This is a genomic window from Aedoeadaptatus ivorii (assembly GCF_030815095.1).
GTDB classification, from domain to species: domain Bacteria; phylum Bacillota; class Clostridia; order Tissierellales; family Peptoniphilaceae; genus Aedoeadaptatus; species Aedoeadaptatus ivorii.
Genome location: NZ_JAUSWF010000008.1, coordinates 1 through 57,671, shown reverse-complemented (window position 1 = coordinate 57,671; position 57,671 = coordinate 1). Strand labels below are relative to the sequence as shown.

The 57,671-nt window shown below is 52.1% G+C and carries 52 protein-coding genes, 1 tRNA gene, 2 pseudogenes, 1 riboswitch and 1 other annotated feature (1 of these 57 running past the window's edge); of the genes and pseudogenes, 15 read left to right on the top strand and 40 right to left on the bottom strand.

Annotated features, from left to right (window positions below; all coding sequences use genetic code 11):
* The 9 genes from clpB to QO008_RS06365 form a co-directional block, all read right to left on the bottom strand.
* Positions 1 to 1,102, bottom strand: the beginning of a protein-coding gene (clpB, locus tag QO008_RS06405; RefSeq protein ID WP_307385228.1) for an ATP-dependent chaperone ClpB. It extends 1,478 nt beyond the left edge of the window; only the first 1,102 of its 2,580 coding nucleotides appear in the window; the start codon lies at positions 1,100 to 1,102; its stop codon lies beyond the left edge, outside the window.
* An 87-nt stretch (positions 1,103 to 1,189) separates the two neighbouring features.
* Positions 1,190 to 2,131 (bottom strand): DnaJ domain-containing protein, encoded by a 942-nt coding sequence (locus QO008_RS06400; protein WP_307385226.1) that lies wholly within the window; start codon positions 2,129 to 2,131, stop codon positions 1,190 to 1,192.
* Between the two features lie 371 nt (positions 2,132 to 2,502).
* Positions 2,503 to 3,153, bottom strand: coding sequence for a hypothetical protein (locus QO008_RS06395; protein ID WP_307385224.1), 651 nt, complete (start codon positions 3,151 to 3,153; stop codon positions 2,503 to 2,505).
* 366 nt (positions 3,154 to 3,519) lie between these two features.
* Complete coding sequence (locus QO008_RS06390; RefSeq protein WP_307385222.1) at positions 3,520 to 4,065, bottom strand: NADPH-dependent FMN reductase; 546 nt, start codon at positions 4,063 to 4,065, stop codon at positions 3,520 to 3,522.
* A gap of 86 nt (positions 4,066 to 4,151) precedes the next feature.
* Positions 4,152 to 4,619, bottom strand: coding sequence for an SsrA-binding protein SmpB (gene smpB / locus QO008_RS06385; protein WP_307385220.1), 468 nt, complete (start codon positions 4,617 to 4,619; stop codon positions 4,152 to 4,154).
* A complete protein-coding gene (gene rnr / locus QO008_RS06380; protein WP_307385218.1) occupies positions 4,573 to 6,714 on the bottom strand; it encodes a ribonuclease R in 2,142 nt (713 codons plus the stop codon). Before rnr ends, smpB begins: the two co-directional genes overlap by 47 nt.
* A 9-nt stretch (positions 6,715 to 6,723) precedes the next feature.
* Positions 6,724 to 7,899 carry a D-alanine--D-alanine ligase family protein gene (locus QO008_RS06375; RefSeq protein WP_126465865.1) on the bottom strand — a complete coding sequence of 392 codons (1,176 nt, stop codon included), beginning with the start codon at positions 7,897 to 7,899 and terminating at the stop codon, positions 6,724 to 6,726.
* A gap of 111 nt (positions 7,900 to 8,010) precedes the next feature.
* Positions 8,011 to 9,555 carry a UDP-N-acetylmuramoyl-tripeptide--D-alanyl-D-alanine ligase gene (locus tag QO008_RS06370; RefSeq protein ID WP_307385216.1) on the bottom strand — a complete coding sequence of 515 codons (1,545 nt, stop codon included), beginning with the start codon at positions 9,553 to 9,555 and terminating at the stop codon, positions 8,011 to 8,013.
* A gap of 2 nt (positions 9,556 to 9,557) precedes the next feature.
* A complete protein-coding gene (locus QO008_RS06365) occupies positions 9,558 to 10,328 on the bottom strand; it encodes an alpha/beta fold hydrolase (protein ID WP_307385214.1) in 771 nt (256 codons plus the stop codon).
* A 173-nt stretch (positions 10,329 to 10,501) separates the two neighbouring features.
* Between QO008_RS06365 and QO008_RS06360 the strand changes: the two genes are divergently transcribed.
* Genes QO008_RS06360 through QO008_RS06350 form a run of 3 tightly spaced genes read left to right on the top strand, consistent with a single transcriptional unit; the run spans position 10,502 to position 12,872 of the window.
* Complete coding sequence (locus QO008_RS06360) at positions 10,502 to 11,158, top strand: GntR family transcriptional regulator (protein WP_164715245.1); 657 nt, start codon at positions 10,502 to 10,504, stop codon at positions 11,156 to 11,158.
* Positions 11,159 to 11,196: 38 nt separating this feature from the next.
* Positions 11,197 to 12,408, top strand: a complete 1,212-nt coding sequence (locus tag QO008_RS06355) for a GNAT family N-acetyltransferase (protein ID WP_307385211.1) — start codon at positions 11,197 to 11,199, stop codon at positions 12,406 to 12,408.
* Entirely contained in the window at positions 12,405 to 12,872 is a 468-nt protein-coding gene (locus QO008_RS06350; protein ID WP_307385209.1) for a dihydrofolate reductase, read from the top strand. Before QO008_RS06355 ends, QO008_RS06350 begins: the two co-directional genes overlap by 4 nt.
* Before the next feature lie 51 nt (positions 12,873 to 12,923).
* Here the strand turns inward: QO008_RS06350 and QO008_RS06345 are convergent, their stop codons facing one another.
* Entirely contained in the window at positions 12,924 to 13,457 is a 534-nt protein-coding gene (locus QO008_RS06345; protein ID WP_126465877.1) for a rhodanese-like domain-containing protein, read from the bottom strand.
* Between the two features lie 213 nt (positions 13,458 to 13,670).
* Here QO008_RS06345 and QO008_RS06340 point away from each other — a divergent pair, with 213 nt between their 5' ends.
* Entirely contained in the window at positions 13,671 to 14,180 is a 510-nt protein-coding gene (locus QO008_RS06340; RefSeq protein ID WP_307385207.1) for an ECF transporter S component, read from the top strand.
* 49 nt (positions 14,181 to 14,229) lie between these two features.
* Here QO008_RS06340 and QO008_RS06335 read toward each other — a convergent pair whose 3' ends face one another.
* A complete protein-coding gene (locus QO008_RS06335; RefSeq protein ID WP_126465881.1) occupies positions 14,230 to 14,847 on the bottom strand; it encodes an ECF transporter S component in 618 nt (205 codons plus the stop codon).
* A 66-nt stretch (positions 14,848 to 14,913) separates the two neighbouring features.
* Positions 14,914 to 15,027, bottom strand: a riboswitch (FMN riboswitch).
* A 77-nt stretch (positions 15,028 to 15,104) separates the two neighbouring features.
* Entirely contained in the window at positions 15,105 to 16,487 is a 1,383-nt protein-coding gene (locus QO008_RS06330; protein WP_307385205.1) for a L,D-transpeptidase family protein, read from the bottom strand.
* 141 nt (positions 16,488 to 16,628) lie between these two features.
* On the opposite strand from QO008_RS06330, the gene QO008_RS06325 reads away from it, so the two are divergent.
* Positions 16,629 to 17,399 (top strand): IclR family transcriptional regulator, encoded by a 771-nt coding sequence (locus QO008_RS06325; RefSeq protein ID WP_164715246.1) that lies wholly within the window; start codon positions 16,629 to 16,631, stop codon positions 17,397 to 17,399.
* Between the two features lie 64 nt (positions 17,400 to 17,463).
* Here the strand turns inward: QO008_RS06325 and QO008_RS06320 are convergent, their stop codons facing one another.
* The 6 genes from QO008_RS06320 to QO008_RS06295 all read right to left on the bottom strand — a co-directional run bounded on the left by QO008_RS06320 (position 17,464) and on the right by QO008_RS06295 (position 22,338).
* The gene (locus QO008_RS06320; RefSeq protein ID WP_126465887.1) at positions 17,464 to 18,885 is read right to left on the bottom strand and encodes an NCS2 family permease; all 1,422 of its coding nucleotides are present in this window, start codon (positions 18,883 to 18,885) and stop codon (positions 17,464 to 17,466) included.
* A 52-nt stretch (positions 18,886 to 18,937) separates the two neighbouring features.
* Complete coding sequence (locus QO008_RS06315; RefSeq protein WP_126465889.1) at positions 18,938 to 19,267, bottom strand: branched-chain amino acid transporter permease; 330 nt, start codon at positions 19,265 to 19,267, stop codon at positions 18,938 to 18,940.
* Positions 19,260 to 19,934: an AzlC family ABC transporter permease gene (locus QO008_RS06310; protein WP_126465891.1), complete on the bottom strand. Its 675-nt coding sequence runs from the start codon at positions 19,932 to 19,934 to the stop codon at positions 19,260 to 19,262. Before QO008_RS06310 ends, QO008_RS06315 begins: the two co-directional genes overlap by 8 nt.
* 57 nt (positions 19,935 to 19,991) lie before the next feature.
* Positions 19,992 to 20,381 (bottom strand): 50S ribosomal protein L7/L12, encoded by a 390-nt coding sequence (rplL, locus tag QO008_RS06305; RefSeq protein WP_126465893.1) that lies wholly within the window; start codon positions 20,379 to 20,381, stop codon positions 19,992 to 19,994.
* A 36-nt stretch (positions 20,382 to 20,417) separates the two neighbouring features.
* The gene (rplJ, locus tag QO008_RS06300; RefSeq protein WP_126465895.1) at positions 20,418 to 20,954 is read right to left on the bottom strand and encodes a 50S ribosomal protein L10; all 537 of its coding nucleotides are present in this window, start codon (positions 20,952 to 20,954) and stop codon (positions 20,418 to 20,420) included.
* Positions 20,955 to 20,972: 18 nt separating this feature from the next.
* Positions 20,973 to 21,088, bottom strand: a sequence feature (ribosomal protein L10 leader region).
* A 41-nt stretch (positions 21,089 to 21,129) separates the two neighbouring features.
* Positions 21,130 to 22,338 carry a BaiN/RdsA family NAD(P)/FAD-dependent oxidoreductase gene (locus QO008_RS06295; protein WP_164715247.1) on the bottom strand — a complete coding sequence of 403 codons (1,209 nt, stop codon included), beginning with the start codon at positions 22,336 to 22,338 and terminating at the stop codon, positions 21,130 to 21,132.
* A gap of 81 nt (positions 22,339 to 22,419) precedes the next feature.
* On the opposite strand from QO008_RS06295, the gene pepT reads away from it, so the two are divergent.
* Both pepT and crcB read left to right on the top strand, forming a co-directional pair.
* Positions 22,420 to 23,637, top strand: coding sequence for a peptidase T (gene pepT / locus QO008_RS06290; protein ID WP_126465899.1), 1,218 nt, complete (start codon positions 22,420 to 22,422; stop codon positions 23,635 to 23,637).
* Between the two features lies 1 nt (position 23,638).
* Positions 23,639 to 23,995: a fluoride efflux transporter CrcB gene (gene crcB, locus QO008_RS06285; protein WP_164715248.1), complete on the top strand. Its 357-nt coding sequence runs from the start codon at positions 23,639 to 23,641 to the stop codon at positions 23,993 to 23,995.
* 36 nt (positions 23,996 to 24,031) lie between these two features.
* Here crcB and QO008_RS06280 read toward each other — a convergent pair whose 3' ends face one another.
* The 14 genes from QO008_RS06280 to QO008_RS06215 form a co-directional block, all read right to left on the bottom strand.
* On the bottom strand, positions 24,032 to 24,769 hold the full coding sequence (locus tag QO008_RS06280) for a hypothetical protein (protein WP_126465903.1): 738 nt from the start codon (positions 24,767 to 24,769) through the stop codon (positions 24,032 to 24,034).
* 141 nt (positions 24,770 to 24,910) lie between these two features.
* Positions 24,911 to 25,609: a 50S ribosomal protein L1 gene (gene rplA, locus QO008_RS06275; RefSeq protein ID WP_126465905.1), complete on the bottom strand. Its 699-nt coding sequence runs from the start codon at positions 25,607 to 25,609 to the stop codon at positions 24,911 to 24,913.
* Between the two features lie 42 nt (positions 25,610 to 25,651).
* Positions 25,652 to 26,077, bottom strand: coding sequence for a 50S ribosomal protein L11 (gene rplK, locus QO008_RS06270; RefSeq protein WP_126465908.1), 426 nt, complete (start codon positions 26,075 to 26,077; stop codon positions 25,652 to 25,654).
* 58 nt (positions 26,078 to 26,135) lie between these two features.
* Positions 26,136 to 26,699: a transcription termination/antitermination protein NusG gene (gene nusG, locus QO008_RS06265; protein ID WP_307385199.1), complete on the bottom strand. Its 564-nt coding sequence runs from the start codon at positions 26,697 to 26,699 to the stop codon at positions 26,136 to 26,138.
* A gap of 19 nt (positions 26,700 to 26,718) precedes the next feature.
* Complete coding sequence (gene secE / locus QO008_RS06260) at positions 26,719 to 26,940, bottom strand: preprotein translocase subunit SecE (RefSeq protein ID WP_307385197.1); 222 nt, start codon at positions 26,938 to 26,940, stop codon at positions 26,719 to 26,721.
* Between the two features lie 11 nt (positions 26,941 to 26,951).
* Positions 26,952 to 27,101: a 50S ribosomal protein L33 gene (gene rpmG, locus QO008_RS06255; protein WP_126465912.1), complete on the bottom strand. Its 150-nt coding sequence runs from the start codon at positions 27,099 to 27,101 to the stop codon at positions 26,952 to 26,954.
* Positions 27,102 to 27,218: 117 nt separating this feature from the next.
* Positions 27,219 to 27,788, bottom strand: coding sequence for a hemerythrin domain-containing protein (locus QO008_RS06250; RefSeq protein WP_126465914.1), 570 nt, complete (start codon positions 27,786 to 27,788; stop codon positions 27,219 to 27,221).
* Positions 27,775 to 29,325 carry an NAD(P)/FAD-dependent oxidoreductase gene (locus QO008_RS06245; RefSeq protein WP_307385193.1) on the bottom strand — a complete coding sequence of 517 codons (1,551 nt, stop codon included), beginning with the start codon at positions 29,323 to 29,325 and terminating at the stop codon, positions 27,775 to 27,777. Before QO008_RS06245 ends, QO008_RS06250 begins: the two co-directional genes overlap by 14 nt.
* Positions 29,326 to 29,508: 183 nt before the next feature.
* On the bottom strand, positions 29,509 to 34,449 hold the full coding sequence (locus QO008_RS06240; protein ID WP_307385191.1) for a phosphoribosylformylglycinamidine synthase: 4,941 nt from the start codon (positions 34,447 to 34,449) through the stop codon (positions 29,509 to 29,511).
* A gap of 9 nt (positions 34,450 to 34,458) precedes the next feature.
* The gene (purH, locus tag QO008_RS06235; protein ID WP_307385190.1) at positions 34,459 to 35,982 is read right to left on the bottom strand and encodes a bifunctional phosphoribosylaminoimidazolecarboxamide formyltransferase/IMP cyclohydrolase; all 1,524 of its coding nucleotides are present in this window, start codon (positions 35,980 to 35,982) and stop codon (positions 34,459 to 34,461) included.
* Entirely contained in the window at positions 35,979 to 36,533 is a 555-nt protein-coding gene (purN, locus tag QO008_RS06230) for a phosphoribosylglycinamide formyltransferase (RefSeq protein WP_126465922.1), read from the bottom strand. The genes purH and purN overlap by 4 nt, the downstream gene beginning before the upstream one ends.
* A gap of 2 nt (positions 36,534 to 36,535) precedes the next feature.
* Positions 36,536 to 37,567, bottom strand: a complete 1,032-nt coding sequence (gene purM / locus QO008_RS06225) for a phosphoribosylformylglycinamidine cyclo-ligase (protein ID WP_307385188.1) — start codon at positions 37,565 to 37,567, stop codon at positions 36,536 to 36,538.
* 10 nt (positions 37,568 to 37,577) lie between these two features.
* Complete coding sequence (gene purF, locus QO008_RS06220; RefSeq protein WP_307385186.1) at positions 37,578 to 38,924, bottom strand: amidophosphoribosyltransferase; 1,347 nt, start codon at positions 38,922 to 38,924, stop codon at positions 37,578 to 37,580.
* Entirely contained in the window at positions 38,921 to 39,064 is a 144-nt protein-coding gene (locus QO008_RS06215) for a hypothetical protein (RefSeq protein WP_307385184.1), read from the bottom strand. Before QO008_RS06215 ends, purF begins: the two co-directional genes overlap by 4 nt.
* A gap of 388 nt (positions 39,065 to 39,452) precedes the next feature.
* On the opposite strand from QO008_RS06215, the gene QO008_RS06210 reads away from it, so the two are divergent.
* Positions 39,453 to 40,283 carry a patatin-like phospholipase family protein gene (locus QO008_RS06210; protein ID WP_307385182.1) on the top strand — a complete coding sequence of 277 codons (831 nt, stop codon included), beginning with the start codon at positions 39,453 to 39,455 and terminating at the stop codon, positions 40,281 to 40,283.
* Positions 40,284 to 40,329: 46 nt separating this feature from the next.
* Here the strand turns inward: QO008_RS06210 and QO008_RS06205 are convergent, their stop codons facing one another.
* Positions 40,330 to 41,142, bottom strand: a complete 813-nt coding sequence (locus tag QO008_RS06205; RefSeq protein ID WP_307385180.1) for a hypothetical protein — start codon at positions 41,140 to 41,142, stop codon at positions 40,330 to 40,332.
* A gap of 57 nt (positions 41,143 to 41,199) precedes the next feature.
* Here QO008_RS06205 and QO008_RS06200 point away from each other — a divergent pair, with 57 nt between their 5' ends.
* Positions 41,200 to 43,074 (top strand): S-layer homology domain-containing protein, encoded by a 1,875-nt coding sequence (locus QO008_RS06200; RefSeq protein ID WP_307385178.1) that lies wholly within the window; start codon positions 41,200 to 41,202, stop codon positions 43,072 to 43,074.
* Between the two features lie 65 nt (positions 43,075 to 43,139).
* Here QO008_RS06200 and QO008_RS06195 read toward each other — a convergent pair whose 3' ends face one another.
* Together QO008_RS06195 and QO008_RS06190 are read right to left on the bottom strand one after the other, a co-directional pair.
* Complete coding sequence (locus QO008_RS06195) at positions 43,140 to 43,574, bottom strand: DUF4145 domain-containing protein (RefSeq protein WP_307385176.1); 435 nt, start codon at positions 43,572 to 43,574, stop codon at positions 43,140 to 43,142.
* A 388-nt stretch (positions 43,575 to 43,962) separates the two neighbouring features.
* Entirely contained in the window at positions 43,963 to 49,209 is a 5,247-nt protein-coding gene (locus QO008_RS06190; RefSeq protein WP_307385175.1) for a Cna B-type domain-containing protein, read from the bottom strand.
* A gap of 146 nt (positions 49,210 to 49,355) precedes the next feature.
* On the opposite strand from QO008_RS06190, the gene QO008_RS06185 reads away from it, so the two are divergent.
* Together QO008_RS06185 and QO008_RS06180 are read left to right on the top strand one after the other, a co-directional pair.
* Positions 49,356 to 49,706: an arsenate reductase family protein gene (locus QO008_RS06185; RefSeq protein ID WP_307385174.1), complete on the top strand. Its 351-nt coding sequence runs from the start codon at positions 49,356 to 49,358 to the stop codon at positions 49,704 to 49,706.
* 10 nt (positions 49,707 to 49,716) lie between these two features.
* Positions 49,717 to 50,373 (top strand): hypothetical protein, encoded by a 657-nt coding sequence (locus QO008_RS06180; RefSeq protein ID WP_307385172.1) that lies wholly within the window; start codon positions 49,717 to 49,719, stop codon positions 50,371 to 50,373.
* On the opposite strand, the pseudogene tnpA reads toward QO008_RS06180, so the two are convergent.
* A pseudogene (tnpA, locus tag QO008_RS06175) lies at positions 50,344 to 50,574 on the bottom strand (IS200/IS605 family transposase); the annotation flags it as partial. The gene QO008_RS06180 and the pseudogene tnpA overlap by 30 nt on opposite strands.
* Before the next feature lie 148 nt (positions 50,575 to 50,722).
* On the opposite strand from tnpA, the pseudogene QO008_RS06170 reads away from it, so the two are divergent.
* The 3 genes and pseudogenes from QO008_RS06170 to QO008_RS06160 all read left to right on the top strand — a co-directional run.
* Positions 50,723 to 51,100 (top strand): annotated as a pseudogene (locus tag QO008_RS06170) (phage major capsid protein); the annotation flags it as partial.
* A 254-nt stretch (positions 51,101 to 51,354) separates the two neighbouring features.
* Complete coding sequence (locus tag QO008_RS06165; RefSeq protein WP_307385171.1) at positions 51,355 to 52,827, top strand: recombinase family protein; 1,473 nt, start codon at positions 51,355 to 51,357, stop codon at positions 52,825 to 52,827.
* Positions 52,716 to 52,991 carry a DUF4368 domain-containing protein gene (locus tag QO008_RS06160; protein WP_307385169.1) on the top strand — a complete coding sequence of 92 codons (276 nt, stop codon included), beginning with the start codon at positions 52,716 to 52,718 and terminating at the stop codon, positions 52,989 to 52,991. Before QO008_RS06165 ends, QO008_RS06160 begins: the two co-directional genes overlap by 112 nt.
* A gap of 99 nt (positions 52,992 to 53,090) precedes the next feature.
* Here QO008_RS06160 and QO008_RS06155 read toward each other — a convergent pair whose 3' ends face one another.
* Together QO008_RS06155 and QO008_RS06150 are read right to left on the bottom strand one after the other, a co-directional pair.
* A complete protein-coding gene (locus QO008_RS06155) occupies positions 53,091 to 55,163 on the bottom strand; it encodes a catalase (protein ID WP_307385167.1) in 2,073 nt (690 codons plus the stop codon).
* A gap of 177 nt (positions 55,164 to 55,340) precedes the next feature.
* Positions 55,341 to 55,417: transfer RNA gene (locus QO008_RS06150), tRNA-Pro, on the bottom strand.
* A 153-nt stretch (positions 55,418 to 55,570) separates the two neighbouring features.
* Here QO008_RS06150 and QO008_RS06145 point away from each other — a divergent pair.
* Positions 55,571 to 56,059: a ferritin family protein gene (locus tag QO008_RS06145; protein WP_307385165.1), complete on the top strand. Its 489-nt coding sequence runs from the start codon at positions 55,571 to 55,573 to the stop codon at positions 56,057 to 56,059.
* A gap of 83 nt (positions 56,060 to 56,142) precedes the next feature.
* Here QO008_RS06145 and QO008_RS06140 read toward each other — a convergent pair whose 3' ends face one another.
* The gene (locus QO008_RS06140) at positions 56,143 to 56,868 is read right to left on the bottom strand and encodes an amidohydrolase family protein (RefSeq protein ID WP_126465946.1); all 726 of its coding nucleotides are present in this window, start codon (positions 56,866 to 56,868) and stop codon (positions 56,143 to 56,145) included.
* On the bottom strand, positions 56,865 to 57,389 hold the full coding sequence (locus QO008_RS06135; protein WP_126465948.1) for an ECF transporter S component: 525 nt from the start codon (positions 57,387 to 57,389) through the stop codon (positions 56,865 to 56,867). The genes QO008_RS06140 and QO008_RS06135 overlap by 4 nt, the downstream gene beginning before the upstream one ends.
* Between the last annotated feature and the right edge of the window lie 282 nt (positions 57,390 to 57,671).

The following is a 57,671-nucleotide window of genomic DNA, read 5'->3' as shown; positions in this document are numbered from 1 at the left end:
CCGAGTCCGAAATGCGGATGCCGTGATAGATCTCGTACTTTTCTTTGAGCCCCCGCAAAATCGAAATCGTATCCTCTACGGTCGGCTCCTGCACGGTCACCTTTTGGAACCTACGCTCCAGCGCCGGGTCCTTTTCGATGTATTTTCGGTATTCGTCGAGGGTGGTCGCCCCGATGGCATGCAGTTCCCCCCGGGCGAGCATGGGCTTTAAGAGATTGCCCGCATCCATCGCCCCTTCGGATTTTCCGGCGCCGACGATATTGTGGATCTCGTCGATAAACAAGAGGATCTCGCCGTCGGATTCCTTGACTTCGTTGAGGACCGTCTTCAGTCGTTCTTCAAACTCGCCGCGGTATTTGGCGCCGGCGATCAGCGCCCCCATATCCAGCGAAAACACCGTCTTGTTCTTTAGGCCTTCGGGCACATCGCCCGCGATAATCCGCTGGGCGAGCCCTTCGACGATGGCGGTCTTTCCGACCCCCGGTTCTCCGATCAGCACGGGGTTGTTTTTCGTGCGGCGCGAGAGAATGCGGATCACATGGCGCACCTCTTCGTCGCGGCCGATGACGGGGTCCATCTTGCCCTTTTTCGCCTCGACGGTAAGATCTCTGCCGTATTTTACCAGCGCTTCGTAGGTGTCTTCCGGATTGTCCGAGGTGACGCGCTGATTGCCGCGGATTTCTTTTAAGGCGGCCATAAAGGTGTCTTCGTCGATGCCGTGGTTTTCTAGCACGCGCCGGTTGTTCACCCCTTCGCCCTTTAGCATGGCGAGGTACAGGTGCTCCACACTGACATAGCTGTCGCCCAGGCGCTTCGCTTCTTTGAGCGCGTCGGTGAGTACCCCGTTGAGCGCATTCGAAGGCCGCGGTGTGGCGCCGGTCTGCCTGGAGAGGCGATTGATCTCCCGATCCACCGCATTTTCCACTTCGCGCCCGTCTACGTCCATATATTCCAGCACGCGGGGAATCAGCCCCTCGTCGTCCGCCAAGAGCGCTTTGTTCAGGTGGAGGACGTCGACTTCGGGGTTGCCGTATTCCTGCGCCAAATTTTGGGCGGCTTCGATGGCCGCTAAACTTTTTTGCGTAAATTTATCGATTTGCATGGCATTCCCTTTCTTATCTTAGTATTACTTATTGGGTGTATACCCTTTCATTAGTGCGTATTATTGATAGAGAACCGCCGTAAAAAATTATTGCCGATGCAGTTCTTGTAATTTTTGATAGAGTTCTTCTTCTTCCTTTGTAAGCGTGGCGGGGTTTACGATGACAAACTCGATATAGGCATCGCCGCTCTTCTGTTTGAGATCGCGAAATCCCTTATTTCTGAGCCGCAGTTTGGAGCCCCCCCGGGTTTTTTCGGGGACGCGGATGCGCATCTTGCCCGCCGGCAGATCCACCACGATCTTGTCGCCGAAGTACGCCTGCCAGGGATAGATCTCGGCTTTTTTATAGAGATCCAGCCCTTCCATGGCGGTGTCTTTCGGCATATCGATGCGGATCTCAAACAGAATATCGCCCTCGATGCCGAACTTTTCGCCCCGCACTTTGACTTTTTTGCCCTCGGTGATTCCGGCGGGCACCTTGACCAAAACGTCGACCTGCCGTCCGCCGATATTAAGCGTCACATTGCGGTTTACCCCACCATAGGCGTCGACGAGGGAGATATAGAGTTCCGTATTGTACTGCTGCCGCGGCGGCTTGCGCGCCCCCCGGGATCCGCGAAAATCGCCGAAGAGATCCGACATATTGAAGCTGCGGCTGCGGCCTCTTCCACCGCCCGCTGCACCTGTGGCGCCCGCGGCATCGGCGCCGAAGAACATTTCAAAGAAATCGCTGAAATCGCCCCCGCCGCCGGTGGTGGTATAGGTATAGCCGTATTGCGACGGGTCGAAGTTCATGCCCCCGGTAAAGTTGCCCGTCGAACCGAAGGTATCGTAGGTCTTTCTCTTTTCGGCATCGGAGAGCACTTCGTAGGCCTCGCCGATCTCTTTGAATTTTTCCTGTGCCACCTGATCATCCGGGTGTAGGTCGGGGTGATACTGTTTGGCCAGTTTTCGATATGCTTTTTTGATCGTCTTGTCGTCGGCGTCTTTATCTACGCCCAATATCTTATAGTAGTCTTTGTATTCCATAGATCACCTCAAACGCATTGACTTTCTTTGACCTTATTTAATTATATCTGATTTACAGAAAATCGCAAGCCTGATTTGATCTTAATTGACTTTTAATTTTCTCTGCACTTCAAAATAAACTATTTGTCGATTTCTACCCTTAGAATTCTTTGAAAAACAAATCGGGCAAGTAAATTTACTTGCCCGATTCAAGCTAACTTCTTTCAGTTTTTCTGAAATTTTGCTTATTGCTATTACAAATATTTACTTTTTCCCAAATAAATATTTTATACAGCAAGCTCCGAATAATATGAGAACAACGAGAGTAACAATACTCAATACACCACTTAAAAGAAAAGGAACATTAGCCATACTCCACTACTCCTTAGGGATTAAAAATTTGATTCTTCCCATTTTCCATTGCCATTTACAAATATTTTTACCCAATAGCGTCCTGCTGATACATTCTGGTATCCAGTATAGTTTACCGCGTACCAAGCATGGGTAGGATTAAGCCAGCCTTTCTTGAATCCGCTTGTATCTTCTTTTGCGGTGCCGCCTACTACATAATAAGCTTTTCCATATTGAGATGTTATTTTTGCCCTTCCAGTAGATGTATCCCTACTATAATTTACCTTAAATTCTAGGGTTAATAACACGATGCTTCTCTTCACACGAATTCCCTTTTTATTAACGATCGAAAGAGAAGTCATTCCATCGTCAGTCGCTTTAGGAGAGATCGGTTCATAAGTCTGAACAGCCACCGAACCATCAGGATAGATTGTCTTTTCGTAGTTTTCAGCAACGATTTGCGGTTTGAGATCCTGGTATTCCGGTTTCATCGAATCCCACACTTCGCCACGTCTTAATTTATCGATCAATTTAACAACGTCATTTTCACTAACGCCATAATCACGAAGCTGCTGCTCAATCTCAGGAATATCTTTCTCCAATTCAGCTGAAGCTGCTAAAGCTGTTTTTTCTGTCCCTAATAATAAGGAAACACATAACACAAACAACAACATAAACATGGTTCTTCTCATAATCTCCTCCTTCTACAACTAATTAAGATTAAGGTAACTACACAAAGCTTAGTATTTTAACAATTTATCAAGCTAAATGCTAAGCATTGTCATTGTTCTACCGTTTGTTAATGGTAAATGTCAATAAATAAAAACATTCGTTATTTTCTGTTTATTCTGAAATATTTTTCTTGTATATTTTATAAATATAAAATGTCTCTATTTGTTTGAGTTTCGAACATATTTCCTAAATGGGAATTTATAGCTATATCTTTAGAACTTCGATTTTTGTCCTTTTCTGACCTTTTTGTTCTCTCTCTTCTATTTTACACGAAACGGGCGCAAAAAAAGCCCGCCGAAGCGAGCCAATTCTCAACTTGCCGATTCTTAGAATCTGTTTAGATGTTCGATATAAGCTTCTACGAATTGTTCCAAGAGCGCCTTGGTGCGGTCGGACAGTTCGCCGCCGGCAAAAGAATTGTGGATTTGTGCCAAATACACTTCCGGCTTTTGCAGAAGGATCAGGTTGAGGCACACCAGGCCTTGGCGCAGGCCGAGATTCGCCGCCATGCCGCCGCCGGTACCGGGCGATGCGCTTACGACCGCAGCGGGCTTTCCGTCCCATACGTTTTTGCCGTAGGGGCGGCTGCCGACGTCGACGGCGTTTTTGATGGCGGGGGTAAAGGTGCGGTTGTATTCCGGCGTAAAGAAGATGATGCCGTCTTTTTCCTTTACCTCCTCGCGGAACGGTGCGTAGCTTTCGGGCTCTTCCAAATCCTTTTCAAAGTCCTCGTTAAAGAGGGGAAGGTCTTTGATCTCGATAAATTCCGCCTCGTATCCGTCGGGGAAGAGTTTTTGAACCACTTCCGCCACCTTGCGATTCCAGGAATTTTTTTGCAACGAACCTACGATCAAACCGATTTTTTTAGACATAACTTACTCCTTTTATTCTGATATATACCATATCCTTTTGGAAGAGTATATATATCCGCATTTTTCGATTCTAAACAATGTGGCCTCTAGCGATCGACATAGCGCGCCAAATTGCGCTCCACATCGCGCTTTTTTATCGATTCGCGCTTGTCGTAGAGCTTCTTGCCGCGGGCGGTGGCGATCTCGACCTTGACCCGCCCCCGGTTCAAGTAGACCTTGAGCGGCACGAGGGTGAATCCCTTTTGGTCGGCCTCCTTCGCCAGGCGGTAGATCTCTTTTTTGTGCATCAAGAGCTTGCGCTTTCTGAGGGGATCTTGGTTGTAGATATTGCCCTGCTCATAGGGCGCGATGTGCATGCCCTCGATAAACAGTTCGCCGTCTTCTACAAAGCAATAGGCTTCTTTGATATTCACCTGCCCCTTCCTTATGCTCTTCACTTCGGTGCCCTTTAGGGCGATGCCCGCCTCGTAGCGTTCTTCGATATGAAATTCATGAAAGGCCTTGCGATTATTGGCCAGTACGTTCGGGTTTGTCTTTTTTGCTATTTTCCTCACCTGCCATGCCGAAGTCGATCTTTCCCTTAATGGGATCGGTGCCGACCACGACGACTCGTATGGGATCTCCCATTTTGATCTCTCTATGCGTTCTCTCGCCCACGGCCATATAATTGTCCTCGTCGAATCGGTAGAATTCGTCCAACGAAGCGTAGCTGATCAGGCCCTCCACGGTGTTCTCCAGCTGGGCAAAGATGCCGAAAGAAGTAATGCCCGATACCTTTGCGGGGAACTCTTCGCCGATAAAATCCGACATATACTGCGCCATCTTTACATCGACCACCTTGCGTTCCGCCTCCTGGGCGACCTTTTCGGTCTCGGAAATATGATCGGCAATGTCGGGAAAGCTCATCTTGTAGCGATCCACAAGACGCTGATCCAAGGTCTTGTTGAGATCCTGCTTAATGACGCGGTGAATGGTCAGATCCGCGTAGCGCCGAATGGGCGAAGTAAAGTGGGAGTAATATACCGCCGCCAGGCCGAAGTGGATGTCGCGCTGATCGCTGTATCGCGCCTTTTGCATGCTGCGCAGCACCATGGTTTGCACCAAGCTTTCCTCGTCCTTTCCGACCACCCCTTGGGTGATCTTTTGGATGTCCTTGGGCGTCACATCCCGCGTCAGGTCGATGTGATGGCCGAAGGGGCGAATGATCGAGTTTAAGAGCTCTAATTTTTCTTGGCTCGGCTCCTCGTGGATCCGGTAGATAAAGGGCAGTTTCTTCTTGGAATAGGTCTCGGAGACGGTTTCGTTGGCGAGGAGCATAAATTCCTCGATCAACTCGTTCGCCTCCCGGTGGTCGTAGAGGGTGATGGAGATCGGCCGGCCCTCGTCGTCGAGCTCGATATAGGGTTCTTCGAAGTAGAAGTCGATATTGCCCCGCTCGTTGCGCATTTTCTTGCGCGCCCGGGCGATCTCGTTGAGCTTGATCAAAGCCGCTTCCAGCCCCTCGAGGGAAGGATGGATTTTGCCGTCTTCCAAGAGGTCGCTGACATGGGTATAGACCAGGCGGCGATCGCTACGGATTACCGATTCACAGATGTCGAAGTCGTAGACCTTGCCGGCATCGTCCACTTCGGCGAGCAGCGTCAAGCAAAGGCGGTCCACCCCTTCGTTTAAGGAGCAGATGCCGTTCGAGAGCTCCTTCGGAAGCATGGGAATGACCTTATTCAACAGATACACGCTGTTGCCCCGCTTATAGGCTTCTTTGTCCAAATGGCTTCCCGCCACGACGTATTCTGCCACATCGGCGATGTGTACGCCCACCCGATAGCGGCCGTTTTCCAAAAATTCGATGCTCAGCGCGTCGTCGAAGTCCTTGGAATCCGCGCCGTCGATGGTAAAGGTGGGGATTTCGCGCAAATCGCGCCTGCCGGCGATGGCGGAGGTGGGCACCGTCTGGGGAATCGCCTCGGCCTCCTCTAAGACCTCCCGGGGAAATTCGAGGTCGATCCCCAGGGCGTAGGCGATACTCAATATATCGACGTTCTTTTCGTCGGGATAGCCCAAGATCTCGACGATCTTGCCCTCCGCCTTGCGATTGGGGGTGGGGAATTTTTCGATGTCGACGACGACCTTTTGCCCTTCCCGGGCGCCGGCGGTCCGCTTGCCGGGGATGTAGATGTCCATCGAGATCTTGCGCTCGTCGGGCTTTACAAAGCCGAATTTTCCGGCGTCGTCGAAGATGCCGACGATGCGGTGATTGGCGCGCTCGAGCACGGTGACGACGCGGCCCTCTTCGCCCTTTTCGGGGTCTTTGGGCGGGATCTTTTCCACCAGCACGCGGTCGTTGTGCATGGCGGTGTTCATTTTGGTGCCGTGAATATACAGATCCTCCAGGGTTTCGTCGTCGGGGACGAAAAAGCCGAAGCCCTTTTCGTTGCCCTGCAGCCGGCCCGCCATCAGGCCCTCTTTTTCGCTGGCGCGGTAGCGCTTATCCTCGTCGCGATACAAGACACCGTCTTTGACCATGTCTTTTAAGAGCGACTTCATCTCCTTTTCGAGATTGCCGTTTACCGCGAGGGCCCGAAAAATCTCCGCCTTGGATAGCGGCCCCTCCTCCTCTACGAGTGCCAACACATTGTTTCGAATGGACATACTGCCTCCTTAAAGCTTGCTTCCGTACCCGGTTTTTTCGAAGAGATGGGCGTCGTAGACATACATATTGCGGTTTTTGTCCGCAAAACGCCACTCTCCCAGGGCGATGACCTCGTTTAGGAGTTCCGTAAAGGAAATCCCCACGGGTTCCCAGAGATAAAAGCCCATCGAACCGGGAAGGGTGTTGATTTCATTGACAAATGTACCCGATTCCGTAACCAGAAAATCAATGCGCGCGGTGCCGCAGGCATCGATCGCCATAAAGGCGCGGGCGGCCAAAGACTCGATCTCCGCCTTTAGGGCATCGTCCACCGGCGCCGGACAGTTTCGGGGGTTTTCGCCCTTGGCGGCGGGTCCTTTTTTATTGCCCGATACGTATTTGTCCTCGAAGGTCAAGAGTTCCTTCCAGCCCATGGGTTCTTCCAAGGCGCTGGTCTTCACGTCTTTGCCGTACCCCAAGACGGCGCAGTTGATCTCGCGAGGGTTTTCCGCCGCCTTTTCTACGAGGATTTTGCGGTCGTAGGAACAGGCGAGTTCCATGGCATCGGCGAGCTCCGCCGCTTCTTTGACCTTGGTGATTCCGATGGAAGAGCCGAGATTGGCGGGCTTTACGAATACGGGGTACCCCAGCGCAGCGATCTTCTCTTCTACCTGCTCCCGTGCTTCTTCCCACTCGCCGCGGAAAAAGCACTCGGCTTCGAGGACCGGCAGGCCATGGGCGATAAATACGTCTTTCATCATCTTTTTGTCCATCCCCACCGCGGCGCTCAGCGTCGAGCAGCCGATATAGGGGATATTCAGCGTGTCGAAAAATCCCTGAATCGAGCCGTCCTCGCCGAAGGTGCCGTGGAGTGCTACAAAGGCCATATGCACCTCGGCAAAGACCGCCTCGCGCACGCCGCCTTTGGAAAAGAGGCCTCCCTTTTCTTCGCGCATGGTGTAGAGCCGATTGTCCGACGGATCCGCCTTAAAATAGACTTCCTCGGTCTCGGAAAAGTCGCCGCTCTTAAAGGTCTTAAAATCCGCGAGCACTTCGCCGCCCAAAAACTTTCCTTCTTTGGTGATATAGACCGGAATGGCCTTGTATTGGCTCTTGTCCAGGTTTTCGATTACCTGCATGCCGGTAATGACGCTCACTTCGTGCTCGACGCTGCGACCGCCGAAAAACACCGCTATATTTTTCATACTATTCCTCCTGTTCAATATCTCCCTATTTTATCACAGCGCGGCCCTGTATCCGTCAAAGAATCGGATAAAACCCCGCGAAAAAAGGGCGAACCCGTCGTTCGCCCCCTCTTATTCTTCGTCGTAACTATCGGGCAGGTCGTTTTCGAAGAGCACCACATCGCCCCGCGCGGTGATCTTGGCGAGAGAAGCCGTCGCCTCCTCTAAGCTGTTTCGCACGATCATGCGGTCCTTCGAAAATCCGCCGGCGAGCAGGCCCTTTTGAATGGGGGCCGTACGCTTTTCGCCCACGAGAATGGCGTAATCCGCCACCCGGGCGATCTCCTCGCCCAGCTTGTAGTTCTCCTCGTCTTCCATATCGCCCAGTTCCACCATGCCCGGGGTGACGATGATCTTTTTTCCGCCTTCGAACTGTCCCAACACGTCGAGCGCCGCCCGGGCGCCCACGGGATTCGAGTTAAAGGCGTCGTCGATTACAATCACCCCGGTGGGGCTGTCGACGATATTGAGCCGGTGCTCCACGGGTTCCACCCGCGCGATGCCCTTTGCCACCGCCTCGGGATCCATGCCCAGCACATACCCTACCGATGCCGCCGCCAAAAGATTGGAGATATTGTGCCGCCCCAGCAGCTTGGTCTCTACCGCCGCCTCCCGGCCGCCTCGAAAGCCGAGGGTGAAGCGACTGCCCCGCTCAAAGACCGAGATGTCCTTCGCGTATACGTCCAACGCCTCGATGTGTTCCATGCCGTAGCGAATGGTGCGCTTTTTCGTCTGATCCGCCAGGGGTTTGACGTAGTCGTTGTCGTAGTTAAAGATCGCGATGCCCTTCTCGTCCAAACACTCGATCAGTTCGTATTTGGTCTTTTGAATGTTTTCGATGGTCTTAAACAGATGCATATGGGTGGGCCCGATGGCGGTAATAATGCCGATGGACGGCTGCACCAACTCCGCTACTTCGCGGATTTCTCCCGGCACCTTGGCGCCGAGCTCCGCCAAAAAGATTTCGTCCGATTCGTCCAATTCGTTGTTGATCACCTTCGAAAGGCCCATGGGCGTATTGTATGAAGACGGCGTGTTCTGCACCCGAAAGGCATCTTCCAATACGGTCGAGGTGATAAACTTCGTCGAGGTCTTGCCGAAGCTTCCGGTGATGCCGACGACATTGAGCCCCTTTCCCTTCAATGCTCGAATCTTTTTTTGCGCCGCCACGAAAAACCCGCGATTGATCTCCATCTCCCGGGGGTAATTGATGCGGTTGGCGAGAATCAGGATCTTATATTGAAAGTAGTAGACCGCAAAGAGCCCCGCCGCCAAGAGAATCGCGGAGAGCAAGAGCCTTCCGCTAAAGAGAAAGGCGAGGCAAAAAACCGCCACCAAAAACAGACCCGTCAGACGGCGGTGTACGGCGAACAGGCGCTTTGCCCGGTCGGTCATTACCAGCGGCGTCTTTTCGGAGGTCTTGGTGTAGACGAGTTTTGTGATGCGGTCTTTGTGTTCGCCGATCCAGCGAAGAAATTCCGACTCCTCGTACCCCGACAGCTGCAGCATATGCAGGGGGTATTCCGCCCGCCGCCTCGCCAAAAAATACGTAATCGCCGCGAGCAGCGCATAGACGATCACCAGCGGCAGCAAATTCGATGCTTGTAAGATTTCCATTTTTACTCCTTAAAAAATGCGTCGAGTACGGCACAGAATTGGCCGTACGCATCTAAGTAACTGTAATGGCCCCCCGGCAAGACCACAAGTCCCGCTTCGGGAATCTTCTCTTCGAAGACGCGCGCCATATACAGGGGCGTGGCGTCGTCGTCTTCGCCCCAGATCAAAAGCGTCGGGGCCGAAATCGCGGGAAAGAACGATTCGGTGGATTCGTTCACCACCTTGACAAAGACCTTGCGCATAATCCCTTGGGCGGCCTGATAGTCGTCGGATCCGAATTTGCGGTAAAACTTCTCGAGCACCGTCTCCCGATCCTGCCAAAAAAAGAGCTTCTCATAGAGAAAACGCAACAGCTTAAAACTGTATACCTTGTAGTAATAGGAAGCCTTGCGCTTGGGTAGGACCCCCGAGGCATCGATCAACACCAGCTTGTCCACCCGCTCGGGGCGGGTGGCGGCGAATTCGGTCAGGGTCTTTCCGCCGAAGGAGTGTCCGATACAATGCGCCCGCGCAATGCCATAGTGCGCAAAAATCGCCTCCAAAAGCGCGGCGTATTCCGCGCCGCCGATCACCGAATCGGGCTCGTCGCTTACGCCGTGGCCGTAGCTGTCGTAGGCGATGACCCGGAATTTGTCCTTTAGACAGTTGACGATCGGCATCACCGACTCGACATTCGCCCCCCAGCCGTGTAGGACGATCGCAAATTCGTCTCCCTCTTTTGTATCGTATACCGCAATATTCTTCCCTGCGATGCGTATATGCTCTTTCTCCATGTACTCCTCCTCGAATCCTCATTATACCATAGCAACGCCCCTCGAGAACCTCCGATCCCGTTTTCCGAGGTCGCCTCTCTTTCGAAAACGCGTCTCGGTAGAAAATGTAGACATTGTTTTTTTCGAATGATATGATTGTATTCAATGTATCCGGCAAGGAGGAGGCTGAAAAAATGGAATTTTTATCCTTAAAAGATCACGTGTATAACTTTATTGCGGAGCAAATCCGCCTGGGCAAACTCAATTCCAACGAGAAGGTGAACGAGCAGGACATCTGCCAGCAATTAAATATCTCTCGGACGCCCGTTCGCGAAGCACTAATTCAGTTGGCGGCGGACGGGTTTTTGGACTCGGCGCCCCGTCGCGGCTTTCGGGTGAAGCCCTTGACCAAAAAAGAAGGCGAGGACATTTACCGCATCCTCGCTCCCCTCGATGCGCTGGCGGCGGAGCTTTCCATGAACCGCTTGAGCGAAGAGGACTTAAAGACCATGGACGATCTGGTGGAATTGATGAATTTTCACATCGACCGTTTTCAATTCGATGAGTACTTTGTCCTGCAGGAGCGCTTCCACGATACCTATATCGCAAAGACCGACAACGAGACCTTGATCCACACCATCGACCGCCTGCAGCGCCGGTTTATCCGCCAGGGTCACGGACTCGGCGAAAACACCGAATTGCAAAAGCTCCTGCACGATACCAATGAGCAACACGCCCATATTACCGAACTCTTTCGGGAAAAAAAGACCGAGGAATTAAAGGACTTCCTCGAAAACACCCACTGGACCTACCACTATACGGAAGTGGGCCGCACCGCCACCGACGACTGATATAGGACGCCTGCGGGCACAGAAGACGGGAGGACATCATGACGATTTATGTAAAAACCGTCCCCTACGGGACGCACGCATATGGGGAAGCCGCAGAACTCAGAGATCACATTCTCTACCGGCCCCGCGGTCTGAGACTGGATGCGGCGAGAAAAAGCCTCGATCGGGACCGCACCCTCTACGGCCTCTATAACGAAGAGGCGCTGATCGGCATCGCCGTTACAGAAGCGGATGCGGACGCGCTTTGCATTCATGAAGTGCTCATACAAGAAAACCACCGCAGAGAGGGGCTCGGTACCGCGCTTCTTTCTACGATCGAGCGACTCGAGGCGCCGGGCACGCGGATCACCGCTTCCGCACCGCTTTCTCTGCGCCCCTTCTTCAAGGCGGCGGGCTACCTTCCCGAAAACAAGCACCGCAGCGAAGACGACCTGCTGCAGATCGAGTTTTCGAAGGTCGCCGCAAAGAACACCCGCGGCGCCGCGCCCTTCTATGATCCCCGCCAGGAAAAGCCCCTGCTCTATATCACCACAAAGACCCGGGGCTTTTCCCTCTTACCCGTCCTCCGCAACCGCTTCCCCAAGGAGCACCTCTTCGTGCTCGATTTGCCCGAAGTGGATGCCATGTGGCTTTCCGTGGCCGAACGCGCCGGTGTCGAGGCGACGAAGTATGCGATGCTCGCCCCCGAGCTCGCCGGCGATCGCCGCTTCTACGGCATTCGCGACCTGGATCTGCCGAAAGCGGCGGCCCGGGCGGCGGACCGCACAAGTCGCAACAAGCGAGTATTGCTCCTCGGAACCGAAGAGGAACTCAAGGGCCGCGCCTATGAGGCGGCGTTCGAAGCACAAAACCCTTCCCTCTCGAGCGTACAAATGCTCCTTCCCACCGAGGGCATCTGCCCCGATGAAAGTCCCGATGCCGCTTTTTACGAGACCCTCACCGTACACGCCGAAGCCTTACAAGAAGAGGAGTTCGACGCCGTCGTCATCGTCGATTCCCTGCTCTCCACGCGCGCCGATGCCATTCGGACTTTTCTCGCCCGCAAACTGGAACGCACGCTTTTCGCGGTCGATGTCTTTGATCTGATGGCGGAGGCGCTGCGGCTCGATCTGATCGCGAACAACCGCATTCGCCACGCAGGGGATGTGGGCGAACTCAGAATCTTTACCGAGACGCCCGACCGGGCCAGAAAAGAATTGCGACGCTACCACCCCGCCGAGCGTTCCGCGCCCATCGAGACGCTGCGATGATCCTTCTTCTCCTCGCCGACAAAGACGGCGCCATCGCAAAGGACGGCAAGCAGATCCTCTTTATCCCCGAAGACCTGGCGCGCTTCAAGGCGCGCACCGCCGGCGGCGTGCTCGTTATGGGCCGAAAGACCTTCGAAAACACCGGCGCCCTCTCCGGCAGAATCAGCCTGGTAATGAGCCGTAGCGCGGGCGTAGAAAGCGACGAGGTGCACTATTTTTCGAGCGAATCGGAGCTCGATGCACATCTCGCCGCCTATGCGGACCGCCCCGTCTTTCTGGTCGGCGGAGCCGCCACCGTACGGCGCCTCTACGATCGCATCGAAGAAGCCTATATCACCCGCGTCGACAGACACACCGGCGGCGAGGTCAAAATGCCCGATCTCGCGGCCGACTTCGTACTGTCGAGTGCGACGCTCATCGCAGAGGGCGCGATCGAGGAACACTGGGTACGCAAAGATCGATAAAAAGAAAAGGATCGAAGAGAAATTCTCTTCGATCCTTTTTTACATCCGCGATCAGTCGCTTTCTACCGGATATTCGGCATCCAACCAAGCGCCGATTCCGCCCGGTTGGCGGAGCACATTGGTGAATCCTTCTTCTTTGGCGATCATGGCGCCTACGTGGGAACGCTCACAGTCTACAAAGCCGCAGTAGAGCACGATGGTCTTTGCTTTGTCGGTGCCCAGCGCTTGGATAAAGGCTTCCTTTTGCTCGGGGGTCACCTCTTCCATCTTGACCGGCAACTCGGCGTTTACCGCGCCGGGGATGCGGTTTTTCTTAAAGGATTTTTCCGGCATGGTATCGACGATAACCATGTCTTCCTTGGCGTCGATCTTGCCCTTTAAGTCTTCGGTAGAGATCAATTCGTATTGGCCTTCTTCGACCGCCTTTACCAACTTCATGGAAGCGGATTCGATGGTCACTTCGTTTCCGTCTCTTGCGGAACCGGGACGATCGGCAGCGGCCCCTTCCTTTGCGCCGCCGGCGCTACAACCCGCCAAGAGGGCGAAGGACAGCACGGCAACGGCGATCAGTTTTAAATGTTTCATATTTGTACCTCCTTATATAATTATAGCAATGCGAAAATCGTTTCGCAAAACAATTTTTCTCGTTTCCCCGCCCCTTCTATTTTTCCCTCTATGTTCGCATTTCCATAAATCTGATAAAAAATAGTTGTTTTTGAAAAAGTTTTCACAAAAGGAAACAAAGTCTTGTTTCTTTTGCGATACCGTGTATACTAATACGTGTAATGGAGGTGTAAAGTGAAAAAGTATGACGTGCGCGAGCTGGTTTTTACCGCACTGTTTATCGCATTGGTATACATATTTACCTGGCTCGTGAAAATCCAACTGCCCTTCGCACCCGACGGAGGGTTGATCCACTTGGGGAATGTCCCCTTCTTCTTGGCCTGCCTCTTCTTCGGAAGACGGGTCGGCATGCTCGCCGGCGCCTTGGGCATGGGCCTGTTCGACGTAACCAGCGGCTGGGTGGCATGGGCGCCGATGACGGTGATCTCGGCTCTGATTATGGGCTATATCTTGGGCGGCCTCTACGAAGAGGAGTTCAAGATCAACCGCTATGCCGTCGCCATGGTGCTCTTGGCTATCGTCAAGGTGCTGACCTATTATATCGGCGAATCGATTATGTTTAAGTCGCTTTTGGTGCCCTTGGCATCCATTCCCGGCAATCTGATCCAAATCGGCGTCTCCGCCGTCATCGTCGCCGTACTGATTCCGCCCATGACGCGGGTTATGAAAAACATCCGCCGATAGGCATAAAAAAACCGGTTCCCGAAGGAGCCGGCCTTTTTTTGTGTCTTTTTTATTTTCTCTTGCCGCCGAGAAAGGGCGACACGCGTTTATACAGAAGCAGCGTTACGATAGAGACCACGCAGCCCTTCACGAGATTAAAGGGGATGATGCAGTAAACCATCAAGTCCCACAGGCTGTGTACCTTGCTCGTAACGGCGCGGCCCATTTCGAGGATCGCCTCCATGGGCATGATCTTCGCATAGAGCGGGAATACCACAAAGTAGTTGCTCAAGGTGGCGAGGGCGGTCATACCCACGACGCCCGCCAACAGGCCCGCCACCGCGCCTTTATAGGTGTTGTGCCGACGATAAAATGCCGCCGAGGTGCCGACGAATACGGCGCCCACGATAAAGTTCGACAGCTCGCCCACCCCGCCGGTGGCGGTGCCGCGCACGAAGACGGCGAGTACACATTTGATCAGCTCGATGGTGATTCCCACCACCGGGCCCATGGCAAAGCCGCCGATCAACGCCGGGACATCCGACAGGTCGATCTTGATAAAAGGCGGCGCGATAAAGGCCAGCGGAAACTCTACATACATCAATAAAAACGCCACCACGGCGAGCATCGAGAGCTTGGTGAGGTTTTTCGTGGAATAAACGGACTTTCCTCGTTGAATTTGGTTCATAGATCCTCCCTAAACTAAGGGCATAAAAAAATGCCCGCAGTCTCCCGGGCTTGAACACATGAAAAAAGACATCTTCTTTCATCCGGACTATACCGTCGGTATCGGAATTGCACCGATTCAGTCAAAAGACGAGTGGACTTTACCACCGGTGAGGAATTGCACCTCGCCCTGAAGATTATTTCTATCTGTATTATACCACGTCGATCGCATTTGTAAACCGGCATGACAAAAAAATAACGCCCCGCAAGGGGCGCAATTTATATGGCGTGTTTTGCGGAATTGTATACGATCACGGGCATGCCCTTAAAGGCGTTCTTGTAGAAAGTGCCTGCGATCTTCGGCGGGGTGTTGACACAGCCGTGGCTGCCGCCGCCGCGATAGATATTGCCGCCGTAGCTGCCGCGCCAACTGGAATCGTGAATCCCGCAACCGGTCCAGTCGAAGGGCATCCAGTAGTTTACCCAGCTCCTCCAGGTATCGCCGGTGAGATAGCGGCCGGTTTCTTTCATCCAGACTTCCTGTACGCCGGTGGGCGTGCTGTTTCCGTCTAGGGGGTCGCCCGTCACCACGGGGGTGTCGACCACCAGCTCACCGTTGTTGTAGAGCCACATGTGTTGCCGGGCGATGTCGATTTCGATATACGAATTGCCCACATCGTCTACATTTCGGTGGAGCGCCTTACGCTTATAGACGGGCGTGAGTTCCTTGGTCGTCTTTTCCTTTAAGGCGGCGAGGAGTTCCTCGCGCGTCTTTTCGCGGTCGGTCTGCCAGCCGTAAATGCCGCCCTTAATGCGCATGGTCGCCCCGCCCGTCGCGGTAAAGTCGCGGGTAGAGCAGAAGGTGTCGTATTTGTCGGCGAGCATATCCACATAGGCCTTCACCTTTTCCTCGCTGGGGGAAAGACTGCCGTCGGGATTGGAGCCGTAGAGGGCGATTAAGGGTTCTCCCGCCAATTCCTCGGTGCGATCCGAAAAATTATAGCTAAGGGTAAAGCCCTCGATCTCGTTTAGGCTCTTGACGTGATTTTCCATGGCGGATCTGTTTTCCGCCGGCTTGGCCTGCACATAGAGCTTCTTTTCGTCGAGGTCCAGATCCTCCTCTTGGCTGTGGAAGGCAGCGAGGACCGACTGTTTGAGTTTCGGCCCGTCGACGCGGGTGCCTTCTACGGCATCGGCGATGACATAGCCCGTGCCCGCCTTGTAGGAGATCTTTTCGGGTTCGGGATCGGTGATGTCCGAATCGGCGATCACATGGAGCGCGGCGAGGATAGATTCGAGCTTACTGTCGTCGTATTCGACCTTGGTCTCGATGGCATGGTCTTTTTTGACAAAGCTCAATACCGGCCACGCCCAGGGGTTGGCGTCGATATTCGAGACATTTTCTAAGGTTTCTTTGTAGCCGAAGTCCTTGGCGGAAATCTCGTCTTTTTTTCCGTCTTTGCCGCGAATTTGAAGCGCGTAGTCGGACCAGGAAGACGCAAACTCCTGCGGCAATTTGTTTTTGGAACGCATAGAAATCTCCGCTCCGTTGATAAAGGTATTGGGCATATACACCTGCGAAAACGCGGCCACACCCAAGGCATACAGGAGCAGAAGCACGCCGGCGATCACGGCGAAGATCTTCCCTATTGTTCTCGTCATGATTACTCCCTTTCTAAACTTACTGACTTGGGTATTAGTCTACCAATAAAGTTCACGACTGACAAGATCATAATACCTCTTCCCACAAAGAATATTTCGGTATATCCTATAGGTAAAGTAAAGTATGAAATGAGGAGAAATATGGAAAAAAATCACAGAACGATTCAATCATTGGCCCGCGCCTTTTCAATCCTGGATTGCTTCGACTCCGTCCACCCTCGTTTGAGCCTGACGGAGATATCAAAAATCGTAAAATTGAATGTCAATACCACCCGCGGCCTCGTCAATACCCTGATGCACTACCACTATCTGAGCCGCGACGAAGAAGAAAATGTATACTACTTAGGCCTCGCGTTTATCCCCAAGGCGAATTTGGTGGAAGAGCACTACTTTTACCATATGAAAAATAAAATCTTCCCCGTTCTCCGCACCTGGGCCAACCGCTTCGGTTTGAGCGCGCGGCTGAATATGGTCGACGACGGCCAGTTGTTAACGGTGTTCACCGAAGTCCCCGACGCCTCCCGCTACCTCTTATTGACCCGCTCCCGCACGCCCTTTCCCCTACACGCCACCGCATCGGGAAAGGCATATCTCGCGTCCCTACCGCCGGGCCTCGTGCGCAAATATATCGAAGAGACGCGGCTGGTACGCTACACCGACCTCACCATTACCGACGAAAACGCGCTTCTCGAGGAACTCGAAAAGACCCGCGCGCGCGGCTACGCCTTAGAGATCGGCGAGATCAACGACGGCATCGGCTCCATCGCCATCCCCATGCTGAACAAGCGGGGCGAATGCATCGGCACCGTCTCCCTGTCGGGCGCCAACGAAGAGATCCTCGCCGAGGAAAAGGACGCCCGCGAAACCATCGGCCGCTTCCTCGAAGACCTAAAGCCCCTATGGCAACAATAAATCAAAAAGACCCCGTAACCGCCGCTTGCCGCCGCACGGTTTACGAGGTCTTTTTTGATTGTATCTACATCGACAAATAGGCCATCAAGCCGTAGTTGATTAAAAACAGTACGCTCGATCCCACGAGTATGGGATGCAGCCGCTCGGTTCTGCCCTTTACGAGCGAAACGACGCAATAGAAGATAAAGCCCGCGGCGATGCCGTTGCTGATGGAGTAGCTTAAGCCCATAAAGATCGAGGCGAAAAACGCGGGAATCGCGACGTCGAGATTGGTCCACTCGATCTCTTGAAAGCTCGCACACATCATAATCCCGACGACGATCAACACCGGTGCCGTCGCCTGTGCGGGCACGAGCCCAGCGACGGGGGCGATAAAGATCGAGAGCAAAAACAAAATCGCGACCACAAGCGATGTGAGCCCCGTGCGACCGCCGGCGCCGATGCCCGCGGCACTTTCCACATAGGTGGTGGTGTTGCTGGTGCCGACGAAGGCGCCGATCACGGTGCCCACCGAGTCGGCAAAGAGCGCTTTGTCGAGTTTGGACTTAAAGCCCGAGCTGTTTTGCATATTGCGGATGTCCTCTTCGCTGAAGATGCCGCTGCGGCGCCCGGTGCCGATAAAGGTCCCCAGGGTATCGAAGGTGTCGCTCAAGGAAAAGGCGAAGATCGTCATCAATACCAGCGGAATCCGCGCCGGGTCGGCAAACAAGCCCAAGAGCCCTTCCCTTCCCAAGGCGACGGTAAAGACCGTAGAGAGTTCGCCAAAGGACTGGGAGACCGATACGCCGTTTGCGAGTTTCGAAAGATCCACCACGCCAAAGGGGATGCCCAATACGGTGGTGGCGAGGATGCTGATCAGGATCGCGCCCTTTACCCCGCGCACCACGAGCACGACGGTGATAATCAGGCCGAGTACGGCGAGCAGTACGCCGGGATCGGAAAAGTTTACCAACGCGGGCACCGCGGCGGACGAGCCGATCACGGTTTCGCCGACGGTTTGGTAGGTGCCGGGGTCTAAGGTAAAGTTCAAAAATCCCGCATTCTTCACGCCGATATAGGCGATAAACACGCCGATCCCGCCGCTAATGGCGTGTTGCAAAAATTCGGGGATCGAGGTGATGATCAATTTGCGGATCTTAGTGACGGTGATAAGTACATTGATCACCCCGCATAAAAATACCATCCCCAGCGCTTCTTGCCAGCTGAAGCCCAGGCCGAAGACCACCGTATAGGTGAAAAAGGCGTTGAGTCCCATGCCCGGCGCCAACGCGTAAGGTACATTGGCAAACAGACCCATCACCAAGGTCGCGACCACCGCGGCGATGATCGTCGCCAAGAACACGGCACCCCAGGGGATGCCGGTTTGGGAGAGGATGGCCGGGTTTACGAAGATGATATAGCTCATGGCGAAGAATGTGGTAAAACCCGCCAAAATCTCCGTGGAGAGATCCGTGCCGTTCTCCCGCAGTTTAAAAAATGATTCCATTGATTCCTCCTTGTTCCGTTGAAGTCAGCTTCAAGTATATCACGACACGGACTTAGAGGAAAACTCCCTGTATCAGAAACATATACAATCCCGTCCCCAATACGATCGAAAGGATCAGATTGTGCTTCGCCTTGTAGCTGATCGCGGTAATGGCCGATCCCGCGAGCAGGGGCACAAAGCCCGACGGATCCCGAAAGTGCATGGTGCGCAGGCAGTAGACGACCAACAGCGCCATCATGGAATACGGTAGCAGCGCCCCCAAGTCCGCCACGACGGCGGGGAGCTTTCGGTCTCCGGAAAAGAAGAATATGGGGAAGGTACGAATGGCAAAGGTGATGGCCGCCACGATGGCGATGGCGATAAAGATTTCTTTGTTACTCATATTTTCTCCTATAGATCAAATTGCCCGCCAAGATGATCGCCATGGCCGGCAAAATAAATTTGTCCGGTCCGAAGACGAGAAGCGATGCGACAGAGGCGCCGAATCCCAAGAGCGTCGGCAGATGATGGTCGGTCTTTTCCCACTGGTCGATCACGGTGACGATAAACAGCGCCGTCATCAAAAAATCGATCCCCGTCGCGTCGATGGGCAGCAGAGTGCCGACCCAAACGCCGAGTACCGAGGCGACGACCCAATAGGCGAAGTTTAAGGCGCCGACGGCAAACATATAGTCCGCATCGGCCACCGAGCCGTCTTCCCCGCCGGTGACGTAGAGGGAAAATGTCTCGTCGCTCGCGAAATGGGCGATCAATGCCTGTTTCCAGAGCGGCGCCTTTTGTAAGGGCGTAAGGAGAGAAAGGGTGTAAAAGAGATAGCGCAGGTTCACCGATAGGGTGAGGATGACGAGGCCCAAGACGGAAAGGGGCTCGGCGAAGAGGCCCACGGTCGCAAATTGCATGGCGCCCGCACAGATAAAAAAGCTCATAAGAAAGCTGACGAGCCCGGACTGTCCTGCGGATTTTACCAATACGCCGAAGCCCATGCCCAAAAAGGCATAGGTGATCAATATGGGAACGGTTCGAGGGAACACCTTTCTGAACGCTTTCATGACTCCTCCTAAAAAAAGGTAATCAAAAACCGCCCCGAGGCGGGACGGTTTATCGCTTTACTTTACTTCGACGGTAGCGCCGACTTCTTCCAGTTTTGCCTTAATTTCTTCGGCTTCTTCCTTGCTTGCGCCTTCCTTAACGGGCTTCGGAGCGCCGTCTACGAGGGCTTTCGCGTCTTTCAAGCCGAGGCCGGTGATGTCTTTAACGGCCTTGATGACCTTTACTTTTTCTTGGCCGGCAGCTTCGAGAACGACGTCGAATTCGGTTTGTTCTTCAGCGGCTGCGGCTTCTCCGCCTGCTGCGGGTGCGCCTGCTGCGGCAACGGCTACGGGAGCGGCTGCGCTTACGCCGAATTCTTCTTCGAGTGCCTTTACGGTTTCGGCGAGTTCGATAACGGACAGGGTTTTAATCTCTTCAATAAGAGCGGTAACTTTTTCAGATGCCATGGTATTTATACCTCCATATACAATTTTTCTGTGCCCTTAGGCAGTTTCTTGTTCCTTCTTTTCGCGGATCTGATCCAGTGCAACTGCCAGACCCTTGATGTTTGCGGAAAGTACGGTAGCCAATCCTTGGATCGGTGCATTGAGGCCGCCGAGCAATTGCGCGATAAGAACTTCGCGAGACGGAAGTTTTGCAAGAGTTTCTACAGCCGCTACATCGACTGCTTTGCCGTCTAAGAAGCCGGCCTTAATCTCGATGCGGTCGTTGTCCTTGGCGAAGTCGAAGAGGATCTTGGCGGGTTGTACCGCATCCTCTAAGCCGAAGGCGACGGCGCTGGGGCCGACGAGGTGTTCCTTGACGTCTTCGTATCCCAAGGCGTCAAATGCACGTTTCAACATGGTGTTCTTGTAGACCTTATAGTCCACGCCGTTTTCGCGAAGTTGTTTTCTGAGTTCGGTCACTTGCTCAACGGTCATGCCCTTATTGTCGACGAACACGATGGATTGGGAATTTTCGATCTTTTCCTTGATCTCGTTGACCAGATCAATTTTTTGTTGGAGTAGCGCTTCTTTCACAGATTCACCTCCTTGTTTTTGAACATAAAAAAATCACATTGCAGACACAATGCGAGTACCAAATCGGATTCAGTCACCTCGGCAGGAAATTAAGGCGAACCACCTGCTGTCTGCGGTTTCAACGTGCTATATAATATCAGAGCCCGATCGGATTGTAAAGGTCTTTTGTGATTTTTTACGACATTTTTTTCAGCATATCGAGCGCCGCGCGCCGTGCCGAGGCCATGGCCCAGTGGATATTATAGCCGCCGCAGTCCCCGTCTACATCCAGCACTTCGCCGGCGGCGTAGACCCCGGGACAGAGGACGGATTCCAGCTGCGGCGTAAAGTCCGCGAGGTCGATCCCGCCGCAGGTTACCTGGGCAAAATCATAGCCACGCACGCCGGTGACGGGCATCGAAAAGGCGAACAGCGCATCCAAAAGGCGCATGCGGTCTTCGTAGTCCAAGGCGTCCATGGGCTCGTCTCGCCCGATCCCCGTCTCCTTTAAGACGACGTGCACCCATTTGTTGGACACAATCCCCTCGAGAAAGCCCTCCGCCGTATCGGCGAGATAGCTTCTGGATTCGATCCGCTCCCGGTACTTCGGAATCTGCTCGAGGTGGTTGAGCATGGGCACCGATACCGTAAATTGCCCCTTCTCTTGTCCCACCGCGCGGGCGAGGTCGAGCACCGGCGGGCCGCTGATCCCGTCTTTGGCAAAGAGGATCTCGCCCGTCTCCCGCTGCACTTCTTCGCCGTCTCTATACAAGACGACCGTGCCCTCTACCTTGGTGCCGCTTAAGTGCCGCAAATACGGGCTTTCGCAGACGAGGGCGCTGATGCCGGCAAAGGTGCGCGTCAGCTTATGCCCCAAATTCGTGAGGATTTGGTATCCCTTGCCGTCGCTTCCCGAAGCGGGCATGGCGCGTCCGCCCGTGGCCACCAGCACCCTATCGGCTGCATACACCTCGCCTTCTCCCTCCAGGCGCAGGGCGTTCTGTTCGGGATGTACGGCGCGGATAAAGCAGTCGGTCTTTTCCTCGCCCCCCGCCGAAGCGAAGTGGCGGCGCAGGGAGTTAAGGACCGTACGCGCCTGCAAAGTGGCCGGATACAGCTTGCCCCGGTCCTCCTCCACCAGATCGATCCCCAGGCTCGCAAAGAATTCGTCCCGCACCGCCGGCGAAAATTCGGCGAGGATCTCCTCTACAAACGCCGCACTGTGATGCCAGTGCCGCAGATCCAGATCCCGATTGCTCACATTGCAGCGCCCGTTTCCCGTGGCGAGGAGCTTTTTTCCCACGCGGTCCTTGCGCTCGTAGATGGTGACTTTTGCCCCGCCCCGTACGAGGTGCACGCCGGCACATAGGCCCGCCGCGCCGCCACCGATAATTGCGATCTCCACGATTTTCCCCCTCTCCGTATTTCTTCGAGAAGTATAACACGCCATTGTGCTACAATACAAGGGTATAAGAAAGGAGAAACTATGAACATCACAGAACGTTTGGAACAATACGTAAAGATACACACCACCAGCGACGAAAACTCCGACACCTTCCCCTCCACCGCCCGGCAGACGGATCTCGCGAAGGTCCTCGTCGAGCAGCTGAAGGAACTGGGGCTCCGCGATGCCGCCATCGACCCCAACGGCTATGTCATCGCGCATTTGGCGGCGAACACCGACAAGGATATGCCCGTGGTGGGACTCCTCGCCCATATGGACACTGCCCCCGCCATGAGCGGCAAAGACGTCAAGCCCCGCATCGTCCACTACGAAGGCGGCGACATCGCCTTAAACGAAGAGAAAAACATCGTCCTCAAAGCAGAGGACTTCCCCGCCTTAGAAGACGTCGTCGGATTGGATCTGATGGTGACAGACGGCACCACCCTCCTCGGCGCCGACGACAAGGCGGGCATCGCCATTATTATGGCGGCCCTCCAAGAAATCATCGAAAAGGACATCCCCCACGGCGAGCTCGCCATCGGCTTTTCGCCCGACGAGGAGATCGGCCGCGGCATGGACCACTTCGACGTAGAGGCCTTCGGCGCGGACTTCGCCTTCACCCTGGACGGATCCCGCCTGGGCGAGGTGCAGTACGAGTGCTTCCACGCCGTCAGCGCCAAGGTCGACATTCAGGGCGTAAGCGTCCACCCCGGAAGCGCCAAAAACAAAATGATCAACGCCATCGCCCTCGGCATGGAACTGGACCGTATGCTCCCCGAGCAGATGCGGCCCCAATACACCGAGGGCTATGAAGGCTTCTTCCACCTGGATCAGTTCCACGGCAGCGTCGATTCCGCCGAAATGGCGTATATCCTGCGGGACTTCGACGCCGAAAAGGTGCAGGCCATGGAAGAGATTTTGCGCGCGGCGGTGGAATTTTTGAACAAAAAATACGGCGAACGCATTACGCTCACACTACAAGAAAGCTATCGCAATATGCGCGAAAAAATCGAACCCCATATGGACACCATCGAACTCTGCGTCGAGGTGATGGAGAAGATGGGGATCGAACCCGTTATCGAACCGATCCGCGGCGGCACCGACGGCAGTCGCCTCTCTTGGATGGGGCTACCCACGCCGAACCTCTTTACCGGCGGCATGAACTTCCACGGCCCCTACGAATATATTCCCATCCAACACATGGAGGCGGCGCGGGACTTCCTCGTCGCCCTCCTCGCCGAGATGGAAAAGCGGGCATAGATTGCAACTCCTCTACGCCGCGGCCGGCGGCGCCTTGGGGGCGGCGTGTCGCTTTGCCCTCTCCTATCTTCCGGTATCGAATCGCAATCTGCCCCCGGCCACCCTGCTCGCCAATCTCATCGGGTGCTTTCTGATGGGCGTCCTTTCCGCTAAGGCAGAGGCGCGGGGCTGGCATCCGAATCTCGAGATCTTTTTACAGGCGGGGTTTTGCGGCGGGCTCACCACCTTCTCCGCCTTTAGCAAAGAGACCGTCTCCATGGCCCAAAAAGGACAGCTGCCGGCGGCGACTCTCTATATCGTTTCGACGGTGGCACTGGGCTTTTTGGCCTTCTATCTCGGCCAACAAGCGGCAAAATAAAAGACGACGGAGCGTACCTTGCTCCGCCGTCTTTTTTTAATCGGCGATTTTCACCGAGCCCAACATGGAATAGACGCCGTCGATGGCGTAGTTTCTCTCGGAGGGCGCTTCCCCTTGTTTTCGGGGATCTTTCTCCGCCACTTTTGCCGCCACATAGCCTCCCTTACTTTCCCCCAGGAGGTAGACGTTCCGGTCCGGAAGTTCTGCCGGCACCCGGAAGATGCGGGCGATCTCTTCTTGGGTTTGCTTCCGGACGAAGCGGATTTCCGCTTTGTCCTCGCGGATCTCGACCCCCGCGATCCCATCCTCGGGCACGCGCCAGGTCATGGAGAGGGCGGGGACTTTTTCTTCCGTCGTGATGTCCGCATATACCAATCCCGATCCGTCGTAGAAGTCGAAGATCGCGATGCGATTCTTCTCGTCCCACTTTACAGGGCGCCCCATCTTCTCGAGAAAGGCCCGTCCCGGAATGTAATAGGCCGCATCTTCCCGAAAAGCCGCCCCTTCTCCCTTCGCCTTTACGGCCACGGGATAGTGCTTCTCTCGAGTGTTCATCCAGTCCAAATTATTTCCCTCCGCCTTTAAGAGCAGAAACAGATGCGCCGATAGGGGGGCTTGGTGGATATAGACCCGGTCGTCCACCACCTGAAAATCCCCCTTGGGATCCAGGTGCGTGCCCCCTACATAGACGTCCATCTTTGCATCTTGAGCGAAGGCGGGAGCCGAAAGCCCCATCACGGCGGCGAGTGCCGCGGTAAGTACGATTCTTTTCATAGTTTGCCCCTTTCGATGCCACGGTATCGTAGTAAATAGAGTATATCAGGAAATAAAAAATAGGGCAATAGATACCAATGATTCTTATAAAAATCCTTGAAATGGGCATAAAAAAATGCGGCATCGCCGCATTTTTTTGAGTTAATCCATTAATTTGGAGCCGTTCAATTTAATTCCGGGACCCATGGTGGAGGACAGGGTAACGGAACGCAGGTAGCGACCTTTGGCCGCTGCCGGCTTGGAACGGATGATCGCGCTCATAAGCGTCTTGAAGTTTTCGGTCAATTTTTCGGTGCCGAAGGAAACTTTTCCGATGGGCACGTTGATGATGGCCGCTTTGTCTACGCGGTATTCAACCTTACCGGCTTTGATTTCTTCTACGGCTTGTTGAATGTCGAAGGTGACAGTGCCGGCCTTGGGGTTCGGCATCAATCCCTTGGGACCGAGCACCCGACCGATACGTCCGACGACGCCCATCATGTCGGGGGTCGCTACGACGACGTCGAAGTCAAACCAGTTTTCTTCCTGAATCTTCTTTACGAGTTCTTCGCCGCCTGCGTAATCAGCGCCGGCTTCTTCCGCTTCCTTGAGTTTGTCGCCCTTGGCGAATACGAGGATGCGTTCGGTACGTCCGGTTCCGTGGGGAAGGACGACGGTGCCGCGAACTTGTTGGTCCGCGTGGCGGGGATCGACGCCTAAGCGTACGGCCAGTTCTACGGTTTCGTCGAATTTGGCCGCGGCGGTCTTTTGTACCAACTCTACCGCTTCCGCTACATCATAGAGATGGGTGCGGTCTACGAGCTTTAAACTTTCTTGATATCTTTTCCCTCTTTTGGGCATAGTAAACCTCCTTGTGGTTCAAGCGAAATGGAATTTCTCCCACTAACCTTCTACTTCGACTCCCATGCTGCGTGCGGTACCGGCAACCATTCGCATGGCGGCTTCTACGTCTGCGGCATTCAAATCGGGCATCTTTGTCTCTGCGATTTCACGGCATTGTTCCTTGGTAATCTTGGCGACCTTTTTCTTGTTGGGTTCGCCGCTTGCCGTGTCGATGCCGGCTGCCTTTTTGATGAGGACTGCCGCCGGCGGGGTCTTGGTGATAAAGGTAAAGGAACGATCTTGGTAAACGGTCATAACCACGGGAATGATCATGCCGGCTTGGTCTTGGGTCTTGGCGTTAAATTGTTTGGTAAACTCCATAATGTTGACGCCGTGGGGTCCCAATGCGGTACCTACCGGCGGTGCCGGGGTAGCTTTACCTGCGGGAATTTGTAGTTTGACAATTGCTATGACTTTCTTGGCCATAGTACACCTCCTAATGTGGTTCTGCGGGGTTTCCCTCCCACTCTTACGTGTTGCTTGCTTACGCCTCGGTGAGTTGGTCGTGATCCAACTCCACCAGGGTGTCGCGGCCGAACATGGAAATGGACACTTTTACCTTGCCCTTTTCCTGATCCAGCGCGTCGACGATGCCGACAAAGTCCTCGAAAGGCCCGGTGAGTACCTTCACCCGGTCGCCCACGGCAAACAGATCGCCGTAGTCCTCGACCTTCGAAACGCCCAGGTTCTTGACCTCTTCCTCGGAAAGGGGAATCGGCTTGGAACCGGGACCGACGAATCCGGTTACACCTCTCGTGTTTCTGACGACGTACCAGGATTTGTCGTTCATGATCATCTTTACCAGGACATAGGAAGGGAACATCTTGCGTTCCTTGATCTTGTTAACGCCGTCTTTGGTTTCGACGTATTCTTCCATGGGAACCTGCACATCAAAGATCATATCGCCGAGATCCTGGTTTTTAACCATGGATTCCATATTGTCCTTGACTTTGTTCTCGTGACCGGAATAGGTATGGATCACATACCACTTGGCCTCGTCTTCTCTCTCGAGATCTTCGCCGTCTCTCTGATTCAAATCATCTGTCAATGGAAATCCTCCAATACGCTTACAATCCGAATATCAAAGACATAAGGTGGCTGAAGACAAAATCAATGGCGTAGATAAACAGTGCAGTTATGATGCTTACGACGATAACGATCAGGCTGTACTGAAACAACTGCTTCTTGGTCGGCCAAACTACCCGCTTAAACTCGCTCTTTACACCGCGAAAGTACTTGGACAGCGACTTGGCGTCCTGTTCCTTCGCCGTGGTGGTTTTTTGAGCCATTGTATCTCTCCTTATTTCGTCTCCTTATGAACCGTATGGGTCTTGCAGAATTTGCAATACTTCTTCATTTCCATACGCTCCGGCGTATTCTTCTTGTTCTTAAACGTTACGTAGTTTCTTTGTTTGCACTCGGTGCATTCCAAAGTTACGCGATCTGCCATAGGGCACCTCCTCAAAAATGGAAATAAACTCAATAAAAAAGTGGCTTTGAAGCCACCCTTTCCCGGTAACCCGGATTTGGTTTACGTAGTGCATTCTACCACCTGCGCGCATATTTGTCAATCGGTATTGCCGCCTCCGTCGAGAATTTCTTCCCATCGAGCCAAGGCCGACAGTTGCTTTTCTTTGACCGATGCGCCTTCTTCTTCAAAGGCGCGGGTCTCGGCATCGACCGACGCCTTTTTCTCCTCGCTCAAAGCGCGTTCGCCGAAGGGATAGACCACCTCGTTCTCCCGCGCAGCATGTGCTTCGAGCAGGCGTACGTAGGCATACAAGAGCCCGAAGATGTCCAAAAGATGCGCCGCGCTCGCCTCCGATTCATACGCGATGCGTGCCGCCTCCAGATCCCGCACGATGCCCCGCGCCTGGTCGTGCTCGACGAGCATCCCCTGGCGCACGATTTTTTCGGCGACGTCGCCCCCGTCTTCGAGCATATAGTGAAAGAGGATCTCCTCTTCCTTGCCGTGGTGATGGGCGTCGGAATAGTTCCTGATAAAGTCGATCATGCCGCTCAATTCGTCGAGAAACAAGATCTCGCCGTCCATGGCACGCAAGAGATACCGGCGAATCACCCGCGTAAAGCGCAGTATATTGTCGTGTTCCCGTACCAGCACTTCAATCCCGTACATAAGCTTTCTCCTTTTCGATGATTTTTTCCGCCACGCGTATGCCGTCGATGGCGGACGAAACGATGCCGCCGGCATAACCCGCGCCCTCTCCCGTAGGATATATGTTCCCGTGCGAGATCGACGCCAAACGTTTCGGGTCCCTGAGGATCCGCACCGGCGACGACGATCGCGTCTCTGGCGCCGTAAGGAGGGCGTTTTCGAGAAAGGCGGGAAATTTCTCCCCGATCTTTCGCATTCCTTCTTCGAGGAGCGTATCCACCGCTTCCGGATAGATTTCGTGAAGATCCGCCCTATAGGTGCCGGGGCGATAGGTAGGCGCCACCGCCTCTTCCCCGCCCCTCTTCAGATATTCCGATGCGGGCATAATCGGAGCGCGATAGGAACCCGTCATCTGAAAGACCTTTTGTTCCACAGACCGCTGAAATTCCATGCCCGCCAAAACGCCCGCGCCGTATACCGACTCGTCTACGGTGGCGAGGATGGCGGCATTGGCGTTTTCGCCGCCCCGATCCTTATAGCTCATGCCGTTGGTCACCACGCCCCCAATCTCGGAGGCCGCCGCCACCACATAGCCGCCGGGGCACATACAGAAGCTGTATACGCCGTTCTCGCCGAGCTTTTGGGTCACGGCGTATTCCGCCGGAGGGAGAAGTGCAGCCTCCTCTTTGTATTGGGCCGCATTCATCGCCTGCTGATTCTGCTCGATGCGAAAACCCACGGCAAAGGGCTTGGCCGACATAGCAAAGCCACATTCCAGCAGCATCTCAAAGCTGTTCCGCGCCGAATGTCCCAAGGCAAGCACGCCGTAGGGCGATGCCACTTCGCCCCGAGAGGTGTGGAAGAGATATTCGCCCTCGTGTTCTTCGATATCGTCCAGGCGCTCGTTAAAGCGAAAGATCGTCCCCATCTCCTCGAGCTCTCTCCTGAGGCGCACCAATACCTTCCGAAGCGCATCGGTGCCCACATGGGGTTTTTTCTTGTAGAGCAGGCTCTCGTCTTCCGCCAGGCGCGAAAAGAGCGAAAGCACCAGGCGCCCGCGGGGGTCTTTGGAGCGGCTGGTGAGCTTGCCGTCGGAGAAGGTGCCGGCGCCTCCTTCCCCGAACTGCACATTGCTTTCGGGATCCAGGGGACCGCCGTTCCAAAAGGCTTCGACTTTTCGGATGCGCGCCTCTACCGCATCGCCCCGCTCCAAGACGATGGCGGGCATCTTCGCCTTGGCGAGAACATAGGCGCAAAAGAGACCCGCCGGTCCCGCGCCGACGATCACCGGCCGCCGGGTCGTCTCGACGCTAGCAAAGCGATAGCCCTCGTCGTTCACGCGAAAAAGGCGCCCGCTCTCTTTGAGCGCGCGTTCGGTCTCGATGTCGACGGATGCGACGTAGCGGATCTCGCGGCCGCGGCGGGCGTCGACGGACTCCTGATGGCGGCGGTAGCGATAGTCGCCCCCTTTGAGGCCTGTGATGCGCTCGATCTCTTTCTCGTAATGCGACGGATCCGAATCGATCGGTCGATGTAAATTGTGAATTCTGTATTTCATACCCCGATTATCCCCGAGGACGGCGCCGCCGTCAAGGCGACAGTTTGCCCAAAAACAGGAAAAGGCCTTCGCCGAAGCGAAAGCCTTAGGGGGGGAACCCTTACTTATGAACAATTTGATTGTACCGAGGACAGATCATCGAAGGGTGATCCCCGTGTAAAGTTTGTGTTATGAATAGCGCTTTTACGCCTTTTTCTTTCCCTTGATATAGTCCACGCCGGCGCGGATAATGGGCATACTCTCCATGCCGGGAACATTCTTATACAGACCCGTATCGACGCGCTCCACATGGCCCATTTTGCCCAAAATCTTTCCGTCGGGACTCAACAGTCCTTCTATATTATAGGCGCTGCCGTTGGGATTGTCGCGGTAGATAAAAGCGATTTGATTGTCCTTTGCCAACCGCTCGGCTTCGGTTGCGCTGACCGCGAGACGTCCTTCGCCGTGGCTTATGGGGACGAGGTATTCCTCGCCCGGCTTCAGGTAGCGCAACCACGGAGAATCGTTGGTGACGACGGCGGTCTTTACCATGCGCGCCACGTGGCGGCCGTTGTCGTTAAAGGTCAAGGTCGGCGAATCTTCGGTTTGTACCCGCGCCTCTCCGTAGGGCAAATAGCCCGACTTGATCAGCGCCTGGAATCCGTTGCAGATCCCCAGTACCAGGCCGTCATTGTCCTCGAGCAGCACTTTCATCGCCGCCCGCATTTCGTCGGTGCGCAGGATATTGGCGATAAACTTCGCCGATCCGTCGGGCTCGTCGCTAAAGCTGAATCCGCCGGGGATGGCGAAAATATCCGCTTCTTTTACCTTTTCGGCGAGGGTGCGGATGGATTCGACGGTCTCTTCGGCGCTTTGGTTGCAGAAGACAAAGACCTCCGCCTCGGCGCCCGACTCGGTAAAGACATCGGCGGTGTCGTACTCGCTATTGGTGCCGGGGAAGCAAGCGATCAACACCTTGACGTCCTCTTTTCCGTCGCGCGTGCGAATCCGCGTATCGGCGTCCGTGATTTCGGCGATGTCTTCTTTTTTCGCGTGTTTTTCCGGTGGGAAGATTTCTGCAAGCCCTTCGGTATAGGCGCGGCGCACGACATCCACATCGAGTGCCTTGCCGTTTACGATATAGCCGGCCTCGGTGAGGGTGCCGATCTTTTCCACTTCGGCGAAGTCGGTTTCGTATTCGACGAGGATGTCGCCATACAGGGGATTGTAGAGATCGTCGAGTTCTACCGTAAAGCCCAGCTCGTTTCCGAGGGCCGAGATAACGAGGCCTGGCAGCGTACCCGCGTGGGTGACGGCGAAGGCGCTCTTTACATTGCCGCTGTGGATTTCTTTATACAGCACTTCGGCGCGCGCTTTGAATGCCTCGGCGTCGATCTTTTCGCCGTCTCGCGGCGCCGCGATGCGCCCCAATTGGTTCCCCGCCGCGGTAAAGGCGTTTCCGATCACGTCGTCTACCGCCACCGGCGCGATAGCAAAGGAGACGAGGGTCGGCGGAACGTCTTTGTCGCGGAAGGTGCCGCTCATGGAGTCCTTGCCGCCGATGGGGGGTACATCCAGATCCATGCAGGCGTCAAAGGCACCCAAGAGCGCCTTAAAGGGCTTTTGCCAGCGGGTTTCGTCTTCGCCCAGCTTCTCGAAGTATTCCTGGAAGGTGAAGTACATATCCGGAATTCTCGCGCCGGTCGCGACGAGTTTCGTCACCGATTCCCACACGGCGTAGTAGGCGCCGAAGTATTGGTTTTCGCTCAAAAACTCGGGATTGCAGCCGAAGCTCATCACACTGGCGGTGTCGCTCCGCTTGCCTTCTACGGGAATCCGCCCCGCCATGGCCTGGGTCGGGGTCATCAGGTCCTTGCCGCCCAAGGGCATAAGCACGGTGCCGCGGCCCACGGTGTTGTCGAATTTTTCGATCATATTCTTTTGGCTCACCACATTCAAGTCGCCCATGCGGGTCAGAATGTTGTCTAGATCGTAGTCGTCATAGCGGTTCAGGTAATGGCATTTTGCGTCCGCTTCCACTACGACCTTTTGTCGGCGCGCGGTCCCCGCGGTCTCGATAAAGGCGCGGTCCAATTCGGCGATCAGCGCATCGCCGTAGTACATGCGCATATAGGGATCGGCGATGACTTCCGCCACGACGGTGAGTTCGAGATTTTCCTTCTTACATTCTTCTTCGAACAACGCGAGGTCTTCTTTTTCGATGACCACCGCCATCCGCTCTTGGGATTCGGAAAGGGCGATCTCACGCGGTGCGAGCCCTTCGTATTTTAAGGGCACCTTGTCGAGGTGGATCTCGAGGCCGTCGGCGAGCTCTCCGATGGCGACCGATACGCCGCCGGCGCCGAAGTCGTTACAGCGCTTGATTCTCGATGCCACTTGGGATTTGCGGAACAGGCGCAGGAGCTTTCTTTCCATGGGGGCGTTGCCCTTTTGAACTTCCGCCGATGCGGTATACAGAGACGATGCCGTGTGTTCCTTACTGGAACCCGTGGCGCCGCCGATGCCGTCGCGGCCCGTGCGACCGCCCAAGAGCAGAATCAAATCTCCCGGTTCGGGCGTGCCGCGCCATACGTCTTTTTCCGCCACGGCGCCCACCACCGCGCCGACTTCCATGCGCTTTGCCATATAGCCGGGGTGGTAGATCTCTTCGACGAGACCTGCGGGCAGGCCGATTTGGTTGCCGTAGGAGGCGTAGCCCACCGCCGCTTCGGTGGTGATTTTCTTTTGGGGCAGTTTGTTTTCCCAGGTCTCCTCCAGCGGCGTACGGGGATCCGCCGATCCGGTGACGCGCATGGCCTGATAGACAAAGGCGCGGCCGGACAGCGGGTCGCGAATACAACCGCCCAGACAGGTAGAGGCACCGCCAAAGGGTTCGATCTCGGTGGGGTGGTTGTGGGTTTCGTTCTTAAACATCAAGAGATAGGGAATGGTCTCTTTCTCTTTCGTCGCCAAATCCTCCGCCTCGATCTCGATGCGAATGGAGCAGGCATTGATCTCTTCGGATTCTTCGATATTGGTCTTGATGCCCTTCGCCTTGAGGTGCTTTGCGACAATGGTGCCCAGATCCATCAAGCTGACGGGTTTGGTGCGGTTCAGCGCGGCGCGCGTGGCTTCGTAGCGTCGGAAGGCCTCTTTGATATAGGGAGCGACGCCTTCTTCGAATTCGACGTCCAACTCCGTCAAGAAGGTGGTGTGCCGGCAGTGGTCGGACCAATAGGTGTCGAGGATGGCGAGTTCCGTTTCGTTGATGTCGCGGCCCAGTTCCCGAAAGTGGGCTTGAATAAAGGCAAAGTCCTCGATGCTCATGGCGAGATCCCGCGCTTCGAATTGCGCCTTTAAGGTCTCTTCGTCCCAGCTCGTAAAGCCTTCGACCACGGGGTTTTCGAGATTCTTTTCGCTTTCGCTCTGCAAGGTGGTGGGCACGCCGAAGAGGCTGCCGACCCGCTGGTCGACGGGATTGACCATCACCGATACGATTTCGTCGAAGTCCCCTTCTTCCAAATCGCCGCGGAAGTCGTAGACAGTGGCGGTGGCAGAGGTCAAATGCGTGTGGCCGAAGATCGCCGTCGCCGTGTCCATCACGCCGGCATTGCGCTGGTCGTATTGGCCGGGGAGGTATTCCACCACCAGGCCGTGGTCCATTCCGGCCGCCAGGGCATAGGCGTCTTCGTCGATATAATAGCGGTCGGTGGCGGGTTCGGCGAGCACCTCCCGGGCGAGTCGATCGACTTCTTCTCGCGTCAGGCCTTCGAGGTCGTATCTCGCGTAGATCTTTACGGCATCGAGCGCGATCCCCGATTCCTCGGCGAGTTGTGCCGAAAGCGCCTTGGCGCTCTCGTCAAAGCCTTCGCGCCGCTCCACATACACGCGGCTGACTTTGGGGCCGATGTCTCGTCGTATCTGCTTGTTCTCGAATCGGATCGCATCCGCCGCCGCATACACCTTTTCCATAGCGCGGTCGAAGTCGGCATCCGTCGCGGTGACCGTTAGCACGCGGCCGCCGTCGGTCACGAGCGCATCGCCTTCTCGTCGGGTGCCGGCGTGAAAGATCTTTACGTCCTTTGCCGCACCCAAGCCTTCGATGGCGACGCCCTTTTCCGAAGACGCCGGGTAGCCGCCGCTCGCGAGGGTCAAAGAGACGACCTTTTGGTCGTTTTCTTTCACTTCGACTGCCCCGAGGCGTCCCTCTGCCGTGGCGCACAAGATCGTGAGCAGATCGCCGTCTAAGCGCTCGAGCACCGATTGGGTTTCGGGATCGCCGAATCGGCAGTTAAATTCCAGGACCTGCGGCCCGTCGTTTCCGATCATGATGCCGATAAAGATCAGCCCGCGGTAGTCCATTCCATCGGCCGCAAGGCCCGCCATAAAGGGATTTACGATCGCATCTTCGATCTCCTCCAACAAGGGCAGCGCCTCCACATTGGGAGCATAGGTACCCATACCGCCCGTATTCGGGCCGCGACCGCCTTCGTAGATGGACTTGTGGTCCTTGGCGGTAGAGAGCGCCTTAAAGTCCTTGCCGTCGCAGAAGGCGAGCAGGCTCATCTCGAAGCCTTCCAAAAATGCCTCTACCACGACCTTGTCCGATTCGAACTTGCCTTCGTCGAAGACGTCGTTTACAAAGGCCTCCACTTCCGCCTCACTGCGGACGATTTTGACGCCCTTGCCGGCGGCGAGTCCGTCGGCCTTCAGCACGCAGACCCCGTCTTTTTCCAACAGATTGCGCGCCGCCTGGCGTACGGCGTCTTCGTTTTCGGTCTCTATATACGCCGCCGTCGGAATGCCGTGGCGCACGCAGAAGTCCTTGGCAAAGGCCTTGCTGCCTTCCAAACGCGCCGCCGCTTTTTTCGGCCCGAAGATCGAAAGGCCCTCCGCCTCAAAGCGGTCGACGATGCCGTCGACCAAGGGCGCCTCGGGGCCTACGACGGTAAAGTCGATTTCCATTTCTTTGGCAAAGCGCACCAAGCCGCCGATGTCTGCGGTCTCGATGGCGATATTTTCTCCGATTTCCGATGTGCCGCCGTTTCCGGGGGCAAAATAAATCTTCTCTACCTCTTTGTTCTTTGCGATGGCCGCGCCGATGGCGTGTTCTCTTCCGCCGGCGCCTACGATTAATATCTTCACGGCTCCTCCTTAATGTCTGAAGTGGCGGATGCCGGTAAACACCATGGCCATCCCCGCCTCGTTACATGCCTTTACAGAGTCCTCGTCGCGGATCGATCCGCCGGGTTGAATGACGGCGCTTACGCCCTTTTCGGCCGCTGCCTTAACGCAGTCGTCGAAGGGGAAAAACGCATCGCTCGCCAAGGACGCCCCGGCAAAGTCGCGTTCGGGATGGTGGTGGAAGATATTTTCCAGCGCCCAGATCCGGCTGGTCTCACCGCCGCCGATCCCCAATGTCTTTTTGTCCTTCACCAACACCACGGCATTGCTTCGGACGTACTTGACCACCTTCATGCCGAAGAGCAGATCCATGTTTTCCGCCGATGTCGGCGCCTTTTCCGTCACCACATCGTAGCCCTCTTCGCCGTCTGTATCGGTATCTTGAATCAACACCTTGCCCGAAGCGAGGCGCAGTTCCTTCTCCGGCGCGCCGGCTTCGTAATCCACCTTGAGCACGCGGAGATTCTTCTTTTTCGTAAAGATTTCGAGCGCTTCGGGGGTGAAGTCCTTGGCCGCGACCACTTCCAAAAAGATCTTTACCATCTCCTCGGCACAGGCCGCATCTACCACGCCGTCAAAGGCGACGATGCCGCCGAAAATCGAGGTGTCGTCCGCCTCGAACATCCCCTTATACGCATCGAGCGCGCTGTCTGCGAGCGCCACGCCGCAGGGGGTGGCGTGCTTTAAGCCCACGCATACGATGCCCTCTTCCTCGACGAATTCGCCGGCGAGAGAGACCGCCGTGTTTAGGTCGTTTAAATTGTTATAGGAAAGTTCCTTGCCCTGAAACTGCTGCAGATGCGAAAAATAGCCTTCGGTCATGGGGTCGGTATAGACCGCCGCCTTTTGATGGGGGTTTTCGCCATAGCGCAGATCGCCGTCTTTTTTGAGCCCCAGGGTAAAGGTCTTCGCCTCGGAGTTCGTGGCTTCGGCAAAATAGCGGGCGATCATCGAATCGTAATACGCCGTTAGGCTGAACGCCTTCATAGCGAGTTCGCGGCGGAGGGCCATCTGATCGCCGCCTGTGCGGATCGCTTCGAGCACTTTTTCGTAGTCCGCGGGATCGGTGACGATATAGACGTCTTTGTGGTTCTTGGCGGCGGAGCGCACCATAGACGGGCCGCCGATGTCGATGTTTTCGATCAGTTCGTCGTCGCTTTTTTTGCTTAAGTAGGTTTCTTCGAAGGGATAGAGATTCACGCAGACCAGGTCGATATCTCCGATTTCGGAGGCTCGTACCGTCTCTTTGTGTTCCGCATCGTCCCGCTTATACAGAATCCCGCCGTGCACCTTAGGGTGTAAGGTCTTTACCCGGCCGCCGAGCATTTCGGGAAATCCGGTGTAGTCCTCCACGGCGAGGGCCTCGATCCCCGCTTCTCGAATCGCCGCGAGGGTGCCGCCGGTGGACAGGATCGTAAATCCCGCCTCTGCGAGTCCCCGGGCAAAAGATGCAATGTCGGTCTTGTCCGTTACGGACAGGAGTGCGTACTTCATAGTCTTTCCTCCTCACACAATCGAACGGCGATTTTTAAGAGCTGGTGTTCCAATACGAGCACCGTCTGTTGAATTTCCTCGGGAGATTGCAGGCGCGAAATGTCCACCGCGGTCTGCAGCAGGATGCGGCCGCCGTCGATGTCTTCGTTCACATAGTGCACCGTGGCGCCGCTGATTTTTTCGTTGTTTTCGAATACCGCTTCGTGCACCCGCATGCCGTACATCCCCTTGCCGCCGTATTTGGGCAAAAGCGACGGGTGGATATTGAGAATCCGCCCCTCGTAGCGTTCCAAGAGATCCGCTTCCAATATCTTCAGATACCCGGCGAGGACGAGAAAGTCGATCCCTTCCGCTTCCAGAGCGTCGAGCAGATCCCCATCGCCGGTTACAAAAGTTTTCTTTCCGTATGTTTCCGCCCGCACCAAACCGTAGGCGTCGGGCTTACTGGAGACCACCAGGGCGATCTCCGATTCAAAAAATCCTTCCCGCTCCGCTTCGAGCAGTGCTTCCAGATTGCTGCCGGAGCCGGAGATCAATACCGCAACCCGCATGATTACAGGAGCACGATGCCGCTGCCCGGCTGAATTTCGCCGATGGCATAGGCGATATCGTCGGTCTCTTCTCGTACACAGCGAAGCACCGCATCGGCCTCGTCTGCGGAGACAATCAGCACCATGCCGATTCCCATATTAAAGGAACGATAGAGTTCGGCTTCTTCTACGGCGCCGGTGTTTTCGATAAAGCGGAATAGTTCGCCCTTATCCCAGCTGTCCGCTTGTACCACACAGTCCAAATCCTCGGGCAGAATGCGCGGTACATTTTCCACCAAGCCGCCGCCGGTGATGTTCGAAATGCCCTTAATGCCGAATTGTTCCACAAGTTTCAGAACGGTCTTTACGTAAATCTTGGTGGGGGCGAGGAGCGCCTCGCCCACCGTCGTCGAAAGGCCTTCCGCTTCGCCGTCGACGTCCAGGCCCAGGTGGTCGAAGAAGAGCTTGCGCGCCAAACTGTAGCCATTGGAGTGCAGCCCCGTAGAGGCGAGGCCGATCACCACGTCGCCGGCTTGTATCTTTGCCCCGTCGATAATCTTCGCCTTGTCGGTAAGACCCACGGCAAAGCCCGCAAGATCGTATTCGTCTTCTTCATAAAGCCCCGGCATCTCGGCGGTCTCACCGCCGATCAGCGCACAGCCCGCTTGGCGACAGCCTTCTGCCACGCCCTCTACGATCTGCTGCATCTTTTCGGCATCGACGCGTCCGGTGGCGACGTAATCCAAAAAGAACAGAGGCTTCGCGCCCTGGCAGATCAGGTCGTTTACGCTCATCGCCACCAAATCGATCCCCACCGTATTGTGGACGTCCATCATTTGGGCGACGAGGAGCTTGGTGCCCACCCCATCGGTGGCGCCCAACAGCACGGGTTCTTCCATCGCCTTGGCGCCGGGAATGGCATATCCGCCGGAAAACAGGCCGATTTCGCCCAATACATTCTCGTCGTATGTGGAAGCGACGGATTTTTTCATCAATTCTACGGCGCGATTTCCTTCGGAAATGTCGACGCCTGCGTCTTTGTAGGACAGTTTCATACTCTTCCTCCTAAATCACCGTGGGATCGACGGGATAATCCCCATCGAAACAAGCCGTGCAGTAGCGGGAAATCTCTTTCTTGCCGGCGCTCGCCAGCCCCTCCAGAGAGATAAAGGCCAGGGAATCGGCCCCGATATTTTCTTCGATCTCGCGAATCGTCTGGTTCGCCGCGATCAGATTTTTCCGATTCGGCGTATCGATCCCGTAATAACAGGAATACTTTACCGGCGGCGAGGTGATGCGCATATGCACTTCCTTCGCCCCCGCCTCGCGCAACCGGTGGATCAGATTGCGGCTGGTGGTGCCCCGCACAATCGAGTCGTCCAACAAGACGATGGACTTGCCGCGGACCACATCGACCAACGGGTTCAGCTTCAATTTGACCGCCATTTCCCGCTCTTTTTGGGTGGGCTTGATAAAGGTGCGGCCCATATAGCGGTTCTTCACCAACCCTTCGCCGAAGGGAATCCCCGATGCCTGGGCGTAGCCGATGGCCGAGGGAATGCCGCTGTCCGGCACCGGCACCACCAAATCCACATCGCAGGGCGCCTCTTTCCAGAGGATTTCCCCGCAGCGCCGGCGGAAGGTATAGGCGTTGATGTCGTCGAGATTCGCGTCGTTTCGCGCAAAGTAGACGTATTCGAAGATACAGTTGCGCGCGCGATTCTCGCCCTCGTAGGGGTACGAGTGGATTCCGGTCTCGTCGATCACCAAAATCTCTCCAGCCTCTACATTCCGCGTCATCTCGCCGCCGATAATCTCGATGGGGGCATTTTCGCTGGCGACGATCACATCATCTCCGTCGCGCCCCAAAACCAGCGGGCGAAACCCGCTGGGATCGCGGAAGGCGACGACCTGTCCCTTCATCAGCGCCGTCACCGAATAGGCGCCCTCGATCACATCCATCGTGCGGCGAATTGCCTCCACGATGTCGCCGTCGTAGTAGCGGGTAATCAAGTACAGAATGACCTCCGTGTCGTTGGTGGTCTGAAACATCATCCCCTCTTCTTCGAGACGGGCGCGCAAAAGCTGGTAGTTGACCAGATTGCCGTCGTGGGCGATGGCGATCGTCTCGCCGCCGATAAAGCCCATCACCGGCTGAATATTATAGTCGTGTACGCCGCCCGCTTTGGAATAGCGCACGTGCCCGATGCCGATATTGCCCGGCAGCTCCGCCAGCGTCTCTTCGTCGAACCCGTCGATCACCAGGCCCATGGCGCGCTTTCTGAGGATCTCTTCCCCGTTAAAGACCGCCATGCCCGCGGACTCCTGTCCCCGGTGTTGCAGGGAATTTAAGCCGTAAAATAGGCTCGGACTCACCGCATTGTTACTGTAAATACCGATTACACCGCTCATCGCTTGTTCAGAATCCTTTCCGATCCCAGAGCGACGAACCCGCTACGGGACGCCGCCTTTGTGTTTTTGTATCTCTCGTCCGATTTTCCCGACATTCCGGGACGGAAGACGATCATTCCGCCGCGAAGCACATCGCGCATGGCACCCTCCTAAACGCAAGAAAGAGATACGGTAGCCGTATCTCTTTTACCAACCGGCTACTGGGCCGGAGCAATCACACTCGTCGTCGGGGAAAACGTAGCCGCGCTGCGGGACGACATTTTCTTTTGCACTGATACAAAAAATCGCGCTTCTCCGCAGATCATCGAGTAAAATTCCCCCTTTTTCGCAAATATTGTATCATACTTCCCGCAGGGGGACAACGCTCTATCGGCGAAATTTCCGCACAACAGAGCGCCCCTCTTTTCACGCGTTTGCGACAAACCAATACCCCGCCTCCCGGTTGGCGTTGTTTCTTTGTCTGTTCTTAACCTACATTTCACAGAAAAGTGTTATCATTATAAGAAGAAACAGAAAGGATATGGTTGTATGCTCGGAATCATAGACGTGGGCGGCGGTACCCGAGGCATCTTCGGGGCCGGCGTTTTGGATTGCTGCCTCGACAAAAATATACAATTCGATTACTGCTCCGGCGTATCTGCCGGGGCGGCAAATCTTATCAGCTATGTGGCAAAACAACATGGCCGTTGCCGCACCTTTTATATGGAATACGCCTTTCGAGACGAGTATATGGGCTGGTCCCATTTTCGGGAGAGCGGCGATTTTATCAATCTGCGTTATATCTACGCCACCCTCTCCAATTCCGGAGGCGAAAACCCGCTGGATTATAACGCCATCGAAGCCTCTTCCCAGCGATTCGTCTGTACCGCCACCGAGGCCGAAATGGGACGCCCCGCTTACTTTACCGAGGCGGATCTTGCCCGCGACAATTACCGCATCATCGCCGCCTCCTCCTGCGTACCCGTACTCAATCGACCGGTGGAAATCGACGGCCGCCCCTATGTAGACGGCGGCGTATCCGATCCCATTCCCGTCAAAAAGGCGCGCGAAGACGGCATAGAGCGCGTGGTCGTCATCCTCACCCGCCCCAAAGACTACTTTCGCCGCGCGCGCAAGGACCTTTACTTCGCCCTGCGCCTTCGGAGAAAATACCCCCGCCTCGCCCGCGCCATGGCGAATCGGGCAAAGACCTACAACCGCTCTCTCCGCGAGATCCTCGCCGAAGACGGAAAAGATATCCTCATCCTCGCGCCGAAAAGTACCGCCCATATGCGCACCCTCACCCTGAACAAAGACGCCATGGCCGCCATGTACGAAGAAGGCTATGCGATGGCACAAAGAATCGAAGATTGGCTATAAAAAAATGTCGCGATCCGAATGCGGATCGCGACATTTTTATGATCTGTTATTCGCGAAAATCATCATAGGTATAGTCAAAGGCCCATTCGGCGCCAGGATCATAGAGAATCCCCTTTACATAGCGCCAATCCTTCTCGGTTCTTGCCTTCTCTTTCTCGTATTCCGCTTTGTCTACCAGAACCAGACTGCCTGCTGGGGTGTCTTTTACGTCCTTGAGAATCAGAATCTTATCGGCGTCGTAGCCCGGCAGTTCTTCGAGTTTGCGGCAATAGTCCTTTAATCCCGCCGCTTCCAAGGTCTCGATGAAAATTGCCTTTTCCGTTTCTTCGTCGATCTTCGGATCTTGCGATTCTAACAACGCTTCATATACTTTTTCGTCGCCCCGGGCCATTTTCCGGACGCTGTCGGATAATTTTTGTCCGTTCTCAGATTCGATCATATCGCGGATCGCGAAAGTATCGCCTTCGGGAACGAAGTGAATCTCTAAGGGCATCGCTCCGCCGGAGGTGTTATGGAATACCCCGTCTGTAAATTCATAGTTCTTATAGAAGATATTGGCAAGGACAATCACTTGCCCCCGATCCTGAAAGACTTTGACCGGCGTGGCAGAAATCCATTGGATCAGTGAAGCCTTTTCTTTGGGGAAGGTATCTCTCAGGCTTTGGCGCAAAAACAGTGCCAGTTTTTCCCCTTGGGGAAAGTCCGCCAACAAATCCCGATCGTCGAGTCCGCCGTCGCGGGTCATTTCGTTGATCGTCACGAGAATCTTCGCGAGCTCGGCGCGCGTCGTCTCATCGGCAGGACGGAACCGACCCGCTTCGTCGCCGCACAAAGGCAATCTCCGGCCGAAGAAATTCACAAGGTCGTCGCCAAACTGGAAAAGGACGGAAAGCCCTTAAAAGATAAGAACGTCGCTTTGTTCGTCATCGAAGAAAATACAGACCAAGAAGCGATCCCCGAGAGAAAGCGAATCACCCAAGAGCGCACGGACAATCGCGGCGAGATCGCCTTTACCGTCGATCTGCCGAAGGCGTACTACATCGTCGCCGTGCAAGATGTCGAATTAGAATATATCCGAAGAGAACAATACTTCAGTACCGACGAAAAAGGCTCGGTCTACTTTTTGGGCGACAATCATATCGGACACCCCGAAGAAGCCCGCCTCGAATTTACGGCGCTCGACAAAGACAAAGTCAAAAACCGGGCGCCCCTCACCGTCGTGGCAAAAGACAAAGAGACGGGCGCGCCGATCCCCGATCTAACGTTCCACATTCGCTTAAACAGCATACCCGGTATCGACTACATCAGTCAAACCACCGACGGTACGGGGGAAATGCAGTTTTTTCTCACCGCCGAACCGAATCCGGGCCGCGAATACTTCCTGGTGCCGGATCCGAGCGCGATGGAACTCTACGACTTCGATACGCCCCTCTTCGACTTTATGGTTGGGGAAACATACGACGATGTCGCCGGCCGTCTCGAGTATGGAATTATGCACGACAATCGTCCGGTCCTCGGAAAGTTCGAGATCCTCGCGACAAAAAAGGAAAAGAAACCCAATCTCGACGTCTTGCAACAAGCCATGCAAGCCGCGAGGGACTTCCTCCACGGGCATCGTTTTGTAGACACGCCGGAATCCTTGGCCGCTGAGGGCGCCCTTAAAAATAGCATTATCGCCACAGAAAAAACCCTGGGAGAACCCCGCATCGGAAAGGCGGAGGTAGATCGCCTCGTCGGCGAATTGCAAAACGGCGTCAAGGAGCTGCAGAAATATATCCGATCGCCGGAGGGTAACCCCAAGGATCCGGAGGATAAGAAACCGGAAAATGTCGTCCCCGGCAAGGGACAAGGCCCCGAAAAACCCGCGCCCGGCGAAGAAAAGAAACCCGACGCGCAGGCACCGACCCCCGATGCCCCCGAATCCGACCCCAAGGCGCCGGAAGACGGAAAAATGCCGCAAAAACCCGGCGCTCCCGAGACCGAAAAAAATCCGGATGCCAAAACCCCCGGCGAGAAAAATCCCGCGCCGTGGAAACCGGCACCCGAGGGCGACAAAAAGCCCGAAAAACCCATGCCCGATTCGAATAAAAAACCCGAAGAAAAGAAACCCGCCCCCAAAGGCGATGCCGATCGCAAATCTGCGCCCAAATTCAAACCCCAATCCCCGCGCAAACCCGAAACGCCGAAGGCACCCGCCTTCCCCTTCACGGATGTGGCAGAAAACCACTGGGCGCGCCCCGCCATCGCCTATGTGGCGGAAAAAGGCTACTTCAACGGCAAGGACAAGGCCGTATTTGCCCCGAACGACGCCGTCACCCGCGGCGAGTTCGTCACGGTGCTCGGCCGCATGGCGAAGGTCCGCACCGCCGAGTACACCGGCGGCGATTTCGTCGACGTAGCGCGCGACCGCTACTACGCCCCCTATATTCACTGGGCGGCACAGGCGGGCTTGGTACAGGGCATCGGCAACCGCAAATTCGACCCCGATCGCCCCGTCACCCGCGAAGAAATGGCGAAGATCGTCGAAGCCTATATCCAATATCTCAAAAAGCAACCGGCACAAGGCGCATCCGTCGCTTTTCAAGACGCAGACCGCATCGCCCCCTGGGCCAAACAGAGCGTCGATGCCCTGGCAAAGGCCGGCATTTTGAAAGGCGATGCCGACGGCAACTTCGCCCCCAAATCTCCCTTTACCCGCGCCAAGTGGCACAGGTGCTCTTTACCATCGATCATATGTAAAAAAAGGACCCTAAGGCTCATTGAATTAGGGATTAAGGAAAAATTCAATTAGGAAGTCTTTAAGTGGTAAGATAAAAGGCTATGAGTATGAATGCTCATAGCCTTTTTGCCTATATCTTATTTTAATCCTGATTTGTAAATCAGCTCTTCTATTATAACTCTATAGCTAAAGATAAGTGGCTCAATATCTTTTCTAGTTGTATTGTACCATATTTTATGAGCCGAATAATTTCCTAATTCTTTAAATTTATACATATTATTTTTTGTGTTAGTTGACAATAATAATTTAGAGTTTTTCTCAGCATTTTTAATTATTTTATCCAAAGTTAAAGGTCTGTCATTTTTATTTTTTATTTCTGATTCTATATCATTATTTTGGTACACCATAATTAGCAACCCCTCTAACAATCTTCTCATCATAACGGCAGTACAATCATAAAGGTTATGTTCATAGCTAGCATTTATCTGTTTGCAGATAGTTTGGAAATTCTGCTGTAATCCATCAAAAATAGCTAGAAGACCATTCAGACCAATTACGTGAATTGTTAACAAGTCCTATGACTTCATTATTTAAATCATAGTGAATTTGTTCATCACTCCATTAGCAGACTTCAGTGCTAAAATATAGTTATTAAGAATAGCATTACTAGCATGGTCATTCCAATAGTTGAATGTATTTTTACATTTATTCTTTATTCTAAGAACCTCCTGTTTAATGGGAGATAAAGATTTATTATAAGCAATCCCACCAAGTTTATTTAAAAAAGTTGTAACTGATTTTTCAGTAGGTACTCCCTTATCATCATATACAAAATTTGGAACTTTATAGGGAAAATTGACATATAAAAATCGGCACAAAGGTTAATACCTTCATGCCGATTAAATTTCAAGGAAATAAATCCCTAATTAGGAGCACCTAAAAAGCCATTTCTTTATTGGATTAATTTTCTTTTTTCTTGTTGACTGCATAGAGTCCTAGAACAGACATACCAGATGACATCAGATAGAGACCAATACCCGGATCATAAGTTTTAGGTGATCCTGTAGGTGGTTTTCCTGGCAGTCTTGGAGGTTGTCCCGGTGTTTCCGGTGGAACTTCCGGAGTTTCTGGCGGTTCTTCTGGTGTTTCTGGAGGTTCCTCTGGAGTTTCTGGCGGTGTTTCTGGAGGTTCCTCTGGAGTTTCTGGCGGTGTTTCTGGCTTTTCTTTATTGGTAATCATAAAGCCATTGTTCATATCACCAGAGTAAGTTACTTCAAACTTTTTGTCTCCAAATTGAATGAGGCCGCCATTTTCTCCCACTTCGAAAATGCTATATATATATTCCCTAAGTGGGTTTTCTTTACTTGCAATTTCTAAACCTGTAAATTCACCGGTCCAGTTATTGTCTGCATTTAATTCCAGTCTCTTACCTGTGGCTAGGCCATCTCGGTAAAGTTCAACAAGAATACGGTCCACCGGTCTTTCACCAGTTGCAAGATCCCAACGCTTGGTCACCTTGATGTCACGAGTCTTAGGACTTGGAGGGGTTTCTGGTGGTCTATAGGTGTTCTTCAAATTTACTTTGAAGATTTCTGTTAAGCTAATACCTTTAGCATAGCGGATAATATAACGTCCATCCTTTTGTCTTTCGATTTTGATAAAGGTATTAATATTGTCTAAGTTGAACTCTTTTAATTGATCTTCTTCTGAAAGCTCAAAGACTTCGTAGCGATAATTTCCCTTAGCTAAAAGCTTTTTAAGTTCATCGGTCATATAGTTAAGGGTTATTTCTTTGCCGTCCTTGTCCTTGCCGATGACTTTTAATCCAGCTTTTTCAGTCTTAATGTCGCCAGTGAAGCCTGGAACTTCCACTTCCTTAATGGAGTATCCATGCTTACGAAGGGTACCCTTTAAGTTTTCTAAGGTCTCTTGCCAGTTGCCTTCCTTAGTAAGTTGGATTTCCTTAACCTCACCTTTTTCATCAGTAATAATAACTGTGATTTCGTTAGGAATTTTATTTTCTCCACCAAGCCATTGTTTTAAAATCTCAACTTCATGAGTTGGACCGTAATGGTTTTCAGTCTTTATTTGCCAATTCTGATCATCTTCAATAGGGATAGGCAATGGATCGATAACAGTGGTTCTTTCATAACGTTCATATGTTGGGTTATATTCTCCCGATCGAGCAATAAATAGATCTGCATATGGTACACCATTAATAACTAGACGAGGTAGGTAGAGTGCATAAGCTCCTCCTTCGTCCTTCTTCAAATAGAAGTTGTATTCAAATAGTCCCGGTTCATTGAGTCCTCGTTCATCGCTTATAATATCATAATATTTAACGGGAATACCTTGACCAAAAGTTTCAACTTCAATCTTTTTAAACTCCACATCCTTATTAAGATAAGTGTAGGTTATATCATAATCGGGCATATAATCCACAGTAAACGTAAATTCTTGAGTATCCACTATCTCGCCGTCTAGAAATAGGTTCAACTTTATATTCTTGTAGGTTCCATCCCCATTTTTATAAATATGGGACTTAAAATGACCCCCGGTAGTAGTTACTACATTATCGTCCTGACCTTCCTCATGATAATCATCAGCATAACCAATTCGAACAATAAATTTTTCTTTTTTATTTATCCATTCAGGTGCAAAAATATCTGAATCTTCTTCTAAGGAATATTTGCCTTCAGCTAGGGCCTTTGGATCGAGCTTTTTAAAGCTACCTTTCCATTCATCTTCGGCCTTTAGGGTAAGTTTTTTATAAATCGGCTTTCCCTTTTCGTCAAAACTATCGACCACTCGTTTACCTTCTAAGAGTAGATAGAAGTCCATAGATTTCGGTTGGTCTTTCTCTTTAATGTTTTTCCAAGACTTTTCAACATCTAATTGACCCCAAGGAGAATTTGTAAGAGTAAAGCTATGTGTTTCATTTCCCTTTATAACATAATCTTGAGTTTTATCAAGTTTACGTGCAGAAAAACCTACATCATAATAATAATCATCGAGCCACAGATAAGGGACTTCTACGGTCAATGTGCCGTCTTCATTTTCTGTTAGAATAATAGCATAACCCCTATCTCGATTGTGATAACCTTCATAATCGTCCCAACCTTCATATTCAGTGAACTTGCGGTAGGCTCCATAATACTTATATTCTGAAACCTTCTTTAGTAGAAGCGGGTGGGCAAAAGTCGTCTTGCCAACACCTGGTGTCTCTTCATTTTCATGGATTTTTGTTTGACCAAGGCGAGTTAGAGTTTGTTTTTCGGGGTCATAAAGATAAAAGAATAAGTCCTTATCTTCCCGAACAATGCCCTTATCGTACTTGTCGTTATATTCTCTGAATACTTCAAGAACGCCGGCTTTTTCCATCTTATCCTTTGTCGGTTTTTCTTCATCATACTCTACAAAGTACCTGTCACCTTGCTCTATAACCAAATATTTGTAGCCTTTTTTCGCTAGCTCTTCAGCAGTGAAAGGTAGACCCTTGTCCATTTGATAAGCATCGTCAGGCAAACCGATGTCGGAGAAATCTTTGATTCCAAGTCTCTCCAGAATTTTCTCTTTATTCGCTCCGTTATAGTAATTGGTGTCAAACCGACTGTGCCAATTGTTGTCCTCACCTAGGGTGATCTCGCCATATTTAAAAAGGGAGTTATCCTTACCGTAATTAGCTTTTACATATTTTGGGTCCTTGTCTAAAGGAACAATAAAAAGATCTGCCTTGATATTTCTTGGGATTCTGTGCTTTTCAATCCTATCGTCCCATTTTTTATTGGCCTCAATGCCATATTCGCCTTCGTCTTTCGGCGTGGTGATATTAGCATTGGAGCCGACGCCTCCGCCATTATTGGCTTGGTTCCCCAAAATAAAAGTTTGGGAGTTTCTCCAGGCTTCTTCAATAAGCTTTTGACTATAAATAGTCTTCAAGTGAGTGTAAAGATTATGGTAAGAAAGACGTTCGGGGATACCGAGCCTCTCTTCTTTATCAGGTCCATCTTCTAAAAACTTGATAATATTTTTGTCTTCGGTTACTGGTGAAATATGGGAATAGAATTCGTCTTTAATATTTACTCCATTTAAGTTGAAATACCAAGTTTTTTCAGAAAAAGTAATATCTTTTCCATAGCTGCCTGAGTCATTGTTGTAGACATAGACGCTATGGCCATCGCCAATATGGACAAAGCCTGTTGGACAGTTCCACAGACCGCCACCATTGCTACCGCCGATAATACTACCTGTGTATCCGCCATACGCATGGTTTTCAGTAATTAGAATGTTTTCCAGTTTTTGTGTAATAGGCGGGAAAGAAACATAAATCCCTCCACCAAATTGGCCTGCTTTATTATCCAGAATTATGGTCTTACCAAATTTGACATCGTTGGAGTCGACGTAGACGCCGCCACCGGAAGTTCCTGCTTGGTTTTTATAAATCAAGCCACCATTAATAAAAGCTTCCGCTTTATTTTCTTTTATATAGTTTTCGTAGTTGGTGTTAACAGTTGCTTTTTCTTCCCCTAAAACATTGCTCGGGCTGCCAATGTACTGGGAAGAAATGCTGATGCCGCCACCAGGGCCGGCAGATTTGTTTCCGGCGATAATGCCGTCGTTGATAGTGACCTTAGATGCCGGAAAACCGTTGAGACCTCCGCCCATTTGGAATCGAGTGGCTGAAAGATTGTTGGCGATGATGCCGCCCTTCATCTCGACGACGGCAGGCCCTTCTTTGGAGCCCCACATATCTCCGGCGAAGACGCCACCTGTCATGCCACCGACATTATTGTCGATCAAACCGTTTGTCATGGTAAACATTCCGCCTGGGTTTACGAAGACTGCACCGGCCGCATAGGGGCGCTCGTAATCGTAATCGATTTGTTCGTAGGACGTATTCTTGGAAATTCGTCCGCCTTCCATGGTGAAGGTTCCACCCTTGTTGACGCGGATCGGGCCGGTATAACCGTGTTTGTTGTACGAATTCATAATGACGGCGTTTTTCATTACTAGCTCGCCATTTACGTCAATGACAGATCCTTTGTTCTCAAAGGCTGTACGTGCAGAATCTCCATTTCCGTCGATATAGACGGCGGAATCATCCGTTCCAAGCGTGAGTTTTCCCAATACTTTAAACAAAGTATCGTTGACAAAATCCTCTGCTCTTTGAATAATGATGTCTTTATCTTCAGATGGTAATGGGTTTTTATCTAAATCAGCTTTTTCTAAAGCTTCTTCACCACGTTTTCTACCTTCTTCAATGATTTCTCTTTGCTTTTTCTCGCCTTGGTCAGCGTAATCAGCTGGTCTTTTAATCGGTTCCCATGCATCTTCCTTTCGTTCATTCTTAGCAGTTAAAGTAATGTCTTGGTCTTTCCCAATCGTTAAAGCTTCTGTCAAAGTAAAGCTTTTCGTAATGACGATGATGGTTGGATTTCCGTCAGCATCTTCAATCGCTTTTTTTAATTGGTCAAAAGTAGAAACTTCAACTGATTTTTGAGATTCTCCAGATCCTGCCCCAAAAGCCATAGGCTCTTTGGCCAGTTCGGAGATTTCTAAAGTTTCGCCTTCTTTTAGAATCTCGCCAGCTTCAGCAGCTTCTTTTTCATCTGCTTCTGTAGCTTCGGTATTCTCTTCTTCAGCTTCTGGCTCCACAGGTTCGGTGACTTGGACCGTCTCCGAATCTTTCCCTTCCTCAGATGGGTCTATTTGGTCTTGGACCTCTGCCAGGACGCCTTCCTCGTCTGAGTCTTCTTCCTGCTTTTCTTCATTAAGTAGGGGCGGTTCATCCGCTTTTTCAGCTTCATCAACTTCGTCAGTTGCTTGAGCTTTTTCAGCTTTTTCGCTTGTTTGATATGTCGATTCCTGACCCTTCTCTTCCTGAGTGTCTTGGTTAGTTGAGGGACGCTCACTTTGGCCGTCATCAACCGCTTCAAGCTCAGGTTTTTGGGTGGTCAGAGCTTCTGACTCACTAGCTTCTTCACTAGGAGAATGTTCACTTTCCGCTGGGGAATCCTTCGTGGACACGGTAGGGAGCTTTTCGTTCACCGTCGCAATAACTTCCTTTTCGGCTTTTACTTCCCTTATCTCTGTCACTTTTGTCTCGGTCATGGGAACTTCTTCCGCATAGACTTTGGAGTCTATAGAGACCAAGACAAAGATCAACGTCAGTAAAAGCATGATAAATAATGTTCTTTTTCTAGTCATTATCGACTCCTTTCTGGTATATTTTGTTATTACCTGATTATACACTTATCCTGTAGAGTAGTCCAGTGAATTTATAAAATTCTCAAGGTCCATCTATTTTTATTTGAAATTGGGTATCTATCTTTTAAATTTGAAAGGAGGATATGATGTTATTTATCGAATATCCAAAGTGTTCCACATGTAAAAAGGCAAAGAAATGGTTAGACGACCAGGGGCTGGCTTATGAAGCCCGAGACATTGTCAAGGACCGGCCCAGTTTTGAAGAGCTGAAGGCCTGGTATGAGAGAAGTGACTATCCTTTGAAGCGGTTTTTTAACACTTCAGGCATCCGCTACCGTGAGCTCGGACTCAAGGACAAGCTGGCGGACATGAGCGAGGAGGACCAGCTTGAACTTTTGGCCACGGATGGGATGCTGGTCAAGCGACCCCTCTTGATTACTGAAGACCAGGTCTTGGTCGGCTTTAAAGAGGAAGAATGGGAAAGCTTGGTCAAGTAGAGGAAATAAGATGGAAATAAGAGCTTTTCAGGAGGTCAAGGGGCTTTGCCCTGAACTCATCCCGGGCCAAGACCGGTTTTACTACAGTCTGTCAGATTTTGAAGATTTTTATGAAATCCCAAGCTGGATAGACAAGAGGGGGTTTTACCCAGGGGCTGTCCTCCACTTTTATGACCTTGCCACTGGCCAAGTCTATCGGCCCTTTGACCTGGAAAAGAATGTGACCTTCAGTCCTCCAAAGTTTAAAGATGGAAAATTTTATTTCTTAAAGGCCGATTTTAAAAAAGATAAGCTCACTTTAATCACCTATCTTCCTGGGGAACCTGGGGATTTTGTCTGTGACCTTCCCCTTCAAGACCTGGACCTCTATAACTTAGGCCTCTACGAGGGGGATGACCTCCACATTGGAAGTTGCAAGGGCGACTTCACCGCCTACTATCCCAAGGCCTTCAAAATTCATCTTAAGGACTCTCAATCTGTCCTTTACATTGACGACGATAAGATTTATTTAAATGAATGGGTGGAAGAAGGGGTCGTGAAGGATGACATCACCATTGACTACAAGTACTATGAAAACCTAGTCATTATCGACTACCAGGGCCAGCTTTTGGAAAAAAGGTTAGGCAGCCTGTCCCACTACCCCAACGGAAGCTGGTATCTCACTTAATAACATATGAACATGATCTGGGCATACTTCTGCTTCTATTATATTTACTTCTTTCCAACTACATAGCTCTCTTAATATTGCTCCTATTTCTAATCTTTTGCTCCCATAAAATACTTTTCTTCTATATTTCGGAGCAAATACTACATGATATTTACAATTCCATTTTGTGTGTGATAGACTGTGTGTATGAGTTAAACTCATAAAAAAACCTCCTGTTATTTTGTGTTCTGGTAAACCACAAATTTATTTTAACATGGAGGTCTTTTTTATATTTGTTTTTCATCGCTAAAGCTAAATTGAACCCCTGGTCCAACCAGGGGTTTTCTAATTACAAGAACTAAAGCTTGATGACTTGAAAAAATTATTCTTCTCTTTAGATAGTGATTACAGAGAAAATGCAAAATGGATAATGAATGATAAAACTGCTCTTTATCTTCAAAACTTAAAAGATGGTCAAGGTAACTTCTTTTGGAATCAATATGATGGTACTTTCATGGGAAAAGAAATTCTAATCTCAAACTATATGCCAGATATCGATGCAGGTAAAAAACCAGTAGCTTTCGGTGACTTTTCAAATTATTGGATTATTGAAAGACAAAATCCAACAATAAAAAGATTATCTGAGATGTTTATTCTTAAACAACACCAAGGCTTCATCATGCGAGAATATTTAGATGCCAAGCTAATAGATAAGGATTCAGTCCTTACTTTAGCCATTGAAGGATAATGCCTATGGTAGAAACTAAAAAGAATGAGATTAAAAAGTCTGAGAATATTGAAGTATCTGGCACAATCTTTACAGTTCATTCTATGAAAAGTGAAAATGCAAAAAAGAGTGTCGAACAAATCATAAGAAAGCTCATATTAAACAATGTGGATACTTTGAATAGATCCGATTTATCAGCTTAATTAACTTGATATAGTCTGAAAAGTACGGGAATATGTAATTGCCACTTGAAGGCTGTCCGAAAGGAGGAAAATATGGAACAATTAAATAGACAGTCTTCTTACTTTTCAGCTAATGAAAAGATTACAGCATTATACTGTAGGCTTTCAAGAGATGATGAACTTCAAGGCGAAAGTAACTCAATAAGAAATCAAAAGGACATATTAGAAAAATATGCTCTGGATATGGGATTTAAAAACATAGAGTTCTTTGTAGATGATGGTTATTCAGGAACAAACTTTGATAGACCCTCTTGGAATAAACTAAATGCCTTAATTGAGGATGGAAAAGTTGAAAATATTATTGTAAAAGATATGAGTAGACTTGGCAGGGATTATCTAAAGGTGGGATTTTACACAGAAGTCTTATTCCCAGATAATGATATACGATTCATTGCCATAAATAATGGTGTGGATTCAAATAACCAAGTAGAAAATGACCTTACACCTTTTATTAATATCTTCAACGAGTTCTACGCTAAGGACACAAGCAAAAAGATAAAGGCTGTTTTTAAGGCTAAGGGTCAAAGTGGAAAACCACTAACAACTAATCCACCTTATGGTTATTTAAAGGATAAGGAAAACAAAAACAAGTGGATAGTTGATGAGGTTGCAGCTGAAACTGTAAAACTGATTTTTAACCTTTGTATTAAAGGTTTTGGTCCAAGTCAAATAGCAAGTGAACTAAAGAGTAGAAAAATTCCAACTCCTGCTGAACACTTTAAGTCTATAGGACTCAATTTCCCTGTTGACACTCCAGAACAGGAATGTAATTGGAATCCTGCTACAATATCTACTATTTTAGATAGAGAGGAATATCTAGGAAAGGTCATAAACTTTAGAACAAAGAGAAAATCCTACAAGACTAAGAAAAGTGTAGACAATCCAAGGTCTGAATGGGCAATATTTGATAATGTTCATAAGCCGATTATTGATGAAGAAACCTTTGATATTGTAAAAAGGATAAGAAAAACAAGACGAGTTCGTAACAGCTTAGGAGAAATGCCTACACTATCTGGTATGCTCTACTGTGCAGACTGTGGAGCAAAGTTGTATCAAGTAAGAGGTAAAGGCTGGTCTCATGATAGAGAATACTTCGTTTGTGCATCCTATAGAAAGCAAAAAGGCAAATGTACTTCCCACCAAATTAAGAACATTCAAGTTGAAGAAATTCTTCTTAGGGAAATTAGAAAAGTTACAGCCTTTGCAAAAGACCACGAAGACGAGTTTGTAGATTTAGTTTTAAAGAAGAAAACCAGCGAGTTAAATCAAGTATTAAGAAGTCAGAAAAAGGAATTAGAAGATTCTAAAAATAGAATTGAGAAACTCGACTTTATCGTTCAAAACCTATATGAAGATAACTTGGAAGGTAAAATATCTAACCAAAGATTTGAAAAATGGCAAAAGCCTATGATGAAGAAGAGCTTTCACTTCAAAAAAGAATATCTGAACTTGAAGAAACTATTACAAAATCGCAGAAAGAAGAACTTAATGTGGAATCATTCCTAAAGCTTGTGAGGAAGTACACGGATATTAAAGAACTTGATCCAGAAATAATTAGAACTTTTGTAGACAAGATTTATGTAGAACAATCAGAAAAAGTTCCTGGTACAAATTTAAAGAAACAAACCATTTGGATTTATTGGAACTTTATAGGGAAAATTGACATATAAAAATCGGCACAAAGGTTAATGCCTTCATGCCGATTAAATTTCAAGGAAATAAATCCCTAATTAAGAGCCCCTTAGGGTCCTTTTTTTATTCGCAACTATTTATTTCGTAAGGTCGCGTTCCCAGTACCGCATTTCGGTGACGAGGTCGACCACTTTGTCGGCGCCGTCCTCCATGAGCATCAGCACGCCGGGTTCGCCCCTGCGCCCTTCGTCGAGATACGATTCGGAATCGGAGGCGACGATCAGGGGCTTGTAGTACTTGTAGGCGTCTTCGACGAATTGGCGAATCTCGCCTTTGAATTTGGGATCCAGCCCCTCGAGTCCCGCCACGTAGATGGCGTCGTAGAGCACGGTGTCGGTGGAGATAAAGGTCTCTTTGATCTCGTGTTCTTTTTTGCCCACGGTGAGGGTGCCGAGTTTGTCGGAGATGATGTTTACATACATCCCCGCCGCTTCCATGGCGTCTAGAACGGGAGCGACTTCTTTTTCGTCAAATCCTTCCCGAATCAATACGCCCACTTTGAGCGTTTCGGGTTTTTTGGGCTGATTGGCGAGGGACAGGGCGGGCGATTTGTCCACCGACTTGCCCTCGTACTTCAATTCTTCGCCCGGATCGGCGCCGGTGGTGTCGTCTTCGTGGGGGTTTTTCGCATCTTCCGGCGTAAGTCCCAAGTACGCGCCCACATCCTTCGCCGCCTCTTCGTCGACCCGCATCAGCAGATTGACCACTTGTTGACGCACTTCGGGCTTGGTAACCTTGGTCAGCTCGAACTTAAAGCCCGCCAAAGTGTGCTCGCGCTCCCAATCGGACAGAGAGTGGAAGTACAACCGCGCCTGGGTGTAGAAGTCGAGGAATTTCGCCGGCTTGGAACGGGTCTTAAAGCCCGACACCGCCTGCCTGAGTTCTTTAAAGCCGCCATCCGCCTTCGGATCGTTGTCCGAGAGCGAGTTGTGGGAGTAGTTGGTCTCGGAGGTGTGGATCTTCATCTGGTGTTGCCCGTCCCGCTGGTTGTTCGCCACATCGACCAACGGCCGGTTGATGGGCAAATGCTGGAAGTTGGGTCCGCCGAGGCGGTGCATTTGCGTGTCGGTATAAGAGAAGATCCGCCCCTGCAGAAGCGGGTCGTTAGAGGGTTCGATCCCCGGCACGAAGTTGCCCGGGTGGAACGCCGCCTGCTCGGTTTCGGCGAAGAAGTTTTTTACATTGCGATTGAGCTCCAATACGCCGAATTCAGTGACCGGCACGATCTCTTCGGGCCACAGTTTGGTGGGGTCCAAAATGTCGAAGTCGAACATAAACTCTTGGTCCTCTTCGATAATCTGTGCGCCGAAAGTCCAACGCGGATAGTCGCCCTTTTCGATGGCCTCGATCAGATCCCGACGGTGGAAGTCCGGGTCCCGGCCTTGGAGTTTTTGCGCTTCGTCCCAGATCAGGGAGTGGGCGCCCAGCTCGGGCTTAAAGTGGAAGCGAATAAAATGCGCCACGCCCTCGTCGTTGACCAGGCGGTAGGTATGGATCCCGAAGCCTTCTACCATTCGCATGGAACGGGGAATCGCCCGGTCGCTCATTTGCCAGAATACATTGTGAATCGTCTCCGGATTGTTGGCGACGAAGTCCCAGAAGTTGGTATGGGCGGACTGCCCTTGGGGGATCTCGGTTTTGGGTTCGGGCTTAACGGAATGGATCAGGTCGGGAAACTTGATCGCATCTTGAATAAAGAACACCGCATGGGTGAGGCCCGGAATGTCGAAATTCCCCTCTTGGGTGTAGAACTTTACCGCAAACCCGTGGGGGTCGCGCACCGTATCGGCAGAGCCCTTCGAGCCCTGCACCGTAGAGAACCGCAAAAATACCGGCGTCTCTTTGCCCTCACCCCGCAAAAAGTCGGCGGAGGTATAGGCGCTCATATCGTTGGTGACCGTAAAGGTACCGTGGGCGCCGACGCCCCGGGCGTGCACCACCCGTTCGGGAATCCGCTCCCGGTCGAAGTGCTGCATTTTTTCCTGATGGTGAAAGTCCTGCAACAGCGACGGACCGCGCTGCCCCGCCTTTAAGGTCTCGGTATCGTGTGCTACCCTTACCCCTTCATTGGTGGTCATGGACTTGCCTTTTTCGTCTGTATAGTGCGCTTCAAGTTGTGTGCGCTTGTCGTCTTTTTTCGCGTTCGCCATAGATTTCTCCTTTCGAAGCGGGTACTCTTACTGTGCTTCGATCGCTACGGAATCGTAGAAATCATGGGTGTACTAAAGAATCATTTACCCGCAATAGAAAGGGATAAACATAGGATGGGAAGCGCGAGAAAAAAGACACAAAAAAAACCGCCACACTTTCGCGTGGCGGTTTTGCGTTGGTCGAGATGACAGGATTTGAACCTGCGACCCCATGTCCCCCAGACATGTACGCTACCAAACTGCGCTACATCTCGTCGTCAACAATAAGTATTATAGCAACTTTACATAATGATTGCAACAACTTTATCTAAAAAAAAATGCGGGTTCGTATCTTTCGTCCGCACCAATATTTTTGGGCGAGACGGGTATAAGTATATGGAATCAATAAAAGCGAACCAGGAGGTATTATGAGTCACAAAGTAGACGGTCACGCAATTCTCGAATTATTGGCACAAAATGAAACCGAGGTCGCCCGCGTATATCGCGAGGTGGCGGACAACGCCAAGATCGGCGACAAATTCTTCGAAAATCTCGCCGAAGACGAAGACTATCACCACGGCGTGTATTTGAAACTCGCCCAACAGGCAAAAGACGAAGGCGGCTGGGTCGTAGAGGAAGACGACTACGATTATTTCCGCCTGCGCCTACAACGCAGTCTCTTGGCAAAGCCCGAAGATCTGTACGAACGCGCCACCAAACTGCGCGATAAGATGGAAGTCTTCGAACTCGCCGAACGGGTAGAACGCGAAACCGTAGAGATCGTTCGCGAGCTCCGGGAGATCGTGCCCCGCTTTGCGCCGGAAGAATTGGAGAAAATCGAACGCCAGGAAAAAGGCCACTTGAAGATGATCACCGAGCGGATTCGCGACAATTTCCTGAATCCCCGCGGCCTGTAAATCGTCATCCTTTCCGACCGCCTTCGGGCGGTTTTTTGTTGCGCAAAAAAAGAGATGTGTCCACACATCTCTTTTGGCCGCGCTTATAGCTTGAGCAGTTTCTTGGCGTTGTTGTAAAACACATCCTGAAGGGCATCGTCGTCGAGCCCGCAGGTCAGCACCTTTTGAATCTCGACAGTGGGATGGTGAAAGGGCGAGTCGATCCCGAAGAGAATGCGGTCCTTGCCGACGGTCTCGTACGCCTCTTTGATCTTTACGCCCATGGGCATGCCGCTCATCTCGAGATACAAATTGTCGTATCTGCGCGCCATATTCAGCGCCGCCTCGATATACACCCCGTGGCCGTGGCCCATATGGATCATAGTGACGTCGACTTCGGGATACCGCTCCGCCAAAAGGGCAATGCTCCAGGGCAGCGAAAACGGCGGGTGTCCGCAGTGGATAAAGACGGGCACGTCGTGCGCTTTGGCAAATTCCATAACCGGATCCACCACCGGATCGTCGGCGACAAAGGCGTCGAATAGGGGCTGCATTTTAATGCCCATAAAGCCCTCGTCGACGATATAGCGCTCGAGCTTTTGATCCACATCGTCGAGCAAGGGGTTTACCCATACAAAGGGCACCACGGCGTCGGGATAACTTTGAAAGGCGTCCACGACCCGATCATTGTCGTGAAAAGAGCTGCCGGTGACAAAGGTCTTTTCGATATCGTAGGTCTTCATTTGCTCGATCAGGACTTCTTTGGTAAAGGCGACATTCGCCCAGCCGCCGAAATCGCCCAGGTGGGTGTGTGCATCGATCTTTTTCATTCCAATCCTCCTTGTGCCATCTCCTTCAGTCGATTGCCGATCTTCGACGCCTCGAGGCGATTGACCATAATATTGCCCAGTACATAGCCGATCAGCGTCTGCATGGCAAGGGGCAAGAGCGCCGAGATCGCGGTGGCTATGCCGCCTACAACGACCCAAACCACACTGTATGCGGCGACGTGAAATACGCCGCCGATCAGGCCGCCGAGGAGAAATCCCCGAAAGCGGCCCTCGCCGTATTTCTCGGCGACGAGACCGATCAGAGCGGCGAACACGAATTTGATGACAAAGGTCGGGAGCGCCCATACGGCAAACCCCGATGCAATGTCGGCGATCGCCGCGCCGATCCCCGCGGCAAAGGGGGCGTATTTGCGGCCCAGCATCCATACGGAGATGATGATAAACATATCGCCCAAATGCGCATAGCCCAGCATGCCCCCTTCCGGAACCTTAAACGTGAAGGTGAACAGAAAGACCAGGGCCGCAAAAAGCCCGGTCATGGTGATATTTTTGGCTTTCACAATACCTCCTTGTAATATGTAAACTTGCAAACGATTGTAAGGCGCGCAAAAACGCCTTTACTGAAATATCATACCATAGAATGTTATGTAAATTTTACAAAGTATGGTTGAAAGTGTAAAAAGGATGGTATGCCTTTCGGCGGTGATACTTCCTTGTCATCCTGAGCGGAGCGAAGCGGAGTCGAATGGATCTCCGTACCCTATTGCGGGACGGCTGTTTTCACGATACCTATTACGTGTATCGTCGCCCGAAACAAGTGGGGACGTCACGCGTTTTGGCCT

Bases quoted from the DNA above. Each gene is read 5' to 3' on its own strand.
- QO008_RS06400 (WP_307385226.1), bottom strand. From the start codon at position 2,131: ATGGAATACAAAGACTACTATAAGATATTGGGCGTAGATAAAGACGCC.
- QO008_RS06395 (WP_307385224.1), bottom strand. From the start codon at position 3,153: ATGAGAAGAACCATGTTTATGTTGTTGTTTGTGTTATGTGTTTCCTTA.
- QO008_RS06390 (WP_307385222.1), bottom strand. From the start codon at position 4,065: ATGTCTAAAAAAATCGGTTTGATCGTAGGTTCGTTGCAAAAAAATTCC.
- rnr (WP_307385218.1), bottom strand. From the start codon at position 6,714: ATGTCCATTCGAAACAATGTGTTGGCACTCGTAGAGGAGGAGGGGCCG.
- QO008_RS06375 (WP_126465865.1), bottom strand. From the start codon at position 7,899: ATGAAAAATATAGCGGTGTTTTTCGGCGGTCGCAGCGTCGAGCACGAA.
- QO008_RS06370 (WP_307385216.1), bottom strand. From the start codon at position 9,555: ATGGAAATCTTACAAGCATCGAATTTGCTGCCGCTGGTGATCGTCTAT.
- QO008_RS06365 (WP_307385214.1), bottom strand. From the start codon at position 10,328: ATGGAGAAAGAGCATATACGCATCGCAGGGAAGAATATTGCGGTATAC.
- QO008_RS06360 (WP_164715245.1), top strand. From the start codon at position 10,502: ATGGAATTTTTATCCTTAAAAGATCACGTGTATAACTTTATTGCGGAG.
- QO008_RS06355 (WP_307385211.1), top strand. From the start codon at position 11,197: ATGACGATTTATGTAAAAACCGTCCCCTACGGGACGCACGCATATGGG.
- QO008_RS06350 (WP_307385209.1), top strand. From the start codon at position 12,405: ATGATCCTTCTTCTCCTCGCCGACAAAGACGGCGCCATCGCAAAGGAC.
- QO008_RS06345 (WP_126465877.1), bottom strand. From the start codon at position 13,457: ATGAAACATTTAAAACTGATCGCCGTTGCCGTGCTGTCCTTCGCCCTC.
- QO008_RS06335 (WP_126465881.1), bottom strand. From the start codon at position 14,847: ATGAACCAAATTCAACGAGGAAAGTCCGTTTATTCCACGAAAAACCTC.
- QO008_RS06330 (WP_307385205.1), bottom strand. From the start codon at position 16,487: ATGACGAGAACAATAGGGAAGATCTTCGCCGTGATCGCCGGCGTGCTT.
- QO008_RS06325 (WP_164715246.1), top strand. From the start codon at position 16,629: ATGGAAAAAAATCACAGAACGATTCAATCATTGGCCCGCGCCTTTTCA.
- QO008_RS06320 (WP_126465887.1), bottom strand. From the start codon at position 18,885: ATGGAATCATTTTTTAAACTGCGGGAGAACGGCACGGATCTCTCCACG.
- QO008_RS06315 (WP_126465889.1), bottom strand. From the start codon at position 19,267: ATGAGTAACAAAGAAATCTTTATCGCCATCGCCATCGTGGCGGCCATC.
- QO008_RS06310 (WP_126465891.1), bottom strand. From the start codon at position 19,934: ATGAAAGCGTTCAGAAAGGTGTTCCCTCGAACCGTTCCCATATTGATC.
- rplL (WP_126465893.1), bottom strand. From the start codon at position 20,381: ATGGCATCTGAAAAAGTTACCGCTCTTATTGAAGAGATTAAAACCCTG.
- pepT (WP_126465899.1), top strand. From the start codon at position 22,420: ATGAACATCACAGAACGTTTGGAACAATACGTAAAGATACACACCACC.
- QO008_RS06280 (WP_126465903.1), bottom strand. From the start codon at position 24,769: ATGAAAAGAATCGTACTTACCGCGGCACTCGCCGCCGTGATGGGGCTT.
- rplA (WP_126465905.1), bottom strand. From the start codon at position 25,609: ATGCCCAAAAGAGGGAAAAGATATCAAGAAAGTTTAAAGCTCGTAGAC.
- rplK (WP_126465908.1), bottom strand. From the start codon at position 26,077: ATGGCCAAGAAAGTCATAGCAATTGTCAAACTACAAATTCCCGCAGGT.
- secE (WP_307385197.1), bottom strand. From the start codon at position 26,940: ATGGCTCAAAAAACCACCACGGCGAAGGAACAGGACGCCAAGTCGCTG.
- rpmG (WP_126465912.1), bottom strand. From the start codon at position 27,101: ATGGCAGATCGCGTAACTTTGGAATGCACCGAGTGCAAACAAAGAAAC.
- QO008_RS06250 (WP_126465914.1), bottom strand. From the start codon at position 27,788: ATGTACGGGATTGAAGTGCTGGTACGGGAACACGACAATATACTGCGC.
- QO008_RS06245 (WP_307385193.1), bottom strand. From the start codon at position 29,325: ATGAAATACAGAATTCACAATTTACATCGACCGATCGATTCGGATCCG.
- purH (WP_307385190.1), bottom strand. From the start codon at position 35,982: ATGAAGTACGCACTCCTGTCCGTAACGGACAAGACCGACATTGCATCT.
- purN (WP_126465922.1), bottom strand. From the start codon at position 36,533: ATGCGGGTTGCGGTATTGATCTCCGGCTCCGGCAGCAATCTGGAAGCA.
- purM (WP_307385188.1), bottom strand. From the start codon at position 37,567: ATGAAACTGTCCTACAAAGACGCAGGCGTCGACATTTCCGAAGGAAAT.
- purF (WP_307385186.1), bottom strand. From the start codon at position 38,924: ATGAGCGGTGTAATCGGTATTTACAGTAACAATGCGGTGAGTCCGAGC.
- QO008_RS06215 (WP_307385184.1), bottom strand. From the start codon at position 39,064: ATGCGCGATGTGCTTCGCGGCGGAATGATCGTCTTCCGTCCCGGAATG.
- QO008_RS06210 (WP_307385182.1), top strand. From the start codon at position 39,453: ATGCTCGGAATCATAGACGTGGGCGGCGGTACCCGAGGCATCTTCGGG.
- QO008_RS06190 (WP_307385175.1), bottom strand. From the start codon at position 49,209: ATGACTAGAAAAAGAACATTATTTATCATGCTTTTACTGACGTTGATC.
- QO008_RS06185 (WP_307385174.1), top strand. From the start codon at position 49,356: ATGTTATTTATCGAATATCCAAAGTGTTCCACATGTAAAAAGGCAAAG.
- QO008_RS06180 (WP_307385172.1), top strand. From the start codon at position 49,717: ATGGAAATAAGAGCTTTTCAGGAGGTCAAGGGGCTTTGCCCTGAACTC.
- QO008_RS06165 (WP_307385171.1), top strand. From the start codon at position 51,355: ATGGAACAATTAAATAGACAGTCTTCTTACTTTTCAGCTAATGAAAAG.
- QO008_RS06160 (WP_307385169.1), top strand. From the start codon at position 52,716: ATGGCAAAAGCCTATGATGAAGAAGAGCTTTCACTTCAAAAAAGAATA.
- QO008_RS06155 (WP_307385167.1), bottom strand. From the start codon at position 55,163: ATGGCGAACGCGAAAAAAGACGACAAGCGCACACAACTTGAAGCGCAC.
- QO008_RS06145 (WP_307385165.1), top strand. From the start codon at position 55,571: ATGAGTCACAAAGTAGACGGTCACGCAATTCTCGAATTATTGGCACAA.
- QO008_RS06140 (WP_126465946.1), bottom strand. From the start codon at position 56,868: ATGAAAAAGATCGATGCACACACCCACCTGGGCGATTTCGGCGGCTGG.